General features: G+C 68.2%; 55 protein-coding genes, 1 tRNA gene and 1 rRNA gene (1 of these 57 only partly in view). 19 read left to right on the top strand and 38 right to left on the bottom strand.

Going from position 1 to position 56,598, the window contains the following annotated elements:
* The 7 genes from L5G28_RS09505 to L5G28_RS09475 all read right to left on the bottom strand — a co-directional run.
* Positions 1-334, bottom strand: partial view of an alkaline phosphatase D family protein gene (locus tag L5G28_RS09505; RefSeq protein ID WP_237001554.1) — the 5' end (the start) only. It extends 1,181 nt beyond the left edge of the window; only the first 334 of its 1,515 coding nucleotides appear in the window; the start codon lies at positions 332-334; the stop codon falls past the left edge of the window.
* 39 nt (positions 335-373) lie between these two features.
* Positions 374-2,677, bottom strand: a complete 2,304-nt coding sequence (locus L5G28_RS09500; RefSeq protein WP_237001553.1) for an FdhF/YdeP family oxidoreductase — start codon at positions 2,675-2,677, stop codon at positions 374-376.
* A gap of 127 nt (positions 2,678-2,804) precedes the next feature.
* Positions 2,805-3,662 (bottom strand): formate dehydrogenase accessory sulfurtransferase FdhD, encoded by an 858-nt coding sequence (gene fdhD, locus L5G28_RS09495; RefSeq protein ID WP_237001330.1) that lies wholly within the window; start codon positions 3,660-3,662, stop codon positions 2,805-2,807.
* A 38-nt stretch (positions 3,663-3,700) separates the two neighbouring features.
* The gene (locus L5G28_RS09490) at positions 3,701-4,837 is read right to left on the bottom strand and encodes a sulfate/molybdate ABC transporter ATP-binding protein (protein WP_237001329.1); all 1,137 of its coding nucleotides are present in this window, start codon (positions 4,835-4,837) and stop codon (positions 3,701-3,703) included.
* Positions 4,834-5,622: a molybdate ABC transporter permease subunit gene (gene modB, locus L5G28_RS09485; RefSeq protein WP_236996918.1), complete on the bottom strand. Its 789-nt coding sequence runs from the start codon at positions 5,620-5,622 to the stop codon at positions 4,834-4,836. Before modB ends, L5G28_RS09490 begins: the two co-directional genes overlap by 4 nt.
* Positions 5,619-6,398 (bottom strand): molybdate ABC transporter substrate-binding protein, encoded by a 780-nt coding sequence (gene modA, locus L5G28_RS09480; RefSeq protein ID WP_237001328.1) that lies wholly within the window; start codon positions 6,396-6,398, stop codon positions 5,619-5,621. Before modA ends, modB begins: the two co-directional genes overlap by 4 nt.
* Before the next feature lie 47 nt (positions 6,399-6,445).
* Positions 6,446-6,856 carry a TOBE domain-containing protein gene (locus L5G28_RS09475; protein ID WP_237001327.1) on the bottom strand — a complete coding sequence of 137 codons (411 nt, stop codon included), beginning with the start codon at positions 6,854-6,856 and terminating at the stop codon, positions 6,446-6,448.
* A gap of 112 nt (positions 6,857-6,968) precedes the next feature.
* Here L5G28_RS09475 and L5G28_RS09470 point away from each other — a divergent pair, with 112 nt between their 5' ends.
* From L5G28_RS09470 to L5G28_RS09445, 6 genes are read left to right on the top strand one after another with little or no spacing between them, the layout of a single operon-like run.
* On the top strand, positions 6,969-8,060 hold the full coding sequence (locus tag L5G28_RS09470) for a ThiF family adenylyltransferase (RefSeq protein WP_237001326.1): 1,092 nt from the start codon (positions 6,969-6,971) through the stop codon (positions 8,058-8,060).
* Between the two features lie 40 nt (positions 8,061-8,100).
* Entirely contained in the window at positions 8,101-9,312 is a 1,212-nt protein-coding gene (locus L5G28_RS09465) for a molybdopterin molybdotransferase MoeA (RefSeq protein ID WP_237001325.1), read from the top strand.
* The gene (gene moaC / locus L5G28_RS09460) at positions 9,309-9,785 is read left to right on the top strand and encodes a cyclic pyranopterin monophosphate synthase MoaC (protein WP_237001324.1); all 477 of its coding nucleotides are present in this window, start codon (positions 9,309-9,311) and stop codon (positions 9,783-9,785) included. The genes L5G28_RS09465 and moaC overlap by 4 nt, the downstream gene beginning before the upstream one ends.
* The gene (gene mobA, locus L5G28_RS09455; RefSeq protein ID WP_237001323.1) at positions 9,782-10,372 is read left to right on the top strand and encodes a molybdenum cofactor guanylyltransferase; all 591 of its coding nucleotides are present in this window, start codon (positions 9,782-9,784) and stop codon (positions 10,370-10,372) included. The genes moaC and mobA overlap by 4 nt, the downstream gene beginning before the upstream one ends.
* A complete protein-coding gene (locus tag L5G28_RS09450; RefSeq protein WP_237001322.1) occupies positions 10,369-10,614 on the top strand; it encodes a DUF6457 domain-containing protein in 246 nt (81 codons plus the stop codon). Before mobA ends, L5G28_RS09450 begins: the two co-directional genes overlap by 4 nt.
* Positions 10,611-10,847 carry a MoaD/ThiS family protein gene (locus L5G28_RS09445; RefSeq protein ID WP_237001321.1) on the top strand — a complete coding sequence of 79 codons (237 nt, stop codon included), beginning with the start codon at positions 10,611-10,613 and terminating at the stop codon, positions 10,845-10,847. Before L5G28_RS09450 ends, L5G28_RS09445 begins: the two co-directional genes overlap by 4 nt.
* On the opposite strand, the gene moaA is transcribed toward L5G28_RS09445, so the two are convergent.
* Genes moaA through L5G28_RS09430 form a run of 3 tightly spaced genes read right to left on the bottom strand, consistent with a single transcriptional unit; the run spans position 10,844 to position 12,758 of the window.
* On the bottom strand, positions 10,844-11,842 hold the full coding sequence (gene moaA, locus L5G28_RS09440) for a GTP 3',8-cyclase MoaA (RefSeq protein ID WP_237001320.1): 999 nt from the start codon (positions 11,840-11,842) through the stop codon (positions 10,844-10,846). The genes L5G28_RS09445 and moaA overlap by 4 nt on opposite strands.
* Positions 11,839-12,264, bottom strand: coding sequence for a molybdenum cofactor biosynthesis protein MoaE (locus L5G28_RS09435; RefSeq protein ID WP_237001319.1), 426 nt, complete (start codon positions 12,262-12,264; stop codon positions 11,839-11,841). The genes moaA and L5G28_RS09435 overlap by 4 nt, the downstream gene beginning before the upstream one ends.
* A complete protein-coding gene (locus L5G28_RS09430) occupies positions 12,261-12,758 on the bottom strand; it encodes a MogA/MoaB family molybdenum cofactor biosynthesis protein (protein ID WP_237001318.1) in 498 nt (165 codons plus the stop codon). The genes L5G28_RS09435 and L5G28_RS09430 overlap by 4 nt, the downstream gene beginning before the upstream one ends.
* A gap of 102 nt (positions 12,759-12,860) precedes the next feature.
* On the opposite strand from L5G28_RS09430, the gene L5G28_RS09425 reads away from it, so the two are divergent.
* Complete coding sequence (locus L5G28_RS09425) at positions 12,861-14,324, top strand: ABC transporter permease subunit (protein WP_237001317.1); 1,464 nt, start codon at positions 12,861-12,863, stop codon at positions 14,322-14,324.
* A 40-nt stretch (positions 14,325-14,364) separates the two neighbouring features.
* On the opposite strand, the gene L5G28_RS09420 is transcribed toward L5G28_RS09425, so the two are convergent.
* The 3 genes from L5G28_RS09420 to L5G28_RS09410 are packed head-to-tail and all read right to left on the bottom strand — an operon-like array spanning position 14,365 to position 19,054.
* The gene (locus L5G28_RS09420) at positions 14,365-15,501 is read right to left on the bottom strand and encodes an alkaline phosphatase family protein (RefSeq protein WP_237001316.1); all 1,137 of its coding nucleotides are present in this window, start codon (positions 15,499-15,501) and stop codon (positions 14,365-14,367) included.
* Between the two features lie 23 nt (positions 15,502-15,524).
* Positions 15,525-17,300, bottom strand: coding sequence for an ABC transporter ATP-binding protein (locus tag L5G28_RS09415; protein ID WP_237001315.1), 1,776 nt, complete (start codon positions 17,298-17,300; stop codon positions 15,525-15,527).
* Positions 17,297-19,054, bottom strand: a complete 1,758-nt coding sequence (locus L5G28_RS09410) for an ABC transporter transmembrane domain-containing protein (protein WP_237001314.1) — start codon at positions 19,052-19,054, stop codon at positions 17,297-17,299. The genes L5G28_RS09415 and L5G28_RS09410 overlap by 4 nt, the downstream gene beginning before the upstream one ends.
* Before the next feature lie 122 nt (positions 19,055-19,176).
* Between L5G28_RS09410 and L5G28_RS09405 the strand changes: the two genes are divergently transcribed.
* Positions 19,177-20,898: an AMP-binding protein gene (locus L5G28_RS09405; protein ID WP_237001313.1), complete on the top strand. Its 1,722-nt coding sequence runs from the start codon at positions 19,177-19,179 to the stop codon at positions 20,896-20,898.
* A gap of 81 nt (positions 20,899-20,979) precedes the next feature.
* Here the strand turns inward: L5G28_RS09405 and L5G28_RS09400 are convergent, their stop codons facing one another.
* The gene (locus L5G28_RS09400; protein ID WP_237001312.1) at positions 20,980-22,575 is read right to left on the bottom strand and encodes an ATP-dependent DNA ligase; all 1,596 of its coding nucleotides are present in this window, start codon (positions 22,573-22,575) and stop codon (positions 20,980-20,982) included.
* A 61-nt stretch (positions 22,576-22,636) separates the two neighbouring features.
* On the opposite strand from L5G28_RS09400, the gene L5G28_RS09395 reads away from it, so the two are divergent.
* The 5 genes from L5G28_RS09395 to L5G28_RS09375 all read left to right on the top strand — a co-directional run bounded on the left by L5G28_RS09395 (position 22,637) and on the right by L5G28_RS09375 (position 26,837).
* Positions 22,637-23,545 (top strand): alpha/beta fold hydrolase, encoded by a 909-nt coding sequence (locus L5G28_RS09395; RefSeq protein WP_237001311.1) that lies wholly within the window; start codon positions 22,637-22,639, stop codon positions 23,543-23,545.
* A 121-nt stretch (positions 23,546-23,666) separates the two neighbouring features.
* Positions 23,667-24,488 carry a class I SAM-dependent methyltransferase gene (locus tag L5G28_RS09390; RefSeq protein ID WP_237001310.1) on the top strand — a complete coding sequence of 274 codons (822 nt, stop codon included), beginning with the start codon at positions 23,667-23,669 and terminating at the stop codon, positions 24,486-24,488.
* Between the two features lie 395 nt (positions 24,489-24,883).
* Positions 24,884-25,297 carry an MTB12 C-terminal domain-containing protein gene (locus tag L5G28_RS09385; protein WP_237001552.1) on the top strand — a complete coding sequence of 138 codons (414 nt, stop codon included), beginning with the start codon at positions 24,884-24,886 and terminating at the stop codon, positions 25,295-25,297.
* On the top strand, positions 25,294-26,016 hold the full coding sequence (locus tag L5G28_RS09380; RefSeq protein ID WP_237001309.1) for an ABC transporter ATP-binding protein: 723 nt from the start codon (positions 25,294-25,296) through the stop codon (positions 26,014-26,016). Before L5G28_RS09385 ends, L5G28_RS09380 begins: the two co-directional genes overlap by 4 nt.
* The gene (locus L5G28_RS09375) at positions 26,013-26,837 is read left to right on the top strand and encodes an ABC transporter permease (protein ID WP_237001308.1); all 825 of its coding nucleotides are present in this window, start codon (positions 26,013-26,015) and stop codon (positions 26,835-26,837) included. Before L5G28_RS09380 ends, L5G28_RS09375 begins: the two co-directional genes overlap by 4 nt.
* A gap of 19 nt (positions 26,838-26,856) precedes the next feature.
* Here L5G28_RS09375 and L5G28_RS09370 read toward each other — a convergent pair whose 3' ends face one another.
* Positions 26,857-27,543 (bottom strand): response regulator, encoded by a 687-nt coding sequence (locus L5G28_RS09370; protein WP_237001307.1) that lies wholly within the window; start codon positions 27,541-27,543, stop codon positions 26,857-26,859.
* Positions 27,543-29,117: a sensor histidine kinase gene (locus L5G28_RS09365; RefSeq protein WP_237001306.1), complete on the bottom strand. Its 1,575-nt coding sequence runs from the start codon at positions 29,115-29,117 to the stop codon at positions 27,543-27,545. The genes L5G28_RS09370 and L5G28_RS09365 overlap by 1 nt, the downstream gene beginning before the upstream one ends.
* Before the next feature lie 305 nt (positions 29,118-29,422).
* On the opposite strand from L5G28_RS09365, the gene L5G28_RS09360 reads away from it, so the two are divergent.
* Complete coding sequence (locus L5G28_RS09360; protein WP_237001551.1) at positions 29,423-30,790, top strand: cation:dicarboxylate symporter family transporter; 1,368 nt, start codon at positions 29,423-29,425, stop codon at positions 30,788-30,790.
* 64 nt (positions 30,791-30,854) lie between these two features.
* Here the strand turns inward: L5G28_RS09360 and L5G28_RS09355 are convergent, their stop codons facing one another.
* Positions 30,855-31,268 carry a CoA-binding protein gene (locus tag L5G28_RS09355; protein ID WP_236996893.1) on the bottom strand — a complete coding sequence of 138 codons (414 nt, stop codon included), beginning with the start codon at positions 31,266-31,268 and terminating at the stop codon, positions 30,855-30,857.
* A 106-nt stretch (positions 31,269-31,374) separates the two neighbouring features.
* Between L5G28_RS09355 and L5G28_RS09350 the strand changes: the two genes are divergently transcribed.
* Complete coding sequence (locus L5G28_RS09350; protein WP_237001305.1) at positions 31,375-31,911, top strand: YdeI/OmpD-associated family protein; 537 nt, start codon at positions 31,375-31,377, stop codon at positions 31,909-31,911.
* 6 nt (positions 31,912-31,917) lie between these two features.
* On the opposite strand, the gene L5G28_RS09345 is transcribed toward L5G28_RS09350, so the two are convergent.
* A complete protein-coding gene (locus tag L5G28_RS09345; protein WP_237001304.1) occupies positions 31,918-32,361 on the bottom strand; it encodes a nitroreductase/quinone reductase family protein in 444 nt (147 codons plus the stop codon).
* An 89-nt stretch (positions 32,362-32,450) separates the two neighbouring features.
* On the opposite strand from L5G28_RS09345, the gene L5G28_RS09340 reads away from it, so the two are divergent.
* On the top strand, positions 32,451-34,775 hold the full coding sequence (locus tag L5G28_RS09340; protein ID WP_237001303.1) for an FUSC family protein: 2,325 nt from the start codon (positions 32,451-32,453) through the stop codon (positions 34,773-34,775).
* On the opposite strand, the gene L5G28_RS09335 is transcribed toward L5G28_RS09340, so the two are convergent.
* Positions 34,762-36,102 carry a hydroxysqualene dehydroxylase gene (locus tag L5G28_RS09335; RefSeq protein WP_237001302.1) on the bottom strand — a complete coding sequence of 447 codons (1,341 nt, stop codon included), beginning with the start codon at positions 36,100-36,102 and terminating at the stop codon, positions 34,762-34,764. The genes L5G28_RS09340 and L5G28_RS09335 overlap by 14 nt on opposite strands.
* Positions 36,103-36,186: 84 nt before the next feature.
* Here L5G28_RS09335 and L5G28_RS09330 point away from each other — a divergent pair, with 84 nt between their 5' ends.
* Positions 36,187-36,687, top strand: a complete 501-nt coding sequence (locus tag L5G28_RS09330) for a methylated-DNA--[protein]-cysteine S-methyltransferase (RefSeq protein ID WP_236996888.1) — start codon at positions 36,187-36,189, stop codon at positions 36,685-36,687.
* A gap of 7 nt (positions 36,688-36,694) precedes the next feature.
* Here the strand turns inward: L5G28_RS09330 and L5G28_RS09325 are convergent, their stop codons facing one another.
* On the bottom strand, positions 36,695-37,114 hold the full coding sequence (locus tag L5G28_RS09325) for a nitroreductase family deazaflavin-dependent oxidoreductase (protein ID WP_237001301.1): 420 nt from the start codon (positions 37,112-37,114) through the stop codon (positions 36,695-36,697).
* A 122-nt stretch (positions 37,115-37,236) separates the two neighbouring features.
* Between L5G28_RS09325 and msrA the strand changes: the two genes are divergently transcribed.
* A complete protein-coding gene (gene msrA / locus L5G28_RS09320) occupies positions 37,237-37,785 on the top strand; it encodes a peptide-methionine (S)-S-oxide reductase MsrA (protein WP_237001300.1) in 549 nt (182 codons plus the stop codon).
* Between the two features lie 87 nt (positions 37,786-37,872).
* On the opposite strand, the gene L5G28_RS09315 is transcribed toward msrA, so the two are convergent.
* The 7 genes from L5G28_RS09315 to L5G28_RS09285 form a co-directional block, all read right to left on the bottom strand.
* Positions 37,873-37,946, bottom strand: a tRNA-Pro gene (locus L5G28_RS09315).
* 125 nt (positions 37,947-38,071) lie between these two features.
* Entirely contained in the window at positions 38,072-39,472 is a 1,401-nt protein-coding gene (der, locus tag L5G28_RS09310; RefSeq protein ID WP_237001550.1) for a ribosome biogenesis GTPase Der, read from the bottom strand.
* Between the two features lie 80 nt (positions 39,473-39,552).
* Positions 39,553-40,227 (bottom strand): (d)CMP kinase, encoded by a 675-nt coding sequence (cmk, locus tag L5G28_RS09305; RefSeq protein WP_237001549.1) that lies wholly within the window; start codon positions 40,225-40,227, stop codon positions 39,553-39,555.
* 29 nt (positions 40,228-40,256) lie between these two features.
* On the bottom strand, positions 40,257-41,291 hold the full coding sequence (locus L5G28_RS09300; protein ID WP_237001299.1) for a pseudouridine synthase: 1,035 nt from the start codon (positions 41,289-41,291) through the stop codon (positions 40,257-40,259).
* Between the two features lie 50 nt (positions 41,292-41,341).
* Positions 41,342-42,037 carry an SMC-Scp complex subunit ScpB gene (scpB, locus tag L5G28_RS09295; RefSeq protein ID WP_237001298.1) on the bottom strand — a complete coding sequence of 232 codons (696 nt, stop codon included), beginning with the start codon at positions 42,035-42,037 and terminating at the stop codon, positions 41,342-41,344.
* 16 nt (positions 42,038-42,053) lie between these two features.
* A complete protein-coding gene (locus tag L5G28_RS09290; RefSeq protein WP_237001297.1) occupies positions 42,054-42,878 on the bottom strand; it encodes a segregation and condensation protein A in 825 nt (274 codons plus the stop codon).
* Between the two features lie 95 nt (positions 42,879-42,973).
* Positions 42,974-43,873: a ParA family protein gene (locus L5G28_RS09285; RefSeq protein ID WP_236996882.1), complete on the bottom strand. Its 900-nt coding sequence runs from the start codon at positions 43,871-43,873 to the stop codon at positions 42,974-42,976.
* Between the two features lie 160 nt (positions 43,874-44,033).
* On the opposite strand from L5G28_RS09285, the gene L5G28_RS09280 reads away from it, so the two are divergent.
* Positions 44,034-44,930, top strand: coding sequence for an LLM class flavin-dependent oxidoreductase (locus tag L5G28_RS09280; protein WP_237001296.1), 897 nt, complete (start codon positions 44,034-44,036; stop codon positions 44,928-44,930).
* Between the two features lie 67 nt (positions 44,931-44,997).
* On the opposite strand, the gene xerD is transcribed toward L5G28_RS09280, so the two are convergent.
* The 11 genes from xerD to rrf form a co-directional block, all read right to left on the bottom strand.
* Positions 44,998-45,924, bottom strand: coding sequence for a site-specific tyrosine recombinase XerD (gene xerD / locus L5G28_RS09275; protein ID WP_237001295.1), 927 nt, complete (start codon positions 45,922-45,924; stop codon positions 44,998-45,000).
* Between the two features lie 10 nt (positions 45,925-45,934).
* A complete protein-coding gene (locus L5G28_RS09270) occupies positions 45,935-46,570 on the bottom strand; it encodes an NUDIX domain-containing protein (protein WP_237001294.1) in 636 nt (211 codons plus the stop codon).
* Positions 46,567-48,309, bottom strand: a complete 1,743-nt coding sequence (pyrG, locus tag L5G28_RS09265) for a CTP synthase (protein WP_237001293.1) — start codon at positions 48,307-48,309, stop codon at positions 46,567-46,569. Before pyrG ends, L5G28_RS09270 begins: the two co-directional genes overlap by 4 nt.
* A 183-nt stretch (positions 48,310-48,492) precedes the next feature.
* Positions 48,493-49,422, bottom strand: a complete 930-nt coding sequence (locus L5G28_RS09260; RefSeq protein WP_237001292.1) for a copper transporter — start codon at positions 49,420-49,422, stop codon at positions 48,493-48,495.
* Complete coding sequence (gene steA / locus L5G28_RS09255; protein WP_236997162.1) at positions 49,419-50,603, bottom strand: putative cytokinetic ring protein SteA; 1,185 nt, start codon at positions 50,601-50,603, stop codon at positions 49,419-49,421. Before steA ends, L5G28_RS09260 begins: the two co-directional genes overlap by 4 nt.
* A 121-nt stretch (positions 50,604-50,724) precedes the next feature.
* Positions 50,725-52,470, bottom strand: a complete 1,746-nt coding sequence (gene recN / locus L5G28_RS09250) for a DNA repair protein RecN (RefSeq protein WP_237001291.1) — start codon at positions 52,468-52,470, stop codon at positions 50,725-50,727.
* Positions 52,471-52,476: 6 nt separating this feature from the next.
* Positions 52,477-53,424 carry an NAD kinase gene (locus tag L5G28_RS09245; RefSeq protein ID WP_236996875.1) on the bottom strand — a complete coding sequence of 316 codons (948 nt, stop codon included), beginning with the start codon at positions 53,422-53,424 and terminating at the stop codon, positions 52,477-52,479.
* 18 nt (positions 53,425-53,442) lie between these two features.
* The gene (locus L5G28_RS09240; RefSeq protein ID WP_237001290.1) at positions 53,443-54,294 is read right to left on the bottom strand and encodes a TlyA family RNA methyltransferase; all 852 of its coding nucleotides are present in this window, start codon (positions 54,292-54,294) and stop codon (positions 53,443-53,445) included.
* 54 nt (positions 54,295-54,348) lie between these two features.
* Complete coding sequence (locus L5G28_RS09235) at positions 54,349-54,588, bottom strand: hypothetical protein (protein ID WP_237001289.1); 240 nt, start codon at positions 54,586-54,588, stop codon at positions 54,349-54,351.
* A gap of 12 nt (positions 54,589-54,600) precedes the next feature.
* Positions 54,601-56,379 carry an HAD-IIA family hydrolase gene (locus L5G28_RS09230; protein WP_237001288.1) on the bottom strand — a complete coding sequence of 593 codons (1,779 nt, stop codon included), beginning with the start codon at positions 56,377-56,379 and terminating at the stop codon, positions 54,601-54,603.
* A gap of 138 nt (positions 56,380-56,517) precedes the next feature.
* Positions 56,518-56,598: ribosomal RNA gene (gene rrf, locus L5G28_RS19555) — 5S ribosomal RNA — on the bottom strand; the annotation flags it as partial.

Below are 56,598 nucleotides of genomic sequence, written 5' to 3'. Positions count from 1 at the left end.
TCATCGGCTCGGATCGGGCACCGTCATCGCCGACGAGCGTGACCCGATAGTGAACCTGTTGCCCGGATTCGAGACCGGCCACCCGCAGACGTCCGGTGCCGTCGGACGCCGGGGTCAGATGGGGCCCGCGGAACGTCTTCGCCTTGGCGAACGACTCGGTTGCCGACGTCTCAACGAGCATCTGGGCAGGCTTGTCCGAGCGCGCCCAGATCAGCGCTCCGGTCGTCGCGATGTCCCCTGCGGCTACGCCGTGCGTAAGGGCGGGACGATCACGTCGGATGCCCGGAGACGACTGGCCGGAGCTGCCGACGTCCCAACACCAGGTGGCGTGCAGATGGCCTTACGGTGTAGATGATCGTCGGTGCAGATGACCTCAGGACGATGCGACGATGCGGACGAGGACGTTCTTCATCAACGGCTGGTCACTCTGGGTGCTGTAGTCGGCGGCACCGATGAGCGCGTTCATCTCCGGCATGTAACCGGCGGCCGCGCCGACGGGGAGGTCGTAGGTGATCGCCCGGTATCGCGTCAACGAACGTCGGCTGCCGTCCTTCGACGTTGCGACGATGTCGACGAACGAGCCTTCGCTCAGCCCGCGGTCGCGCATGTCGGCCGCGTTCATGAAGACGAGCTCCCGCAGGTTCTTGATGCCTCGGTATCGGTCGTTGCTCGAATAGATGGTGGTGTTCCACTGGTCGTGCGACCGCATCGTCTGCAGGACGAGGACGTCGGCGTCGTCCGGGATAGCGTTCGGGACCGGAGCCTGCGAGAACTCGGCTCGGCCGCTCGGCGTGTGGAAGATGCGTTCACGCGCGGCCTGCGGGATGCGGAAGCCCATCGGCTCCCGCACGAGTCGGTTGAACCCGCCGAAGCCCGGGAGCACCCGGGACATCGAGTCCCGGATCCGGTCGTAATCGGCGACGTAGTCCTCCCACGGCGTGGTGCTCTCGGGAAGGGTCGCCCGCGCCATGCCGCCGAGGATCGCGGGTTCGGACAGCAGATGCTTCGACGCGGGCTTCTTCTTGCCCATCGACAGTTGCACGTTGCTCATCGCGTCCTCGCACGACACACCCTGCAATCCACTCGCCTGTTCGTCCCGTTCGGTGCGCCCCAGGCACGGCAGGATGAGCGCCGTGCGACCGTGCACCAGGTGGCTACGATTCAGCTTGGTGCTGACCTGCACGGTCAGTTCACAGTTGCGCAAACCTTGCGCCGTGTACTTGGTGTCCGGCGCGGCGAGGACGAAATTCCCGCCGAGCGCGACGAACACCTTCACCGACCCGTCATTCATGCCCTCGATCGTGTTGACAGTGTCGAGTCCCGGTTCGCGAGGCGAGACGATTCCGCATTCCGCGTCGAGCGCGGCGAGGAAGTCTTCGCCCGGTCGATGGTCGATGCCGCAGGTCCGGTTGCCTTGGACGTTGCTGTGCCCGCGGATCGGTGACGGGCCCGCGCCCTCGCGGCCGATGTTGCCGCGCAGCAGGAGCAGGTTGGTGAACTCGCGGACGGTGTCGACGCCGTGCTCGTGCTGGGTGACGCCCAGGCACCAGGAGATGATGCTGCGCGGCGAGTCGAGGTAGATCTGCGCGAGCGCACGGATCTGCGTCTCGCTGACACCGGCCTGCCGGGACAGCTCCGCCCAGCTCGCGGAGTCGACGAGTGCGCGATACTCGTCGACACCCTGGGTGAAGCGTTCGAGGAAGTCATGGTCGAGGGCGCCGCCGCGCGGGTCGGCGTCCTCGGCTTCGAACACGGCTTTGGCCATGCCGCGGATGAGGGCGAGGTCGCCGCCGGGACGGACCTGAACGTTCATGGTGCTGGTGTCCGTCGCCTGGAACGTGGCCATCTGCATGATCTCGTGCGGGACGATCGTCCGAGTTCCCGCGAGTTCGGGCATCGGGTTGATGTGGACGACCTGCGCGCCGCGCTTCACCGCGTGCGCGAGCGAGGTCAGCATGCGGGGCGCGTTCGACGCCGCGTTCACCCCGAGCACGAACAGTGCGGTGCACGCGTCCCAGTCGTCGAGCGAGACAGTGCCCTTACCGGTGGCTATCGACGCGGTGAGCGCTCGACCGGACGCTTCGTGGCACATGTTGGAGCAGTCGGGCACGTTGTTGGTGCCGAACTCACGAGCCCACAGCTGGTAGAGGAACGTCGCTTCGTTGGAGAGCCGACCCGAGGTGTAGAACGCTGCCGCGTTCGGGGTGTCGAGCGCGCGGAGTTCCTCGCCGACCATCGCGAACGCGTCGTCCCACGAGATCGGCACGTACCGATCCGTGGCCGCGTCATAGCTCATCGGCTCGGTGAGCCTGCCCTGGTCTTCGAGGTCGAAGTCGTTCCAGCCCGCGAGTTCGGTGACCGTGTGGGCCGCGAAGAACTCGCGGTCGACACGCTTGTGTGTCATCTCCCACGTCACGTGTTTGAGGCCGTTCTCGCAGATGTCGAGGGTGACGCCCTTGTCGTCGGGCCACGCGCACCCCGGGCAGTCGAAGCCGCGGACCGGATGGTTCATCGTCAGCATCGTCGTCGAGCCCTTGACGATTTCTCGCTCCCTGATCAGGGTCTGCGCGACCGACCGCGCCGCACCCCACGCCGCCGCTGGGTGGTGGTACGGCTTCGACGACCACGGCTTGGACGTCGACGGACCGAACCCGCCCTGTCGCGGCGCATCCGGCATCAGCCCGGTGAACCCGGACGCGGGCGAGAGCCCGACGGGCGGAGCCGTCGCGCCAGTGCTCGTGCTAGACGGGCCTGCAGTGCTTGACGGGCCTGCGGTGCTTGACGGGTTCTCTAGGTCGGTCATCTCAAGCCTTCACTCGTTGCTTCAGCGGATTGTCGATGCGTTGTGGATGCGTGTAGACGTTCATCGTCTGCCCGCGGAGGAATCCGACGAGCGTCAGCCCGGAGTCGCGGGCGAGTTGGACGGCGAGCGACGACGGCGCGGACACCGCGGTCAGCATCGGGACACCGGCCATGACGGCTTTCTGCACGAGTTCGAAACTGGCGCGGCCGGACACTTGCAGCACGGTGCCCTGTAAGGGGAGTCGGTCGTTGAGCAGCGCCCATCCGATCACCTTGTCGACGGCGTTGTGTCGCCCGACGTCTTCGCGCAACGCCAGCAGTTCACCGGTGGCGGCGTCGAACAGTCCCGCCGCGTGCAGCCCGCCGGTCTTGTCGAAGACCGTCTGTGCGGCGCGGAGCGTGTCGGGCAGTTCGGCGATCCGGCCCGCGTCCATAACGGTCTCGTCATCGGTCAGCGTGTACGAGGACACCGTGTGCACGGCGTCGATGCTGGCCTTGCCGCACACACCGCACGAACTGGTCGCGTAGAACGACCGCGCGTGTTCGCGCCCCAGCGGCCCCACGTCGGCGGTCAGGCTCACGTCGAGGACGTTGTACGTGTTCTCGGCGCCTCCGCTGCCGGGTCCGCCGCAGTGGATCGCGGCGCGGAACTGGTCGCCGCGCGCGATGATCCCTTCCGACACGAGGAATCCCGCGGCGAGTTCGACGTCATGCCCGGGTGTCCGCATGGTGACGACCAAGGGCTCGCCGGCGACTCTGATCTCCAGCGGCTCCTCCACCGCGAGCACGTCGACGCGCGCAGAACAGCTCTCGGCTACCGAGACCTTGGTGATCGGCCAGCGCGCCGTAATTCTTCCCACACGTCCACGATAGGACCTTCAGAGTCCCAGAGGGCGAGTTACCGGGTGACGCACGCCTCGTTCGTCGGCTCGTGTAGGGGACGCTCGCGTGGAGGACGGGGGACGGTGAGCCCTCGCGCCGCCTCGGCGCCGACCACCCGCATTCCGGTCGGCGTCAGCGTGTACCGCTCCCCCGCGCGCGGAAGCGAGCCGCCGCCGGCACGCAGTGCGTCGTCCACCGAGAGTTCGGCGTGCAGGCCCGACCCGGTCTCCACGCGGACGACGCCCGCCTGCACCGAGACCGACGTCAGCACACTGGACATGCCGGTGTCCACGGTCAGCGCCTCGATGGCGACGTCCCGAGGTGCGACGATCCCGACGGCCGGGTCGCCGTCGCACAGTCCGTCCTCTGGCGTCCCGTTCAGCAGCGCCTCCCCGGTGTCGAGCCGCCCGCCGATCCACCGACCCCGGACGACGTCGAATCCGGCGAGTGCCGCGGTGAACGCACGTCGCGGACGGACCGCGAGGTCGGACGGCGTCCCGGATTCGACGACGGTCCCCCGGTTCATCACCAGGCAGGTGTCGGCCCACTGCCACGCATCGGACATCTCGTGCGTGACCAGGACCGCGGTGGTCCCCGAGCCGGTCAGTTCGTCGGACAGGATGGCGCGGACGATGGGCGCGCTCTCCGCGTCGAGAGCGGCGAACGGTTCGTCGAGCAGAAGAACGCGCGGCTGCGAGGCGAACGCGCGTGCGATGGCGACACGCTGCTGTTGCCCACCGGACAGTTCGTGCGGGCGCGCTGTGGCCCGGTCGACGAGTCCGATCCGGTCGAGCCACTGGCGCACAATCGTCTGGGTGCGGCCGCGATCGATCCCCCTCGCACGCGGCCCGAACGCGATGTTCCGCTCGATCGACAGGTGCGGGAACAATCGTGCGCGCTGATCGAGCAGCGCTATCCGCCGCGACTCCGGCGGGCGACGGACCGAGCCCGCCGCCTCCAGCGTCTCGCCGTCGACTGTCAACACGCCCGACGTCAACGGGGTGAGCCCGGCGAGCGCCGTCAGGACCGTCGACTTGCCCGCGCCGTTCGGTCCGAGCAGTGCCACACAGCCGCCCGCGTCCACGTCGAAACGCACCGACACGTCGAACTCGGCGCGCTCCACCGTGAGGTCGGCACTGACCCGCGCGGTCATCGGACGGCGTCCTCACGCCAGGATCGCAGCCCGCACACGACGACGGCTGCGCTCACCAGGAGCAGGAGAGACAACGCCACGGCGGAGTCCTGGGTCACGCCGACGCCGTTGAACGCGGTGTAGATCGCCAGCGGCATGGTCCGGGTCACCCCTGGCGCGTTGCCCGCGAACAGTGCCGTCGCGCCGAACTCGCCAAGCGCACGCGCGAACGCGAGGACCGTCCCGGCGACGATGCCGGGCATCACCAACGGCAGGGTCACCCGAGTCAGGACGCGCCACCGTCCGGCGCCGAGCGTCGAGGCGATCTGCTCGTGCGAGACGCCGGACGTCCGCAAAGTGCCCTCGACGGTGATGACGAAGAACGGCAACGCGACGAATGCCTGAGCGATGACGACAGCGGTCGTCGTGTACGGCAGGCTGTAGCCGCTCCACGTGAAGATCCGTTCGCCGATGAGCCCGGATCGCCCGAGCAGCGACAGGAGCGCGAGACCGCCGACCATCGGCGGAAGTACCAGCGGGATGAGCACGAGGGTGCGCAGCACCGCCGCCGTCCGGCGACCTGCACGTCCCAGCAGCAGTGCCATCGGCAGTCCGACGACGACGCACACCGCTGTCGCGCACGCCGCCGTCGACAGCGACAGCCCGAGAGCCGTCATCGACGCCGAGGAGAACAGGTCCTCGCCGAGCGTGTCCCACCGGACGCGGGACACCAGACCGACGATCGGCAGCAGTAGAAGCGCGAAGCCGACGAACGCCGGGACGTAGAGGAACCTCGGCAACCTCACGCAGGCCCGAACCCGTACTGCCGCAAGATCTTCTGGCCTTCCGCCGATAGGACGAAGTCGCGGAACGCCTGTGCGGCCTCCGGCGACGACGCGTCGTTCGGAACGACGATCGGGTATCGGTTGGTCGCGTCGTCGGCGTTCGGCGGCGTGACACCCTCCAGCTTGCCGCCGGACGCGGCGACGTCGGTCGCGTACACCAGACCGGCATCGGCTTCACCGTTCGACACCCGGGTGACCACACTCGTCACGTTGGTCTCCTCGCTGACCGGCGTGACATTCACCCCGGCGCCCGTCAGGAGTTTCTGCGACGCGGATCCGCACGGGACTTCCGGGGCGCACAGCACCGTCGTGACGTCTGAGTTCGCGAGATCCGCGAGACTCGCGATGTGTTTCGGATTGCCCGGGGCGACCGCGATCTGCAGGGTGTTCGTCGCGAAGACGTCGCCCGGCCCGCTCAGACCCGCCGCTGTGACGGGATCCAGGCTCGACTCGTTGGCGAACGCGATGACGTCGACGTCGGCGCCTTCGACGATCTGGCTGGCGAGCGACTGCGACCCGTCGTAGACGATCGGCGCGACGTCGTAATCGGAGTTCGCATCGGTGAACGCGTGCGCGAGGTCGTCGAACGAGCCCTGCAACGAGGCTGCCGCGAAGATCGTGATCTCGCCCGGCGCATCGTCGTCGTTCGAGCCTCCGCATGCGGTGAGCACGAGTGCCGCCACGGCCAGGAGTGCGGCGACCAGCCGGCCGGTCCTGGTCCGCCCGGCGCCGATCACGTCTCCCCGTCTTGTCCTGCCAGTTCCGCTTCTCATGCCAGTCCCGCTCATCTCACCTCGGTGTCGGACGGAGTCTCCACGATCACCGTGGTGGCTTTGACGCTGGCCGTGGCGAGCGACCCGACGTCGAGCCCGAGTTCGCGGACCGCCTCGGTCGACATCAACGAGACGACCCGGTGCGGACCGCACCGCATCTCGACCTGTGACATCACCGGATCGCTGCGCACGCCGGTCACGATGCCGACGAAGCGGTTGCGGGCGCTCGACCCCCGGTCGACGGGATCGTCGTGGTCGCGTGCGTCGTCGGAGAGGAACCGTGCGAGGTCCCCGCCGTCGACGACCGCACGTCCCGCCGAGTCCCGATGTGCGGACAGCTTTCCCGCGTCGATCCATCGGCGAAGGGTGTCGTCACTGACCCCTAGGAGCCTCGCAGCCCGACTAATCCGCAATTCCGTCACGAATGGAAGATTATCACCGCGAATGCGGAGTACCCCTGGATGGCAGGAATTGCCACGCCTCGGTGTCACGGCACCCGACGACACCGCAGCACGGGCGGGATATGTTGAGTACATGCCCTCCTCCCCGCTGCCTCCCCTGCCTCCGCTGGTGGAGCCCGCTCCGTCGATCCCCGACGACGAGCGCGCGCGGGCGGCACGCCAGATCCGGCTCCCGGAGATCGGCGACGCCGGACAGCGGCGACTCTTCAACGCCAAGGTGTGCGTGATCGGCGCCGGAGGCCTCGGCTCCCCCGTCCTGCTCTATCTGGCATCGGCGGGCGTCGGCACGATCGGGATCGTCGACGACGACGTCGTGGACGCGTCGAACCTGCAGCGGCAGGTGGTCTTCGGTTCCGCCGACGTCGGACGCGCCAAGTCGACCGCGGCCGCCGAACGCGTCCGGGCACTGTCGCCGCACACCGACGTGATCGAGCACCGCCTTCGCCTGACCCCCGCGAACGCCGCCGACCTGTTCGCCCCGTATGACCTCGTCATCGACGGCAGCGACAGCTTCGACACCCGCTACGCCGTCGCCGATGCATGCGCCGACCTAGGGGTCCCGCTCGTCTGGGGATCGGTCCTGCGGTTCGACGCGCAGGCGACCGTGTTCTGGTCGGCTCCGCCGACGGGCACCCCGACCACACTGCGCGACGTCTTCCCCGCCCCGCCGCCCGCGGGCGAAGTCCCCAACTGCGCCGAAGCCGGTGTGCTGGGCGCACTGTGCGGCCAGCTCGGCGGCATTCTCGTCACCGAAGCGGTGAAGCTGATCTGCGGTGCAGGCGAACCCCTCCTGCGCCGGATGCTGGTCCTCGACGCTCTCGGCTCCCGGATCGACGAGATCCCGCTCGCGCCACCCGACACCGGCCCGCAGATCGGACGGGTGTCCGTCGACGACGCCGAAGCTCTCTCCACGGCAACGATTCTCGACGTTCGCGGCGGCGACGAAGTGGCGGCCGGGGCGCTGCCGGACGCTCGGCACGTCCCGCTCGACGACGTCCTCGCCGACGCGGAGTCCATCCCGGTCGGCGACGTGACCGTCGTCTACTGCCAGGTCGGTCCGCGTTCGCGCGCGGCCGCACACGCGCTGGCAGCCGCGCACCAGAACGCCGACATCCGAACACTCGTCGGCGGATATGCCGCGTGGTCGGCGAGAATCAACCGATGACCCCCATGAGTTCCGTGAACCCCGACGTTCAGTTAGGCCGATGAGTTCAGTGATCACTGTCGACGAGCACCGCGCCCGCATCCTCGCCGCGACGACGCGCACCGCGCTCGTCCGGCTCCCCCTCGCCGAGGCCGTCGGACGCGTGCTCGCCGAGGACGTCGTCTCCCGCTGGCCCGTTCCGCTGTTCGACAACTCGGCGATGGACGGGTACGCGGTGCGCGGCGTCGACGCGACCGAGGGGGCTGTTCTGCGGGTCGTCGCTGACGTTCCCGCGGGTTCGGCACTCGATCCGACGATCGGAGCGGGCGAGGCCGCCCGGATCATGACCGGGGCGCCCACGCCGTCGGATGCGGACGCTGTGGTGCCTCTCGAGCACACCGACCTGGGCACGGTGATCACCGCCGATGCCCCCGCCACGATCACGGTCACTCGGGAGCCAACGGCCGGCGCCCACATCCGTCGAGTCGGCGAGGACGCCCCCGCAGGCGCCGTCGCCGTCACCGCGGGCACCGTCCTCGGGCCGTGGCAGTTGTCGGCGATCGCCTCCGCCGGGCACACCCGGGTCACCGTCCACCGTGCTCCTCGGGTCGCCGTCGTGTCGACCGGTTCCGAGTTGATCGACCCGGCGGGGACGCCGACGCGCGGTCAGATCCCGGAGTCGAACTCGGTGCTGCTCGCCGCCGCCGTCCGCTCCGCTGGAGCCGAGGTGGTGACGGTGACGACCGTGGCCGACGATGAGTCCGCTTTGATCGCGCTGCTCGTCGACCTGGAGGCCGACGCGGTGATCCTGTCCGGCGGTGCGAGTGTCGGAGCGTTCGACGTCGTGAAGTCCGTCCTCGACGGCACCGGCACCATCGAGTTCGGCCCGGTCGCGATGCAGCCCGGTAAACCGCAGGGCTTCGGCACCGACGACGCGGGGCGTCTTGTCTTCGCTCTGCCGGGGAATCCGGTCGGCGTCGCCGTCTCGTTCGAGATGTTCGTGCGGCCTGCGCTTCTCACGATGGCTGGCCGCAGTGACATCGAGCGGCCACGAGTCACCCGGGCCGCGGCCACCGGATGGCGCTGTCCCGTCGGGCGCACCCAGTTCCTGCCCGCCGTGATCGACGCCGACACGGTCCGCCCGGCGACCGCGGGTGGAAGCGGCTCGCACTTGGTGACGTCGCTCGCGCTCGCACACGCGCTCGCCGTCGTCCCGGCGGACGTCGACCGCGTCGACGAAGGCGACCTCGTGGAAGTCATGGTGCTCTCATGAGTTCGGATCAACCGTTCACCCATCTCGACAACGCGGGCGCGGCCCGGATGGTCGACGTCACCGAGAAGTCGCCGACGGTGCGCAGCGCCACCGCGACCGGTTTCGTCCGCTGCGGGCCGCACATCGTCGCCGCGCTCCGCGACGGCTCCACGCCGAAGGGCGACGTTCTCGCCGTGGCCCGCATCGCGGGCATCGCCGCAGCCAAACGCACCCCCGAACTCCTCCCGCTCGCACACGTGATCGGCGTGCACGGCGCGGCCGTCGACCTCGACATCACCGACGACGGTGTGGCGATCGAAGCGACGGTCCGGACCGCAGATCGGACCGGCGTCGAGATGGAGGCGCTCACCGCGGTGTCGGTCGCTGCACTGTCGGTGGTCGACATGGTGAAGGGCCTCGACAAGTCCGTCACCGTCGAGCAGATCCGTCTTACTCGAAAGACCGGCGGCAAGAGCGGAGACTGGGTGCGATGACGACCGCAGCGATCGTCCTCGCCGGCGGCCGCGGCACACGGCTCGGCGGCGTCGACAAGGCCGCCGTGAAAGTCGGCGGGCGCCCGCTCGTCGATCACGTGTACGCGGCGGTCGACGGATTCCCGATCGTCGCCGTCGGACCGTCGAGCGTGCACCGGCCCGGCGTGCGCGTGGTCCGCGAGGCGCCGCCGTTCGGCGGTCCGGTCGCGGCGATCGCCGCCGCGCTCGATGCGCTCGGCGACACCGACGAGACATGGCTGCTCGCCTGCGATCTGCCGCGCGCCGACCGGATCGTCGGAGCGCTGCACGCGGAAGCCATCGGCGACGACGACGGCGTCGTGCTCATCGACCGCGACGGGCGCACCCAATGGCTGGCCGGGCGCTATCGGGTCGCCGCCCTACGCGACGCGGTCGCTGCACTGCCCGACGTCGTCGGAGCCTCGATGCGGCAACTCGTCGGCGGTCTGCGTCTGCGCACAGTCGACGACACCGTCGAGGCGAGCGTCGATATCGACACTCGTGACGAACTGCGTGCCTTCGACGACCTGGCCGCCCATTCACCCCGAACAGAGGACAGTCACCGATGACCGACCGACCGCTGCCGAATCTCGACCGTTGGATCGCCGACCTCGCACCCGCGCTCGGGCTCGGCGACGTGGACGTTCCGCTGCGTGAACTCCTCGACCTCACGCGCGACGTCGCACACGGCGTGGCCCGCCCCGCGGGACCGATCACGACCTATCTGGTCGGCCTCGCGGTCGCCCAGGGCATGTCGGTCGACGACGCCCACTCCGTCGTCACCCGTCTCGTCGAGGAGCGCTCGGAATGAGGATCCGCTATTTCGCAGGGGCCGCTGACGCCGCCGGACGTCGCGAGCAGACCATCGACGGACGAATGTCCCTCGGTGCACTCCGTGCCGCGCTCGCCGATGAGCACGGCCCCGAGTTCGCCGCCGTGCTGCGCCGCTGCTCACTCATGGTCGACGGCAGCCGTCTCGACGACGACGCCGTCGCCGCCGGAGACTGCACCGTCGACGTCCTCCCGCCGTTCGCCGGAGGCTAGCCGCCGATCGCGGACATCGGCCGGTCGGGCTGCAGGAAGTTCGGCCCGTCGATGCCGTGGCCCTGACGTTTGCCTGCCACGGAACGGCGAATCATCGCCGCGATATCGGCGTCGGTGCCACCCGACCGCAGAAGGTTGAGCAGGTCCGACTCCTCGCGGGCGAACAGACAGTTGCGCAGCTGGCCGTCCGCGGTGATCCGGACCCGGTCGCACGACCCGCAGAACGGCGCGGACACCGACGCGATCACGCCGACCGTCGTCGGTCCGCCGTCGACGCGGAACACCTCCGCGGGATCCGAACCGCGGTCGCCTATCGGTTCCAGGGTGAACGCCTGCGACAGGTGTTCGAGGGTCTCCTGGCCGTCGACCATCGTCGCGCGGGACCAGATGTGTCCGGCGTCCAACGGCATCTGCTCGATGAATCGCAGTTGCGCGTCATGCGCCTGAGCGAAGCGCAGCAGGTCGACGAATTCGTCGTCGTTGACCCCGCGCATGGCGACTGTGTTGAGCTTCAACGGCCGCAGCCCCGACCGCCGAGCCGCGTCGATCCCCGCGAGCACGTCGTCGAGCCGGTCGCGGCGCGTCAGCTCGTGGAAACGGTCGCGATCGAGTGTGTCGATGCTGATGTTGAGTCGTTCCAGGCCGGCGTCGACGAGGTCGTCCATCACCGCGTGCAGGCCTACGGCGTTGGTCGTCATCGACACCCGCAGACGCCCGTTCTGGGTCTCGATCGCGGCGAGTCTGCGCACCACGTCCACCGCGTCCGGACGCAGCAGCGGCTCTCCGCCGGTCAACCGCACCTCGGTGATCCCGAGCCCGGCGAACGCCCGCCCGACCCGTTCGATCTCGTCGGTCGTCAGCAGGTTCTGCTTCGTTATCCACGGGACGCCCTCAGCAGGCATGCAGTACGTGCATCGAAGGTTGCACTTGTCGGTCAACGAGATCCGAAGATCGCGGTGCACTCGACCGAACCGGTCGACCAGTCCCCCGTTCATGTCAGGCCTCCTAACCCCACCCACGACGACGTGCCGTCAGATTCGACCTGCTTCTTCCACACCGGGAGTTCGGCTTTCACTCGCTCGACGAGTTCCCGATTGACGTCGAAGGCTTCTGTTCGATGCACCGACGACACCGCGCACACGATGGCCACCCCACCGACCGCGAGGTCGCCGACACGGTGACTCACCGCGACCCGGACCTCCGGGGTGTCGACCGAGGCGGCGATCCGCGTGAGGATGTCGGCAGCGTCGGGATGCGCACTGTACTCGAGGAGGACGACCCGGCCGGCCGCGTCCGGATCGATGTCGCGGACCGTTCCGACGAACAGCGCCGTCGCGCCGACGCTCGGTGACGCCACCGCGTCCAGGTGCGCGGCGACGTCCAACGGTTCGTCGCTCAACTCCGACACCACGATCATGTGTGGTCGCCCCCGTCCAGCTGGGAGACGACGTGTTCGGCGATCGTCAAGATCACCGGAACCCCATCGCGCACTGCGCCGGTCGACCCGGCCAGATTGACGATCAGCGACGACCCCAGAGTCCCGGCGAGTCCACGCGAGAGCATCGCCTGCGGGAGTTGCGCGACCCCGACCGTGCGGACGGCGTCGGCGATCCCGGGAAGCTCACGGTCGAGGAGCGGACCGGTGGCCTCCGGGGTGACGTCCCGCGCAGCGATGCCGGTGCCGCCCGTGGTCACCACAAGCCGCGAACCCGCGTCGACCGCGGCCCGTATCGCGCCCGCGATGTCGGCCACCTCGTCGCGAACCAGCAATTGGTCGGCGTGCCACCCTGCATCCGCCAGTTGCTCCGCGGCGAGCGGCCCGGACCGGTCCACCGCGGCACCGGCCGCGCACCGGTCGGAGACAGTGATGACCGTAGCAGCCTTGAGGTGACGGGGAACAGGATGTTGCATTCCTCCAGTCTTCCACGCAGGCGACGTCCGCCGCGGCACGCCCAGCCGATCCGGCAGCCCAAATCCGCCAGCTCAGCACTCGGACCGCGTTTACTGGCACCCATGACGTCTCGCGTGCGCGCCATCGCGCCACTTCTGGCCGTGCTGTTCGCCGTCCTCGGGGTGATGACCGCATGCTCCACCGATTCCGGACCGGGATCGGACTCCGACGTGATCCGGTTCGGCACCGAAGGCACGTACAGCCCGTTCAGCTACCACGACCAAGCCACCGGCCAGCTCGTCGGATACGACGTCGACGTCGCGAACGCGGTCGCCGACAAGCTCGGTAAGCGCGCCGAATTCGTCGAGGCGCCATGGGATTCGATCTTCGCGGCGCTCGGCGCCGGCCGGTTCGACGTGGTCGCCAATCAGGTGACGACCACGCCTGAACGTGAAGCCGAGTACTCGATGTCCACGCCGTACGCGGTCGGCGAAGGCGTCATCGTCACCCGCGCCGACGACGATTCGATCACTGCTCTCGCCGAGCTCGCGGGCCGGACCTCAGCGCAGACCGCGACCGCGAACTGGACGGACGTCGCGCGAAAGGCCGGCGCGCGCGTCGAGACCGTCGAAGGATTCCCCCAGGCGATCACTCTGCTCAAACAGGGCCGCGTCGACGCGACGGTCAACGACAGCATCGCCGTGTACGCCTATCTCGCGGAGACGGGCGACACGTCGGTCAAGATCGCGGGGAACACCGGAGCCACGAGCGAGCAGGCGTTCGCGTTACGCAAGGACGACCCGCTCGTCGACGACATCGACGGCGCGCTCGACGACCTGCGTGCCGACGGCACACTGACACGGATCTCCCAGAAGTATCTTCGCGCCGACGCCAGCGGTTCGGCTGCGCAGACCGCGCAGCCGCGCTCGACGTGGGAGCTGGTGCAGGACAACCTCTGGCCGATGGCGAAAGCGACCATCACGACGACGATTCCGCTTGCCGCGATCAGCTTCGCAATCGGCCTGGTCATCGCGATCGCCGTCGCCCTCGCTCGGATCGCCGACAACCGGGCCCTGGCGTGGGTCGCGCGCCTGTACATATCGATCGTCCGCGGCACACCGCTGCTGGTTCAACTGTTCATCATCTTCTACGCGCTGCCCGAACTCGGGGTCACCGTCCCGCCGTTCCCGGCCGCCGTCGTGGCGTTCTCGTTGAACGTCGGCGGATATGCCGCCGAGATCATCCGCGGCGCGATCATGGCGGTCCCGAAGGGGCAGACCGAAGCCGCGCTCACCATCGGCATGAACTATCGCACCGTCATGGCGAGCATCGTCTTGCCACAGGCCGCGCGCATCGCCGTCCCCGGCCTCTCGAACACGCTGATCTCCCTGGTCAAAGACACATCGTTGGCGTCGACGATCCTGGTGACCGAACTGTTGCGGGTCGCCCAGATCGCGGCCGCGCCGACCTTCGAATTCCTGGCGCTGTACGTCACCGCCGCCATCTACTACTGGGTGGTGTGTCTCGTTCTCTCCAGCATTCAGAGCCCGCTGGAGGATCGACTCGGACGTTTCGTCGCGACCTGACGGGTCGCACTCACCCCGCACGCTTGAGGGGTTGCGGGGTTTAGGGATTCACGACCAGGGGGACGAGCTGTTCGTCGGCGGTCCACGCCCCGTGGTGACCGATCATCGTCGACTCGAGCGGCTCCGCCTCTGGTCGGACGAGGACCGCGTCTCCCTCGGCGACGGCGACGACGTCGCCGATCCGCGCCGCGATCGCCGGTCCGGGCGTCGCCGCACCGAACCACCGCTCGTCGAACGCTTGCTCGCGGGTCACCACGCGCGCGTGCTCGCCTAGCGTCGACGTCCACGCGCCGACGACGTCGTCGCGCGCTGCGGCCGATTCGAGGTAGACGTGACGAACGCGCGCCTCCCCCGCGATCAGCCGAACCCCGTACTGCAGTTCGGGGGCCGCGTCGAGGTCGATGAGTGTTCCCGCCGAGATCATCCCGTGGTCGCCGGTGACCAGCAGTGTGCATGTCGACGGCAGGTCGTCGAACAGTTCGGCCACGGTCGCGTCGACGGCGCGGAGCTGCTCCCGCCACGGCGTCGAGCCGGGGCCGTGCAGGTGGCCTGCCATGTCGAGTCCGGGATAGTAGGCGTATGTGAAACGCCTGCCGCGGCCGGGCATTCGAGCGACGTCGAGGATCCCGTCACGCACCTCGTCGAGGGTGGCGGCCGGATGGACTGTCCCCGTCGCGCGGAAGGCTGCGCGCGTGAGCCCGGACGCCGCTTGATACCCGGGGACGACGTAGTGGATATCCACGTCGTGCGTCGCGAGACGTTCGAGGCCGCTGGCCATCGGCTGCACCGATTCGGGTTCGGCGTCCGCGCGTGCGTCCGGGCCCGCCGCGGAGTCGAACGTCCAGCGGAGCGCGTTGAGGGTGCGCAGATCCTCATCGGCGCCGGCGGGCACTGCGAACGAGTAGCCGATCACGCCGTGCACCGCGCACGGGGCCCCGACCGCGAGACTCGTCAGGCTGGTCGCGGTGGTCGCCGGAAACCCCGCACGCAGCGTGGTCGACACGTGCGCGGCGAGAGTCGGCGCGTCATCAGCGGATCGCGCGAGGAGTTCGCTGCCGAGCCCGTCGATGAGCAGGACCACCACGTCTCTGCCGGACCGCACCGCGAACGGATTCGGGCCGTCGAGACCGAACCCCGCCGCAACGGACGGCATGACGTCGGCGAGGCTGAGTTCCATGCGTCCAGCCTGGCACAGGCGGCTCACAGTTCCTCGCGGCCTCGCAACCACGCCGCCCAGATCTCGCTGTATCCGCCGCCTGCCGCGACCAGTTCGGCATGGCTGCCTGTCTCGACGACTCGTCCCGCATCGAGATGGATGATCCGGTCGGCGGCCGCAGCCTGACTGAGTCGGTGCGCGATGATCAACGCGGACCGTCCGGCGAGCACCGCGGCCGACGCCTGTTCCAGACGACCCGCACCCGCGCTACCCGCATCTGCGGTCGCCTCGTCGACGATGACGAGCTCGGCGTCGAGCAGATCGATCCGTGCGAGCGCCAACTGTTGGGTGGTCATCGCGTCGATCTCGTGGCCGTGCTCACCGACGACGGTGTCCAGACCGTCGTCGAGTGCGCGCACCCACTCGGCCGCACCCGCCTTCTCCAGTGCCTGCCACACACGCTCGTCGTCAGCGTCCGGATCGCCGAGGAGGAGGTCGTCGCGGAGCGGGCCCGAGAACACGTGGACCTCCTGCGTGAGGAGCGCGATGCGGCGCGCACGTGCGGCGTCACCCATCGCGGCAACGTCGACACCACCGAGTCGCGCAGTTCCCGCGACCGGCACGTGGATGCCGGCGAGCACCGCCGCGAGCGTGCTCTTTCCCGCTCCCGAGACGCCGACGAGTGCGACGTGCTCGTTCGGTCGGATCGTGACAGACACCTCGTCGAGGATCAGGTGGTCGTCGGTGTAGCCGAATCGGATCCCTTCGGCGACGAGGCCCGAACCGTCGTCTCCGACGTGAGGATCGCCCGCGTCCGGCGTCGTCTCGTCGAGGACGCCGACGATGCGGCCGAGGGCCGCCGCGCCGGACTGCAGGTCGTCGAGCACGTACATCAGTCGTCCGATCGGGTCGAACATGGCGAGGAAGAACAGCATCGCCGCGGTGGTGGCTCCGACCGTGAGCGTGCCGTCACCGACGAGCACGAATCCGACGCACAGGATGACACCCATGCCGACCAGTTCCGCGAGGTTCAGCCGTCCGAACAGACGCGATCTCAGGACTGCTGCCTCCATCGAGCGACGGACGACCGCCCACGAGTGGGCGTCGATGCGCACGCTCAACCGTGCGCCCAGGTCGAACGCGCGGACGGTCGGCAACCCCTGCACCGGCCCGAGGACGTGGTGGGCCCGGTTAGCTGCGGCGACCCGCTCCTCGGCGTACACCGGGGGCGCCAACCGAAGGTACGTCCGTCCGGTGGTGATGTAGATCGGCGCGGTGACGACGGCGACGAGCAGGAATCGCCAGTCGAGCGCGGCGAGGCCGATCAAAGTGACGACCACGCCTGCCCCGGACATCAGCACGGACGGGAGCGCTTTGCCGATCGCGTCACCCACTTTGTCCACGTCGTCAGTCGCGCGGGACAGGACATCGCCGCTGCCGACCTCCTCGACGCGTGCGATCGGCAGACCGAGGACCTTCTCGAGCATGTCCTCGCGCAACGATGCGAGAACCGACTCGAACACCGAGGCCGCGGTCGCGATGCCGAGCCCCGCGCACGCGGCTGCTGCGATCGCGGCAGCGGCCATCCAGCCCGCTCGGGCCAGCACGTCGGCGGTGTCACCGCCGTGCGCGACGAGGTCGACCACCGACCCGAGAAGCCGCGGCGTCACGAGACCGAACGCTCCGGCGGCGGCCATCGTGACGACGACCGCGAACAGCCGCAGCCGCTGATCCCGCAGTCGCACGGCGAGGTGCCCGATGGTTCGTCGCCAGTCGGCGACGGCCAGAGTCGCCCGCTGCGGCGAATCGGTGGTGCTCATCGGATCGTCTCCAATGCGGTTTCGGTCATCGGGTCGAGTCTGATCACGGTGTCGGCGACCGCCGCCCACGCAGGCGAGTGGGTGAAGACGATCGTCGCCCCGTCGGCGCGCGCCCGCTTCACCCGGTCGACGACCCTCGCTTCGGTCATCGAGTCGACGGCCGTGGTCGGGTCCGTCAGGACTAGGAACGTCGACTCCGCCGCGAGTGCCCGCGCGAGCCCGACGCGTTGCCGTTGCCCCCCGGAGAGCATCCGACCGGCTTCGCCGACCGGGCTGTCGAGGCCGTCGGTCAGGACCTGCGCCACATCGTCGCACGCGGCCGCGAACACCGCGCGGGAGACGCGATCGTCTCCGGCTCCGGGGGCCGACTCGATGTTCTCGAGGACCGAGCCCTCGAACAGGTGCGGTGTATGTGGCACGACGCGGACGATCCGCCGCCCGGCGTGTTCGTCGAGGGTCGCGTGGTCGGTGTCGCCGATCCGGATGCGGACGCCGTCGATGACGGCGTCCCGGGACAGCGCCGTAGTGAGTCGTCGAGTCGTGGCCTGGTCCGTGGAGACCACGGTGACCCCTCGCGGGGGAATGGACAGGGCCGATTGTCTCCCGGTCGGATCGGGCAGACCCTCGATCACGAGCGGGCCATCGGCCACATCGACATCACCGGAGTGCGAACCCGGCCCGGATTGCAGGACCGACAGCACACGTTCGGCGCTCGGCACCGCGCCGTTCCACACGGCTCCGAAGTTCGTGCTGATCGCGTTGAGCGGCCCCATCATGAACTGGGTGAGTCCGACGACGGTGATCAGAGCACCGAGCCCCATCTCCCCGGTGACGGCCATGGTCCCGGCGGCGAGACCGACGGCGACGACGAACAGCGACGACACCGTCTGCAGCAGCGCGACATACGCGCCTTCGCTCCGCATCGCGGCGATCGCGGAGTCGCGCGCCTGCCGGCTCGCGCGGCGGTATCGAATGGTCGCGGGCCGGTCCGCACCGAGACCTTTCAGGACCCGGAACCCGGCGACGAGGTCGGCAGCCGTTCCGGCTGCGGCCCCGATGAGTTCCTGCTGTTTGGCTGTGCGAGCTCGCAGCGGCGCACCGGCCCGGTCGAGCAGCCAGAACATGACGGGGGCGCCGACGAGCACGGCGATTCCCAGCGGCCAGGAGATCCACAACAGGATCACCCCGGCGACGACGACCGCGAACATCTCCCCGACGGGGAAAACCACGAGGAACACCGCGAGCGCCAGCCGCGACACGTCCGACGTCGCGATACTCAGCGCCGTCCCCGGGAGTCTCGCCGGTCCGTCTGTCCCGGCCGGGTCGAGCATGCGGTCGGTGACCCGCATCCGATATTGGTGCTCGATCACGTGCAGTGCGTAGATCGCCATGCGTTCGCCGAATCGCCAGGTGAACGAGAGCAGAGCGAAATCGGCTACGAGGACGACCAGCCACAAGGCCAGCTGACCTCCGTCCTGTGTCAACACGGCACGGTCGATCGCCACCCCCATGATCACCGGGACCAGCGCTTCTCCCGCGAAATGTCCGATCATCAGCAACATCGCGGGAATCGCGTACTTGTTCGCTCCCCACATCGTCCGCAACACCAGCGTCCGCGCAGAGGTCTCCTCGTCGACCTGGACGTACGACCCGCGCTCGGCCGGTCTGCTCCCGGCGAGGAAACCGGGACCGAACAGTTTGACGCGGAGCGATCTCGGGTCGGCGTGAGCCGGATACGGTGAGCCATCGACCATGAAATTAGGCTATCCTACGTTGTTTGTGCTCGACGTTCGCCACTGTCTCGAGGAGACCGGAAGGTCGACTCCCCCTTCGGAGGGGTATGACTCCGGTCACCGTCACGGCACAATCGGCAACTATGACGAACTCTGCTATCGACAGCCTTCGGACCGCCCGCGACACCCTGCTGCGGTTCCGCGACGACTACGACGCCGCGCGTACCGAGTTCTCATGGCCGGACGTCGGCGACACATTCAACTTCGCCCACGACTGGTTCGACGCGTACGCGCGCGGCAACGACTCCCCCGGCCTCGTCATCGTCGAGAACGACGGGTCGAAAGCCTCGTACACGTTCGACCGCCTGGCACGCCGCTCCGATCAGGTCGCCGCGATGCTGCGGGACGCGGGCGTCGAACGCGGCCAGAGCGTGATCGTGATGCTCGACAACCAGGTGGAACTCTGGGAGTCGATGCTGGCAATCATCAAGATCGGCGCGGTCATCATGCCGACCACCACTGCCGTCGGGCCCGCCGAGCTCACCGACCGGGCGGCACGCGGCGACGCCAGGGCCTCGATCTGCAATGTCGTCGACGCGCCGAAGTTCGCCGACGTCCCCGGCATCGACCACCGTTTCGTGGTCGGTGGCAGCGCCGAGGGCTGGCTCGACTATGCGACGGCGTCGGACGTCGACGACCCAGCCGTCGAGCACCCGGGCAACGCATCCTCAGACCGTCTGCTCCTGTACTTCACCTCGGGAACCACCAGCAAACCGAAGCTCGTCGAGCACACGCACGTCTCGTACCCGGTGGGGCACCTGTCCACCATGTACTGGCTCGGGCTCCAGCCGGGCGACGTCCACCTCAACATCTCCAGTCCGGGCTGGGCGAAACACGCGTGGTCGAACTTCTTCGCGCCGTTCCTCGCCGAAGCCGCCGTCCTGGTCTACAACTATGAGCGGTTCGACGCGGCCGCACTCCTGCGACAGCTCACCGACGAACACGTGTCGACGTTCTGCGCGCCGCCGACCGTGTGGCGGATGTTGATCAACGCTGACCTGTCCGCGGGACGTCCGGCATCGCTGCGTGAGGCGATCGGCGCGGGCGAGCCGCTCAATCCGGAGGTCATCAGCAAGGTCCGCGAGCACTGGGGGCTGACGATCCGCGACGGCTTCGGGCAGACCGAGTGCACCGCGTCCGTCGCCAACTCACCGGGCCAGCCGCTCAAGTCGGGATCGATGGGCAGACCGCTCCCCGGGGTCCCGGTGGTCCTCGTCGCCCCGGAGACGGGCACGGCCGTCGACGGTCCGGGCGAGGGCGAGATCTGTCTCGACCTCGGCGGCCCGCAGGGTCGGCCGCTCACCTTGATGACCGGCTACCAGGGCGACCCGGAACGCAACGCGCTCGCAATGGCAGGCGGCTTTTATCACACCGGTGACGTCGCCGAACGGGACGAGGACGGGTACATCACGTACATCGGGCGGACTGACGACGTGTTCAAGGCCTCCGACTACAAGGTGAGCCCGTTCGAGTTGGAGAGTGTTCTGATCGAGCACCCCGCGGTCGCCGAAGCGGCAGTGGTCCCGGCCCCCGACGAGGTGCGGCTCGCGGTGCCGAAGGCCTACATCACGCTCGCGCCCGGGCACGAGCCGACCGCGGACACCGCACGCGACATCCTCGCGTACGCGCGCGAGCACCTGCCGCCGTATCTCCGCGTCCGACGGGTCGAGTTCTTCGAGCTGCCGAAGACGATCTCCGGCAAGATCCGCCGCGTCGAACTGCGCCGCCGCGAGGACGACAACGCCGACGAGCGGGTGACGACCGAGTTCCGGGACGAGGACTTCGGGATGCGCGGGACACGCTGAGCAGCACAGGTCGGAACCGGACTCTGCGGGCACTGGGGTCTGCGGGCACTGGAGTCTGCGGGCACTGGACTCTGCGGGCAGTCAGTCTCCGGGCAGTCGGTCCCGGATCGACGCGATGGTGTCGGCGTCCTCCGCCGGTTTCGCGTCGACGCCGACCCGGTACCGCTTGACCCGCGCGAAGCGGAGCGCGGCGCCGCCCGGGTAGCGCGTCGACCGTTGAACGCCGTCGACGGCGATCTCGACGACGGTCTCCGGCCGCACATGCAGCACGTGGCCGTCACGTCGCTCGGCGATCGTCGGGAAGTACTCGGTCTGCCAGCGGAGGATTTCGTCGGTGAGGCCTTTGAACGTCTTTCCGACCATCACGAATCCGCCGTCGGGCCCGTAGTCGCCGTCCGGGTCGCGCGCGCCGAGGTGGATGTTCGACAGCCACCCGGCGCGTCGGCCCGACCCCTGTTCGACGGCAAGGACGACCAGATCATAGCTGTAGACAGGTTTCACCTTCACCCAGTGCGATCCGCGGCGGCCTGCCGCATAGGGCGAGTCGAGCGCTTTGACGACGATCCCCTCGTGGCCTGCCGCGAGCGCGTCGTCAAGTACGTCATGCGCCCGCTCCGGTTCGGCCGCGTCGACGAGTCGGCCGGGAATCATGTGGTCGGTCGCGACCGCGCGAAGCACCTCCCGCCGCACGGCGAGCGGTTCGTCGATCCACGATCGGCCGTCCGCGTACAAGACGTCGAAGAACCATACGGTGAGCCCTCGGACGCCGCCGCGCCCGAAGCTGCTCATCGTGTCCTGGAACGCTCGGGCCGTCCCCGACTCGTCCAACGCGAGGGTCTCTCCATCGAGGACGAGATCGCCGCCCGGAAAGCCTGCGACCACGTCGACGACGTCGGGCACCCGGTCGGTGATGTCCGCGAGACTCCGGGTGAAGGCCCGCACCCGGCCGTCGACACGATGCACTTGCAGGCGTGCCCCGTCGAGTTTGTACTCGACCGAGACGATGCGATTGGGGGCGGCCCCGGTGGTTGCGACGGCCCCGGTGGTTGTGACTGCCCCGGTGGTTGTGATTGCGCAGGCGGGCGACGACGCGGTGCCCGCGAGCATCGGTTGGACGGGCACGCCCGGAGTCAGATCGACGAGCGTCAGGTCCTCCCCGGCGAGCGCCGCCCGCACGGTCCCGCCCAGGTCACCCGACAGCATCGCCGCCCGCCGCACCGTGCTCCGATCGGCGTCGACGGCACGGGCCGCGGCGTCGGCGAGTACGCCTTCGAGTGCTCCGGTCCGCATCTCGCCAGTCATCACCCGGACGAGATAGTCCTGCTCGGGTGCGGTCGCGCACCGCATCAACGCGCCGAGGATCTCGGCGCGGTGCGTCGCCGAACCCGGGCCGTGACTCGTCGACAGTCCGCCGAATGCGACGTCCACGTCGTGAACGGTGAGACTTTCCGTCGTGGCCGGGTCGACGCGCTGGTCGCGGAGGGTTCGCCACCCGATACCGAGTCTGCCCTGCACCGGTCGGCCGAGGATCAACCCGACTGCGATTGCGGCCTCGTCCGGACGCAGCCGTGCCAGCAATTCGGCGAGCACATGCGTCTTGGTGGTCCGGGACCTGGTCGCCGCGACCTCGGAGGCCGCGCGCACCAGATCGACGAGAGCGAGCGCATCGTCGGTCATCAATCCAGACTATTCGCTCAGGCTCCGACCACGGTCGAGATCGATCGGCGATGATGTCCTGATGACCACGCGTGAAGGACTCATCACCGGCGGCGACGTCGACATCTTCTACGACGAGTTCGGCGATCCGCAGGACCCGCCCGTGCTCCTCATCATGGGACTCGGTGCCCAGATGGTCTTCTGGCGCACCGAATTCTGCGAGAAGATCGCCGCGGAGGGATACCGGGTGATCCGATTCGACAACCGCGACAGCGGACTCTCCGGAAAGTTCGACGACGCGCGGGTCGGCGGTCCGCCGCTGCCGGTGAAGATGCTTCAGTTCTTCTTCGGACTGCAGGCGAAGGGCGCGCCGTACACGTTGGACGATCTCGCCTCGGATGCGATGCGGGTCCTCGACCATCTCGGGATCGAACGCGCTCACCTCGTCGGAGCGTCCATGGGCGGCATGACCGCGCAGGTCGTCGCCGCGGACCGCCCGGACCGGACGATCTCGGCGACGATCATCATGTCGAGCAACAACCGTGCACTGCTGCCGCCGCCCGGACCGCGCCAACTCCTCGCGCTCATCTCGCCGCCGCCGGAGGGCTCCGGCCGGGCCGAGATCATCGCACACACGGCGAAACTCACCCGCATCATCGGCTCACCGGTCTTTCCGCCGACCGACGAACAGGCACTCCGCAACGCCACCGAGTACTTCGACCGCTCCTATTACCCGGTCGGCATCGCCCGCCAGTTCGCCGCGATCCTCGCGTCGGGCTCGCTCGCCGCCCGCGACAAACGGATCAGCGCCCCGACTCTCGTTCTGCACGGCACGCACGACAAGTTGATGCGGCCGTCCGGTGCGCGCGCCGTTGCTCGGACGGTCCCGAACGGACGACTCGTCATGGTCGACGGGATGGCCCACGACCTGCCCCAAGCGCTCTGGGACCAGATCGTCGGAGAACTGAACCGACACTTCGCCGACGCGTGATCACGATGCCGCTGTTCCGCGGTTCGCCCGAATAGTCGTTATGCCGACGTACCACGTAGATGTACGCTAAGCCTCAGCTAGGCTAGGTTAGCCTAGGTTAGGTTAGGCTTAAGGAGCAGTGATGAGTGTCGACAACTCGCCCAGCGATCTTCCCCTCGCAAACCGGAAGGTCGAGGACGTCCCCGGGCACTGGCTCCTCGCCAGGCTCGGAAAGCGCGTCCTCCGCCCCGGCGGTCGTGGGATGACCGAGCAGATGATCGACGACGCCGACCTGACCGGCACCGACGTCCTCGAGATCGCTCCGGGACTCGGGAAGACCGCCGCGGCGATCCTCGAGAAGAACCCGCGCAGCTACGTCGGCGTCGAATCCGACGGAGCAGCGGCAGCCCTCACCGGGAAGGCGATCGGTTCACGCGGCCGCGTCGTCGAAGGCGACGCGTCGGCCACCGGCCTCGACGACGAGTCCGTCGACGCCGCGATCGGCGAAGCGATGCTGACGATGCAGTCCGACCGCCATAAGTCGGAGATCATCAGCGAGGCCTTCCGCGTCCTGCGCCCGGGCGGCCGCTACGCGATCCACGAACTGTCGTTGAACCCCGACACCCTCGGAGACGATCAGAAGACCGAGATCCGCAAGGCTCTCGCTCGCTCGATCAAAGTCAACGCCCGCCCCCTTACCGAGGACGAGTGGCGCACGATCCTCACCGACGCCGGATTCACCGTGGCGAAGGTGCGTTTCGCGCCGATGGCGCTCCTCGAACCGCGCCGCGTCCTTGCTGACGAAGGCATCCTGCGAACGCTCCGCTTCGTCGGCAACGTCCTCCGCGACCGCGGCGCGCGCCGCCGAATCCTCGGCATGCGCTCGGTGTTCGTGAAATACCGCGACAACCTCGCCGCGATCGAGATCATCGCTGTCAAGCCTGTCACTCCCGCCGCACCGTGACCGAGTTCGACTACCCCACCGACGACTACGCGGCGACCGAAGGGCCGACGGCGCCACCCCAGCCCGCGGCCGAGCCCAGGACCGGCGGTGTCCAGTGGGGCACCGTCATCTGGTCGGCCGTGGCCGCGCTCGTAATCTCTGCGCTCATCGTCGCGATCGGCGTCGTCGGAGTCGTCATCGCGGCACCAGACGAGGAGACTCCGACCACTGTGGTGAATCTCGGCTCCGACCAGGGCGCCACGACCGTCCCGCAGCGGGCAGGCGATACGACCACCGAGTCCGTGCCGACAGGTTCGCCCGACACCGACGGCGGGCCGACAGACGCCACGCCTGCTCCGGGCGTGCCTGGCGCGCCTGCGGCCACCGACTCGCCAGGGCAGACGCAGTCGCCTGCGGTGACGACCCGAGCACCGTCGTCGAACCGAACGCTGCCCGCGAACTTTCGGGTCACATCCGCTCAGCCGACCGTGTCCGACCTTGACTCGATCGTCCGGTTCCTGGTCGCCACACCCGCATCCGACGAGGCCAAAGCCGCCAACATCGAGGGCGGGATGACTGCCGTCGTGGTACCGCGCACCGTCTACACGCTCGGGCTGTTCCGCGCTCCGCTGGGATGGAGCCAGGTGAGTGGCCCGCTGAAGCGCAGCGGCGACTCGGTGACCGCGGCACTCGCGAGCGGATCGGCGGGGCGCCCCACTATCCGACTCCGCATCGAGTTCAAGCGAATCGACGGCAACTGGCGTCTGGCCGCGAGTTCGCTGTGCCAGGGCGTCAAGACCGTCGGCCTCAACATCTACTGCAACTCATGATGTCGACTGTCGGTGCGACCGTCGGCTACGGCGGTCGCCCGGTGCTTTCGAACGTGTCGCTGACCGTCGGCGACGGGCGTCTGGTCTACCTCCTCGGCCGCAACGGCGCAGGGAAGTCGACGTTGCTGCGGGCGATGTGCGGCATGCTTCGTCCCAGTGAGGGTGCGGTGCTTGTCGACGGGGTGCCGCCGTGGCAGCATCCTCGTCCCGCCACCGCGATCGGCGTCCACCTCGGAGCCGACGCCGCCGGATCACCTACCGGACCGAATCCGGCACACACCGGACGCAGACATCTGCGGTGGTTGGCGGCGGCGGGCGGCACCGATGCGGCGCGCGTGGACCGGGTGCTCGTCCGGGTCGGGCTGGCCGCCGACGCCGATCGGCGCGTCGCCGACTACTCGCTCGGCATGCGACAACGGCTCGGCATCGCGGCCGCCCTGCTCTCGGACGCACCCAACGTGGTCTTCGACGAGCCGGTGAACGGCCTGGACATCGACGGGATCCGCTGGTTGCGCAAGCTCCTGCGTGGCCTGGCCGACGACGGTCGCGCCGTCTTCATCGCCTCCCACCTGTTCGATGAGGTGTCGCGCACCGCTGACCGGGTCATCGTCCTCGACAAGGGGCGGGTCCATGCCGACGCGTCGCTCACAGAGTTCGTCGGCGCCCACGCCGACCTGGAGACCGCGTACCTCGACCTGATCCGACCGGCGGGCCGATGAACGCGCTCGCCTCTCTGCTCCGCGCAATCCGCGCCGAGACCGTCCGGTCCGCCGGGCTCCGCGGCCCGCTCCTCTTCGCCGCCCTGCCGGTGGCGGTGCTACTTCCGCTCATCGTGACGTTCGGTGTCGCGGCCGTCGCCGAGCGTTTCGCGCGCCTGCCCGGCGAGATCCAGGTGACCTCGGTGCAGACCAGCAATGCCGTGTACTGGGTGATCGTGTTCACCGTCATGGGGTGGGCGGTCATCGCCGCGACCGCTGGCGCCGACGCGACGGCCGGACCGGGCAGCGACCTGCAACGTCACCTGTTTCCGCGTGTGTGGACGGGGCCCGCGGCGCGGTGGATCGTGTACGGCGTCTACGCGGCGATCACCGCGCTGATCTTGGTCGCGCTGGTACTAACGGTGCTCCCGTTCGCTTTTCCCCTCGTCTACGAGGGCGTCGATGTGACGTCGTCGGCGGGCGTCCGCTTCCTACTCACCGTGCCGGCGTACGCGTTCATCGCGTGCGGCGTCGGTGTCGGTCTCGGCGCTGTGATCGGCCATCCGGTGGTCGCAGCAGCCGTGCTCCTCGCGTGGGTGTTCGTCATCGAGAACGCGATCGCGCTGGTGCCAGACGGCTACACACTGCAGGGCTACATGCCGTTCCTGAACGGCCAGTTCGGCACCGGTCAAGAACTCGCGTTCGCCCCCGGATGGGATCCGAACGGAGCCCTCCTCTATCTGCTGGGTATCGCGATCGCGGTGTTCGCGCTCGGGTGCGCCGCATCATTGCTGCGACGGTCCCGGACTCGCGTCACGTCGACGACCAAGCCCAGGCCGTAAGCGTCCGACCGTCCGGTGGTCACAGCCAGCGGTATTTGTTCTCCGGGCGGCCGCGCCCGCCGTACTCGGGCACGAGTTGGCAGACCCGGTCTTCGGACAACCGTTCCAGGTAGCGCCACGCCGTCACCCGGGAGACCCCGGTTCGTCGAGCGATCTCGCTGGCGCTCAACGGCTGCGTCGACTCGCGCAGCGTCGACGTGATCAGTTCGAGGGTGGGACCCGCGATCCCCTTGGGCGTCGCAGGCCCGTCCGAGGGTTCACGGAGCGCCGCCAGCGCGGCGTCGACCTGCGCCTGGCCGGTCTCCGCGCCGCCGAGCATCCGGCGGTACTCGCGATAGTGCGCCAGTTTCGCCGCGAACGCCGCGAAGGTGAAGGGTTTGATCAGATACAGCAGGGCGCCTCGAGCGACCGAGGTTCGGATCGTGTCGATGTCGCGGGCCGACGTCACCATGATCACATCGGGTCGCGGCGTGATCTCGGCGACTGCGGCGGCCACGTCGAGCCCGCTCATGTCGGGAAGACCGACGTCCACGAGGAGGACGTCGACCGGTGCGGGACCGGCCGCGGCACGTGAAACGGCGTCGATCGCCGCGGCGCCTGTACCGACCGTCGTCACGACGTCGAATCCGTCCACGCGGTGCACGTACTCGGCGTGCGCCTGTGCGATTCGCGGCTCGTCCTCTACGATCAGGACTCCGATTGCCATCAGTTCTCTTCCGTGTCGCGCGGCAGGACCAGTTCGACGGTCGACGGATCCCGGTGCACAGTCAGCGTACCGCCGCGCCGCTGCGCCAATCGGCTGAGCAGGGCCAACCCCTGCCCTCGTCCGTGGATCCGATCCAGCCCAGCCTTGGTCGAGTATCCGCGTTCGCGAGCGCGCTCGAACTCCTCGTCGCTCATGCCCGGTCCGCTGTCGAGCACCCGCAGCGACCACTGTCCGTCGACGATGCCCGCATCCACTTCGACCCATCCGTCGACGCCCGCGGCGTCGACGGCATTGTCGACGAGATTGCCGACCGCCGTCAACGATTCCGCGGCGGTGAGCGGCCCGCCGACGAGGTCTGCTCCGTCGGCGACGGTCACTTCGACACCGACCGCCGCAGCTTCGGCGACTTTCGCCACGACCAGCGCGGTCACCGCGGGGTCGGCCGCCGATGCCAACTGGTCGACGAGTCCCTGCGACGAGGTGAGCTGCTGGGTGGCGAAGTCGACAGCGTCGTCGCGTCTGCCGAGTTCGATCATCGTGACGACCGAGTGCATGCGGTTCGCGTGTTCGTGAGCCTGTGCGCTCAACGCGTTGGCGAGCGATCGGACGGCGTCGAGTTCGCCGAGCACTTCCTGCAGATCGGTCCGGTCGCGGACGGTCAGGACGGTGCCGATCCGCTGAACGGCTCCGGTCACCGCTTGACGATTGGCCAGCAGAACCCGGTCGCCGCTGATGTGCACCTCGTCGACCAGGTCGTCGTCGCCGCGCAGCGAGGCGGGCAGGTCGGCGCGCATGATCGGCCCGTCCGGCAGGTCAAGGAGACGCCGCGCCTCATCGTTGACGACGGCCGCCGGCCCGTCCGGCGCGGCGTCGTCGAACACGATCATGCCCTCGGCGATCGCGTGCAGGACCGCGTCGTGATGTTCGTAGAGTTCGCGCAGCGCGTCTGGTGTGAGGCCCAGCGTCTGCCTGCGCAGACGACGTTCGAGGAGCAGTGCGACGCCGACCGACACTGCGAGCCCCACCAGGACCACCACTGCCACGATCGGGATCACGCGGCGCACTTGATCGGCCAGACGGGCCCTGGTCACCCCCGCCGACACGAGCCCGATCAGCACGCCGTCCTCGTCGTACACCGGTGTCACAGCACGGATCGACGGACCGAGGCTGCCCGTGTACTCCTCCGTGAACGTCTCACCGCGCAGTGCGCGGTCGACCGTCCCGGTGAATCGGCCGCCGATCCTCGCGGGGTTGGCGTGGGTGTAGCGCGTACGGTCCGGCGCCATGACGACGATGAAGTCCATGCCCGTGGCGTGGGAGACGGCGTCGGTCTCCGGCGCAAGCAGCGCCGTCGGGTCCGGCGACGTCAGCGCCTCGGCCGTGGACGGAGCGGTCGCGATCGCGACGGCGACCGCTGTGGTGCGTTCACGCGCATCGTCGTCGGTCCGGTCGCGTTCGGCCCACACGAATGCGGCCGACCCGACCACTGCGACGACGAGCAGGAGTGCCACCTGCGCGACGAAGACGCGGGTGGACACGGCGGGGTGCCAGCGCCCTCGCATCGCACCGATCATCGCTTCACCTCACCGCGTTCTGTGGCCGCATTCCGGGGCCGCGTTCCGGGGCCTGCCGTGTACAGAATGAACACAAGAGTGCTCCTCGTCACATAGTCCCCCATGATTCTCGTATCACTGCGCATGAGAGTCGAAGGAGACTAGCTGTGACAACCTCACCGGGTACCGCGTCCCAGGGCCCAGAAGCCCACTCCGCCGAAGCCCACTCCGCTGAACCCCAATCCGCTGGGCCCCAATCCACTGGGCCCCAGGCCGCTGCTGCCAAGCCCAAACGCGACCGCACCCACTACCTCTACCTCGCTGTCATCGTGGCGGTGATCGCGGGCGTGGTGGTCGGCATGGTGTGGCCGGAGTTCGGCAAGGACCTGAAGCCGCTCGGCGAGATCTTCGTGAACCTCATCAAGATGATGATCTCGCCGGTCATCTTCTGCACCATCGTCCTCGGCATCGGTTCGGTGCGCAAAGCGGCCAGCGTTGGCCGGATCGGCGGCCTCGCGCTCGCCTACTTCATCGTGATGTCGACGTTCGCGTTGGGCATCGGCATCCTCGTCGGCAATCTCCTCAAGCCCGGCACCGGTCTGCATGTGACGGCGGGTTCGGGAGCCGAGTACGCCGAGCAGGCACACGAAGGCGGTGGGACGTGGGACTTCATCAACGGAATCGTCCCCGACTCGATGCTGTCGGCGCTCACCTCCGGCAGCGTCCTGCAGACGTTGTTCATCGCCCTGCTCGTCGGTTTCGCACTGCAGGCGATCGGCACTTCGGGAGAGCCGATCCTCCGCGGCATCGGTCTCATCCAGAAGCTCGTGTTCCGCGTGCTCGTCATGATCCTGTGGATCGCTCCGGTCGGCGCATTCGGCGCCATCGCGGCCGTCGTCGGCTCCACCGGCTTCGAAGCCGTCAAGCAACTCGGCCTGTTGATGCTCGGGTTCTACGTGACGTGCTTCCTGTTCGTGTTCGTCGTCCTCGGTGTGCTCCTTCGCTTCGTCGCCCACCTGTCGGTGTTCAAACTCGCCCGCTATCTGGCCCGCGAATACCTGCTGATCGTCGCGACGTCGTCGAGTGAAGCCGCGCTCCCGCGGTTGATCGCGAAGATGGAGCACGCCGGTGTGGAGAAGTCGACGGTCGGCATCGTGGTCCCGACCGGGTACTCGTTCAACCTCGACGGCACCGCGATCTATCTGACGATGGCGTCGTTGTTCGTCGCCGACGCGATGGGCGCTCCCCTGAACTACGGCGAGCAGTTCTCGCTCCTGCTGTTCATGATGATCGCGTCCAAGGGCGCTGCGGGCGTCACCGGCGCCGGGCTGGCGACTCTCGCAGGCGGCCTCCAGAGTCATCGGCCGGACCTGCTCGACGGCGTCGGCGTGATCGTCGGCATCGACCGCTTCATGTCCGAGGCCCGCGCGCTGACCAACTTCTCCGGCAACGCGATCGCGACGCTCGTCATCGGCACCTGGACGAAGACCGTCGACACCGCGAAGACCCGGCGCGTCCTCGACGGCGACGATCCGTTCGACGAAGCCTCGATGGTCGACGACCACGAACCGGACGATGCTGAGCGCGCGCCGGAGCCGACGACCGAGCAGAAGGCGACCGAGCAGAAGGCTGTCGAACAGAAGGCGGGGGCCGAGCACGCGTCCGGGACTGAACGCCAGCCGGCGGTTCTCTGACCCGCCACCGCCCCACCACGACGGATGCCCGGTCTTCGCTTGCGCGGCAAGCGAAGACCGGTCGCTACTTCGTGATCCCGGTCCGCCGCTGCTCGATGATCAGGCAGCGATCCTCCACGTACAGCAGTCCGGCGCGCTCGGCGATCTCACGCGCTTCGTCGCTGATGATCCCCAGTTGCAGCCACAGCGCGGTGGCGTTCGCGGCGACCGCTTGCCGAGCGATCTCGGCGGCATCGGCGGCCGGCCGGAAGACGTCGACGAGTCCGACCTGCTGCGGGACGTCGGCAAGGGTGCGGTACACGTTCTCCCCGACGATCTCGTCGGCGCTCGGGTTCACCGGGATGATCCGCCAGCCTGCCTTCTGCATGTAGGCGGGCACCTCGTTGGCGGCCTTCTCCGGGTTCGCGCTCGCGCCGACCACCGTGATCGTGTCGTAGCGGTTGAGGATCTGTTCGACGACGTCGTCTGTGCTGGCCATGCACTCCACTGTAGAACCGATCAGGAATCAAGAAGGCCGACCGGCGACGCGCCGACTACGCTTGAGACCCACAACGTCCTCGCCCCCTGGAACGACAGGAGCCGCCATGTCCGCCAGCGCACCGATCACGTTCGACGCCCAGATCGACGAGGTCAACGGTCAGACGATCGTGCGTCTGCCCGCCGAGGCGAGCGCCGCCCTGCCCTCACGCGGCCAGGTCGCCGTGACCGGCAGCATCGACGGGCACGACTACGCTACGGTCGTCGAGCCCGATGGCAACCGCGGGCATTGGATACGACTCGACGAGCCGCTCGCCTCCGCACTCGGCGCAGCGGGCACCGTCGTCGCCACGACGATCGTCCCCGCCGACCAGTGGCCAGAACCTGTGGTCCCCGACGATTTCCGGTCCGCATTGGACGACGCCCCGGACATCGCTCAACTCTGGCGCGAGATCACCCCGATGGCCCGGTGGGAATGGGTTCGATGGGTGCAGGCGACGAAGAACCCGGCGACCCGGGCACGCCGCGTTGACGTCGGCGTCTCGAAACTGCGCGACGGCAAACGCCGTCCCTGCTGCTTCGACCTCTCCTCGTGCACTGATCCCAACGTCGCCAAGAGCGGCGTCCTAATCGGCGCGAATTAGCCGCGATCAGGTGCGTGGCGTGAGGATCACGACAGGTATGTCCCGGTCGGTCTTGCGCTGGTAACCGTCGTAGCCCGGGTTGATCTTCACCGCGGTCGGCCACAGGTCCGCCTTCTCCTGCGCGTCCGCGGTACGCGCGCTCCACGGCGTCGTGGACTCCCCGAACGTGACCTCGACGTCGGGGTTCGCGACGAGGTTCTTGTACCAGTCCGGGTGCTCGGAGTGGCCGCCCTTGGACGCGATCACGACAATGCGATCGGCTTCGAAGATCGGTGCGGTCAGCATCGACGACCGCCGCTGACCGGACTTACGGCCGATCGTGTGCAGTTCGATCGTCTCCATGCCGAGCAACTTCTTCGGGAAGCGGCCGCCGGTCACCGCGAGCAGCGCACGGTGCCCGTTCTCGAGGACCCACGCGCCCGCGGACGCCGTCACGTCAGAGAATGTCATGACGCTATCGTGCCCTGCACGCGCAAGATTGTCGATACCGATCGTCACAGACATGCGGGCCGGTTCGGACGACGTATCCTAGTGTCTGTATGTCTCACACTCCCGCTGCTTCTGCTCCCCGGACAGCGGAGAGACGCACCCGCCAGAGGGTCGACGAATGGCTCAACCGCTTCGTGGTGTCCGATCCGGGCCTGACCCGACTGCGGACAGCGGTGCAGACCGTCGTCTCGGTCGCCGCGGTCATCGGCGCCGAATGGATCTTCGTTCAGTTCGCTCACCCGCTCATGGTGTCCGGCGATTCGGCCGCTGTCGCCGCAGAGAATCGCGCCGCCGGAGTGATGGGCATGATGGTCGGCGCGATGGTCGTGATGGTGTCGAACTTCGCCGGCCCGATGTTCACGACCGTCCGCGACGGCGTCGTCGGACTCGCCCTGCTTCCGTGCGCCATGTTCGTCGGCGTCGTCGCGGGCCTCGCCCTCGCCGACGTCCGAGTGGTCGCGCTGCTCGTGATGATCGCCGCGCTCGGCGGCGCAGGCTTCCTGCGGCGATTCGGCGCGTGGGGTTTCGTCCTCGGGCAAGGCCTGTTCATGGGCAACTTCCTCGGATTCTTCCTCGGCCGTCTCACCGATGTGAGCGGTGTCGGATGGATCGGCGCCGAACTCGTCATCGGCGGAACGGTCGCGATCCTCGCGCAGCTCGTCCTGTTCTATCCGAGTCGGTGGTCGGCGGTGAAACGTCTCCGGTCGTCTTTCCTCGGACGTGCGGACGGTGTCGCCGCGGCGACGGTCGACGTCCTCGACCATCCAGGTTCGCCGCGGTATCGGGAACGCCAGCACAAGAAGCTCGTCCGGTTGAACGAGACGGCGTTGATGATCGACGCTCAACTCGCCGAGAATCCGCGGCTCCCGATCGGGACAACGGCGGCCGAGATCCATCGGCACGTGTTCGCCGCCGAGCTCGCGTTGGCGAATGCGGCCCGCTTCGCGCGGTCGATCGCGGTCTCCGACACCCCCGACTCCGTCGCGCGCCTGGTCCGCGACTCGATGGTCGCCATCGAGCACCGCGCCCCCGAACCCGTCGACCGCATCGGACGCACTCTTCGTGAGGCCTTGCGCGACGACGAGATCCGTTCGGGCATCGACGACGACCTGCTCGTGGTGCTGCATCGCTTCGCGACCTCGGTCATCGACTACGCGCGAGTCCTGGCAGCGATCAGCAGGCAACGGTTCGAGTCGTATCTCAAACGCGTCCGCTCGCACGAGGTCGCCGAGCAGGACAGGTTCTCGGCGTCGGTCTCGCTGGTCTCCGGCTGGTTGCCCGGGTCGTCGACGGTGAGCGCGACCGCGTCGAAGGAGAAGGCTGCACAGTCGATGACCGCGCGGCTGGACCCGTCCGTACGGTCCGGCATCCAGATGACGGTCGCGGCGTCGATCTCCGTGGTCGCCGGCGTCCTCATCTCGTCGGACCGATTCTATTGGGCGGTGCTCGCGACGTTCGTCACGTTCATGGGGGCGAACAACGCTGCGGAGCAGGTCCGCAAGGGTGCGTTCCGCGTCATCGGCACGATCCTCGGCGTGATCGTCGGCGCGCTCCTCGCCGAAGCGGTCGGCCAGAACGTTCCGTTGTCGATCGCCGTGATTCTCGTGTCGCTGTTCCTCGGCATCTACCTGATGCGGATCAGCTACGCGTTCTTCGCCATGTCGATCACGATTCTCGTCGCTCAGCTGTACGTGCAGCTCGCCGAGCTGTCGGCTGAGCTGCTGGAGATGCGAGTCCTCGAGACAGTCGTCGGTGCTGCTGCGGCCGTCGCCACCGTGATCTTCGTGCTCCCGTTGCGGACCAGCCGGGTGGTGCGCGTCGCGACGCGTGAGTTCCTCTCCGCGTTGTCGGCGTTGATCGCCGCGACGGTGCGCGGGGTGCGCGACGGCGACGGCGGCCACCGCCTGCAGACGGCGTCACGCGAGGTCGACGTCGCATTCCAGGCGTTGGAGTCTGCCACGTCGCCGAGCCGCGCGATGCTCCGTGTGCCGGGGACGTTCGGCGGCGTCACACAGCAGTGGTGGTCCGCCGCGAACGCCGCGCACTCGTACGCCCGCGACCTCGTCGCCGACGCACGGTGGTGCACCGGGATCGACGGCGCGGCCGGGGCTCGACTCGACTCCGCGACCGCGGCGATGGCCGACTCGATAGCAGAACTGTCCGACTCCCTCTCCGAGCATCGGTCGACTCGCGTCTACACGCGGTCGGCGTCGTTGTTCGAGCGGGTGGCGGCGGACCTCGACGACCACGGTAGGCTCACCCCGCGTCAACTCGTGCTGCGCGACCTCCAGCTGATCGACGGCGCAGTGGCCGCGCTCGCGGTGTCGGCCGAACTGCAGGTGCGTGCGGTGGACACCGCCGTCATCGGTCGCTGAGAATCACGTCGACGGCGCGCGCGGCGCTCTGCGCGGCGCCCTCCATCGTCGTCGTCCAGTCGGTGCGGGTCCAGTCACCGGCCAGCGCGAGGCCACGCACGGCGGTCCGCTGGTCCGGACGTATCCCAGCGGTTCCCGGACGTTGCGCGAACGTCGACTTCGGCATCCGCACGACGTGCCCGTGGACGACCTGTGCGTCGGCCGCGCCTGGGAAGTACCGGCGCAGCATGGCGATCTGGACGTCGATGATCTCATCGTTCGTCTTGCCGACGAGTTCGTATGATGCGGACACCGTCGTCGAATAGAAGTAGTTGTCCTTCGGTTCGCGCCCGTGCATGCGCTGGCGGTCCCAGACCTGTTCGAGGACGCCTTCGCCGCCGTAGAGGATCTCGCCCCAGTCGGCCATCCCGATGTCCCGGTCGAGGTAGAGGTTGACGCTCACGATCGGCACCGGCGTCAACTGGTCTGCGGCGGCGTAGACCGCTTCGTGCCCGGGAACCTGATCGAGCAGCCCTTTGACACTCCATACGGGAACGGCGCAGATCACGGCGTCGGCCGGGATGTGCTCGCCGTCGTTCAACGTCACCCCGGTCACGGCGCCGTCGGCGACGTCGATCGTCGAGACGACCGCCCGGTGGCGGACGTCCACACCGTTGTTCGCGAAGAACTTCTCGGCGCCGTCGATGAACAGCGTGTCGAGGTCGACGGTCGGATACCCGATCGAGATCGCCCGCTTGTGCACGAGCGCCCGCCTGACCCCCGTCACCAGGAGGTCGGCAGGCACCTTGGCTGACGAGATCTCGGTCTTGTCGCCGGTCAATCCGATGACGATGCCGTCCCACAAAGCGTCGCGCGCCGCCTGCGGCATCTTGATCCGACGGAACCACTCGTCGGCCGTCACATCGTCGAGCCACGCGGGCTGCCGGAGAACGTGGCGGATGAGTCTGCCCTGGGCGAGCATGGTCCGGGCCCGGTCCAACCCCGCCACTCCCGGCAGTGCGCCGAACGCCGCACGCAGCCCAGTGAGGCCGCCGAACGCCTGACGGTGCGACGTCCCGTCGGGCAGGCGGATACTCATATGGCCGGGGAACTCCACGTACTGGCGCGTGCCGACGCTCTCCAGGTATCGCATGAGGTCTTCGTAACCGCTCGCGAACACGTGCTGCCCGTTGTCGGGGATGTCGTCGACGGCGGCGATCGGCATCGAGATCGTCCGGCCGCCGAGCGAGCCGCGTCGTTCCAGAATCGTCACCCGATGACCGGCTTCGGTCAACCACACCGCAGACGCCAATCCCGCCAACCCGCCACCTACGACTATGCAGTCCATGTCCGCAAGAGTAGAGAATTATAAGTGCAGTTATCCCGCGATTCTCCGGATCAGCCGCGCGCGTGGATGGCACGATGGCTGCCGATGCTCCGTCACACCGTGCTGCCGACCCCGGTCGACGATCTGCTCCTGGTCGCCGACGGCGACGCGCTGATCCGCGTGGTCTTCGCCGACCACACGGTGTCGAAGTCCGCCCGCGGACCCGAGGCGGCCGACGACGACGCGGTCCTGCAGGCTGCGACGCAGCAGCTGATCGAGTATTTCGACCGGTCCCGCACCGTGTTCGATCTGCCGCTCCGGACAGACGGCAACGAGTTCGACACCGCCGTCTGGCGTGCGCTCGTCGATATCGAGTACGGGACCACGGTCACGTACGGCGAACTCGCAGGCCGACTCGGCGACCCCAGGTTCGCGCAACGGATCGGACAATCGGTGGGCCGCAACCCGATCGCCGTCGTCCTACCCTGCCACCGAGTCGTCGGCGCCGACGGCACCTTGACGGGGTTCGGTGGCGGCCTCGAACGCAAGCGCATCCTCCTCGACCTCGAGGAGCCGCCCGCCGACGTCGGGATGAGGCTGTTCTAGCGGTGTGTCACTCGAGGACGAACGCTGGGATCCGACGGTCCGTCTTCTTCTGGTACTCGGCGTACGGCGGGAACGCTGCGACGGCGAGCTCCCACCAGTGGGCGAACTCGTCGCCGTCGATCTCGCGTGCGGTGAGCTCGACGGTCTCCTCACCGTCCTGAACTGAGACCTTCGGATTGGCCTTCACGTTGAAGTACCAGGACGGATGCTCCGGAGCACCGCCCTTCGACGCGACCATCAGGTACTTGCCGTTCTCCTCGACGCGCATCAGCGGGACATATCGCTTCTTGCCCGACTTGGCTCCCGTCGTCGTGAACAGAACGATCGGGCGGCCGTCGATCGACACCCCTTCCGTGGTGCCTGTCTCCAGGATGGTCTCGGTCTGCGAACGTACCCAGCTGGTCGGGCTCAACTCTGCATTGCTCATTCGTGGTCCAACGGCATCGGCCGATGGTCTATTCCGGCCGCTCGTCGACCCGACCGGGACCAAATCGAGGTCGAGAAGTGTTGCACCGTCTGACAGCCGTCGATACGACAGGAGGAGCGACGATGACGAGCCGAGGCAATGACACAGGTGCGATCACTCGAGAGCCGGGGACACAGACCGCGGTTCTCGCCGGCGGATGTTTCTGGGGCGTCCAGGACCTCCTCCGACGAGAAGCCGGTGTCCTCGCGACGCGCGTCGGATACACCGGCGGCGAGAACGACTTCGCGACGTACCGCGACCATCCAGGCCACGCCGAGGCCGTCGAGATCGTGTTCGACCCCGCGCAGACGACCTACCGCGACATCTTGGCGTTCTTCTTTCAGATCCACGATCCGAGCACCGTGGACCGTCAAGGCAACGACACTGGGACCAGCTACCGCTCAACGATCTTCCCCCTCACCTCCGAGCAGGAGGACATCGCCCGCGAGACGATCGCCGACGTCGACGCCTCCGGCCTGTGGCCGGGTCCCGCAGTGACGACGATCGAGGAGGCCGGTCCGTTCTGGGAGGCCGAACCGGAGCACCAGGACTACCTCGTCGACTACCCGAACGGCTACACGTGTCACTTCCCGCGACCCGACTGGGTACTGCCGGAACGGTCGGCGAACTGATCGGTCGGGCGCGGTCACCGACCGAGGAATGACTGAGGAACCGCCGAGGGCCCGAGACGATGTCTCGGGCCCTCGGTGTTCGAACGGTCGGGCTGACAGGATTTGAACCTGCGACCCCTTCACCCCCAGTGAAGTGCGCTACCAAGCTGCGCCACAGCCCGTTCGCCTCGTCGAACGAAGCGAGATTTACCTTATCCGACGAAGGTCGGAGACGACGAATCGGGTGGTCACAAGGGGTCCCGGCTCCGCTCGCCCACCGGAAGGAAAGCTGGGCCCGCGAGATGCCCTACTTCTTTCGCAGCTCCCGCTTGTCGCGAACGCGGACGTTGACGCGGACGGGCGAGCCATCGAAGCCGAAGGATTCGCGGAGCTTGCGTTCGAGGAAACGCCGGTACCCCGCCTCCAGGAAGCCGGTCGTGAACAGAACGAACGTCGGCGGCCGGGTGCCCGCCTGCGTCGCGAACTTGACGCGCGGCTGACGTCCACCGCGGACCGGCGGCGGCGTGGCGGCAATGATGTCCTTGAGCCACGAGTTCAACGGGCCGGTCGACACGCGGCGGTCCCACGATTCGAGTGCGCCTTCGAGCGCCGGCACCAGCTTCTGGACGCTGCGTCCCGTCTGCGCCGAGATGTTCACCCGGCGCGCCCACGGCACGCGTGCGAGCTCACGGTCGATCTCCTTGTCGAGCTGTTCGCGGCGGTCCTCGTCGACGAGATCCCATTTATTGAACACGACGACGAGCGCGCGACCGGACTCGATGATCATCGACAGCACTCGCAGATCCTGTTCGGTGATCGGCTCGCTCGCATCGATCAGCAGCAGCGCGACCTCCGCCGAATCCAGTGCTGCGCGGGTACGCAGCGACGCGTAGTACTCGTGCCCGCTCGCGGTGCGCACCTTGCGGCGCAGCCCCGCCGTGTCGACGAACTGCCACGGCTTGCCGCCGAGCTCGATCAGCTCGTCCACCGGGTCCACCGTGGTGCCTGCGACGTTGTCGACGACCGAACGCTCTTCGCCCGCCAACTTGTTCAGCAGCGAACTCTTGCCGACGTTCGGCTTCCCGACGAGCGCGACGCGGCGCGGACCGCCCGGAAGGAAACGTTCACGCGGCTTCTCCGGCAGCTTCTCGACGATCAGGTCGAGGAGGTCCGCGGTGCCGCGTCCGTGAGCCGCCGAGATCGTGTACGGCTCACCCAGCCCGAGCGACCACAGGACTGCCGCATCGGCCTCCGCGCGCTCGCTGTCGACCTTGTTGGCGGCCAGCAGCACCGGCACCTTCGAGCGACGCAGAATCCGCGACACGGCCTCGTCGGCCGACGTCGCACCGACCGTCGCGTCCACGACGAGGACGATCAGGTCCGCGGCCCGCATCGCCAGCTCGGCCTGCACGGCGATCGACCGGCCCATCCCCTTCGCATCCGGTTCCCACCCGCCGGTGTCGGTCACCATGAACGGGTGCCCGGTCCATTCGGCCTTGTAGGAGACCCGGTCGCGAGTCACGCCCGGGATGTCTTCGACGACCGCCTCACGACGGCCGAGGATCCGGTTGACCAGCGTCGATTTGCCGACGTTCGGCCGACCCACGACGGCGACGACGGGCAGAGCCGGGGCCTCGCCGAACTCCTCGTCGGTCAGGAACTCACCGAGGTCGAAATCCTCCTCGCTGCTCCAGGTCCCGTCGTTCACGGAGAGGTCGACCGAGTCGAATCCCCCGCCCTCAAACTCTCCGCCGCCTGCGAACTCTTCGCCGTCTGTGAACTCTTCGGTCACCGCTGTCCTCCGATCCGCGTCTCGACCAGCTCGGTGAGCGTGTCGAGAACTTGATCCAATGTCATATCGCTGGTGTCGACGTGCACGGCGTCGTCCGCCGGTCGCAGCGGAGACGCCTCCCGCGTCGAATCCAGGTGGTCGCGACGGTTCACACTGTCGAGCACCTCGTCGAGGATGCTTTCGCGGCCCGCCGCGATGTTCTGCCGGTGGCGGCGTTCGGCACGCGCCTGCGGCGTCGCCGTCAGATAGATTTTCAGCGCCGCCGCCGGGAAGACGACGGTCCCGATGTCTCGGCCCTCGACCACGAGCAGCGTTTGGTTGGCGTGCGTCCGCTGCAGGTCGACGAGGCGCACCCGCACTTCGGCGTTCGCCGAGACGGCCGACACCGAGCCGGTCACCGCTTCGGTGCGGATCTCCTCGGACACGTCCTCCCCGTCGAGCATGACGAGGGTCGCGCCGTCCGAATCGGTCGACAACCGAATGTCCGACGCTGCGACGACCCGGGCGACCTCATCGGAATCGGGTGCGACTCCGGCGCGCAGGACGGCGAGCGTCGCCGCACGATACATCGCTCCGGTGTCGAGATACTGTGCACGGACCCGATCGGCGAGGAGCCGTGCGACGCTCGACTTCCCGGTCCCGGCGGGGCCGTCGATAGCGACGACGGGCATCGTCGTCACGGTGTCAGCCGAGTCGATGCTCACATTCCCACCGCCTTGTAGAGCGCGCCGATCTCCTTGCTGTCGAGCGCCCGCAGGCTGCCCGGACGTTGCGTGCCGAGGTGCACGACGCCGATGTCGGTGCGCACCAGCCGGATCACCGGGTGCCCGACTGATTCCATCATGCGACGGACGACGTGCTTACGCCCCTCGTGCAGAGTGAGGCGCACCAGCGACTCGCCCTGGTGCAGCTCCAACTGTGCGTAGGAGTCGACCGAGACGGGGCCGTCGTCGAGCTCCACTCCGTCGCGCAGACGCCGCCCCAGCCCGCGCCCCACTTCGCCGCGCACGGTGGCGAGGTACGTCTTGGGGACCTCGAACGACGGGTGCATCAGACGATGCGCGAGCTCGCCGTCGTTGGTGAGGAGGATCAGACCCTCGGTGTCGGCGTCGAGTCGACCGACATGGAACAACCGTTGACCGGCCATGACACGTTCGGCGACGAGGTCGCCGATGCATGGACGGCCGTAGTCGTCGCTCATGGTCGACTGCCAGCCCTTCGGCTTGTTCAACGCCAGGTACTGCTTGGTCTCGTCGATGACGACACGTGCGCCGTCGACCTTGATGATCGCGGAGTTCGGGTCGATGCGCAGACCCTGCTCGACGACGATCTCGCCGTCGACCTCGACACGGCCCGCGGCGATCAGCTCCTCGGCGCCGCGCCGCGATGCGACACCGGCCGCGGCGAGAATCTTCTGCAGACGCATGCCGTCGGATACGTAGGTCGCGCCGTCGCCTTCGACGACCGGGACCTGATGGCGCGCGGGACGCGCGTTGTTGAGACGAGCCTGGCCCTTCTCCACGCTGGGGCGCGATCCCTTGCGGTGCGGCTTTCGGGTGCCCTGCCCCGGGGCGGGCGCGCCGCGCTTGGCGCCTGCTTTGCCCCTGGCCGCGCCGCCCTTGCCTGCGGGTCTGCCCGCAGCGGCCCTGCCCGATCCGCTCTTGCCCGCGGGCTTACGTCCCCCGCGCCCCTTGTCGTCTCGTCCCGGTCTGCCGTCTCGGCTAGCGGATGCCATGTTCGATTCCTCGACTCTGTTGTGTTGTGTGTGGGTGCGCGGGCTGCCGGTCAGTCGGTTCCGTCGGCCTGCGCGAGCGCCTCCGCGGAGGCATCAACACTCGATTGTGCCGCCTGAGCACCCAGTTTGGCGAATCGTGGATCGTCGAGGAGCTCGTCTCCCAGATCGTCGATGACGTCGACGTCCGGAAGGAGCGGCGCGATGTCGGGCAGGTCCGACAGCGACGCGAGGCCGAGCCGTTCCAGGAACAGTTCACTCGTCGCGTACAGCGTGCCGTTGGTCTGCGGATCGTTGCCGACCTCGGTGAGCAGGCCGCGTGCGAGGAGAGTCCGCACCACACCGTCGACGTTGACACCGCGGATCGCGCTGACCCGGGCGCGGCTCACCGGCTGCCGGTATGCGACGACGGCGAGCGTCTCCAACGCGGCGCGCGTGAGCTTGCTTCGCGTCCCGTCGAGGAGGAGTCGTTCCACGTAGGGCGCGTATTCGGACCGCGTGTAGAAGCGCCAGCCGTCGCCCGCGTATCGGAGGTCGATGCCACTGCGTGCAGCGGCCAGGTCGGCGCTCATCGCCGTGATCATCGCTTCGACGCGATCGGGTTCGTCGTCGACGGCGCTCGCGAGTTCGTCGACGGTCACCGGTGTGTCGACGACGAGCAGCACGGCCTCCAGCGCCGCCCGCAACTCCGCATCGTCGAGGATTGCCGGGACGTCGACGGTGTCTGTATCGATCGGCTCGTCGGTCATCGGTGGCCCGTTCCCCTCATCCGTAGTCTTCCGTCGTATCGATCTCGATGTCGCCGGTGTCACGATCGCCGGTCCACCCGACTTTCAACTCACCGAGCGCTTCGGGCTGGTCGAAGACCACGGCCCGCTCCCGATACAGTTCGAGCAGTCCGAGGAACCGTGCGACCACTTCGAGCCCGTTGTCGCATTCGGCGACGAGCTGCGAGAACGTCAGCATCTGTCCGTCGGCGGCGACGAGGATTTCGGTCAGGCGTCTGGCCTGCTCGGGGACCGACACCGGCGACCCGTGCAGGTGGTCGAGGCCGACGGTCGGCACCGGCTTGGGCGCGATCGCGGCCGCGGCGATCTCGGCGAAACCTGCCGCGTCCACTCCGAGCCGGACTTCCGGGAGCAGGTCGGCGAATCGGTCCTCCAACGAGACTGCTCGCGGATAACGTTGCAGCGCAGCAGATTCGAGTTCAGCGAACAGCAGCGCGACCTGTTTGTACGCTCGGTACTGCAGGAGGCGAGCGAACAGCAGATCTCGTGCTTCGAGGAGAGCGAGGTCTTCGGGGTCTTCGACCTCGCCCGAGGGCAGCAGCCGAGCGGCTTTGAGATCGAGGAGCGTCGCCGCGATCACCAGGAACTCGGTGGTCTGCTCGAGGTCGGCCTCAGCTCCCAGATTCTTCGTGTACGCGATGAAGTCGTCGGTCACCACGTGCAGTGCGACCTCGGTGACGTCCATGCGCCGCTGGCTGATCAGGTTGAGCAGCAGGTCGAACGGGCCGGTGAAGTTTGCGAGCTTGACTTGGAACTTGCCGGCCGCCGCAGCCTCGTCGACAGTGTCCCCGGCGTACTGCATGTCCCCAGCGTGCTGAATGTCCCCAGCGTGCTGAATGTCCCCAGCGTGCTGAATGTCCCCGGGGACGCCGTCGGTTGCCACCGCGACCTGCTCGGTCATTCGCGGGGTTCGTTGTGCGCGATCACTTCCCGCGCCAGATCGCGATAGGCGGCCGCCCCTGACGATTTAGGCGCCCACGAGGTGATCGGTTCTCCGGCGACGGACGTCTCGGGGAAGCGGACGGTCCGGTTGATGACAGTGTCGAACACCGCGTCCCCGAACACTTCCACTACGCGCCCCATGACATCGCGCGAGTGGAGTGTGCGCTGGTCGTACATGGTGACGAGGATCCCGCCGAGCTCCAACCTCGGGTTGAGGCGGTCGCGCACCTTGTCGATGGTGTCGGTGAGCAATGCCAGGCCGCGCAGGCTGAAGTACTCGCACTCCATCGGAATCAGGACGTTGTCCGCGCACGCGAGGGCGTTGACGGTCAGCAGCCCGAGCGACGGCTGGCAGTCGACGAGGATGTAGTCGTAACGGTCACCGACCGGGTGCAGAGCCCGTGCGAGGGCCTGCTCGCGTCCCACTTCACTGACCAGTTGGATCTCGGCCGCCGACAGATCGATGTTCGACGGCAGGATGTCGAGACCGTCGATCCGGGTGCGCATCAGCACGTCGTCGGTCGACGCGTACGGCGCGACGAGCAGATTGTGCACCGTGAGATCGAGTTCGTGGTGCGGGACACCGAGTCCGGCCGACAGCGCGCCCTGTGGGTCGAGGTCGACGAGCAGCACACGTCGCCCCTGCTCGGCGAGCGCCGCACCGAGGTTGATCGTCGACGTGGTCTTGCCGACTCCGCCCTTCTGATTGCACATCGCGACGATGACGGCGGGGCCGTGCTTCTCCCGCGGCAGCGGGTCGGGGATGTCGCGGTACGGACGACCGGTGGGCCCGAGCTTCTCGGCAGGCACGTCCAACTCGCCCTGCTGCCCTCTGGCACCGGCTTTGTGATCCACCTGTCCGATGCTCCTTCCAGCACACGGAGCGCTGCTCCCCCGTGTGGTCGCCGACCGTTGTCTGTAGCGATCCTACGGCCTCGTGCCGACGGTCGACGCGAGGCGGTCGGCGCGCCGTAGGATCGTCGATGTCACCTGCCTCGACCGAGGAGCTCTCACGATGCCCGACTACGGCCACGACTTGCGATTCGGTGTGTTCGTGACGCCGACGTCCGCTGCGCCACTCCGAGCCGTCGAGCTGGCGGTCGACGCCGACCGGGCCGGACTCGACCTCGTCACCGTCCAGGACCACCCGTATCAGCCGAAGCTGTTGGACGCGTGGACGCTGATGTCGTTCATCGCGGCGCGAACTGACGCGATCACGGTGTCGGGCAACGTGACCAACCTTCCGCTGCGACCGCCTGCCGTGCTCGCCCGCTCCGCAGCCGCCCTCGATCTGCTCTCGGGCGGACGGTTGGAGATGGCCTTGGGCTCCGGCGGATTCTTCGACGCGATCGTTGCGATGGGTGGGCCGCGTCGTACGCCCGGTGAGGCTCGCCGCGCACTCTCGGAGGCGATCGACGTGATGCGTGAGCTGTGGGACACCTCGACGCGTTCGGGCGTCCACTTCCAGGGCGAGTTCTACACCGTCGACGGCGCCAAGCGGGGGCCTGCCCCCGCGCGCCCGATCCCGATCTCGGTGGGCGCGTACGGCCCGCGCATGCTCGCGTTGATCGGCACCAAGTGCGACGGGTGGGTTCCATCACTGTCGTATCTGCCCAACGGCGTCGCGGACTTGGCCGAGATGAACGCCCGCATCGACGACGCCGCGGCCGAGGCAGGCCGCGACCCGAAGGACGTTCGCCGGATCCTGAACCTCGGCGGCACATTCGACGACGACCGCGACGGCCTTCTCGCCGGCCCCCCGGAGAGCTGGACGTCCGATCTCGCGATGCTCGCCGTCGAGCACGGAATATCTGACTTCGTGTTCGCCACCGACGACGCCGACACAATCGCGCGGATCGGCGCCGAAGTCGCGCCCGCGACGCGCGAGACGGTGGCCGTGACCCGTGGGTGACGGGCCCGTGGGCGAAGGGGCCCGTCACCGAAGCGGCCCGTGGATGAGGCCTCACCGGTGCTGAGCGCTACTTCGCCCGCGGATGGGCGGTCGCGTAGACCTCGCGCATCGTGTTGACCGTCACCAGCGTGTAGACCTGCGTCGTGGTCACCGACGAGTGGCCGAGGAGCTCCTGCACGACGCGCACGTCGGCTCCCCCGTCGAGCAGGTGCGTGGCGAAGCTGTGTCGCAGCGTGTGCGGCGAGACGTCCTTGTCGACGCCCGCGCGTTCAGCGGTGTCGACGAGCACCTGCCATGCGCTCTGGCGCGACAGGCGTCCGCCACGGACGTTCAGAAAGAGGGCGGGCGTGCCCTTCTTGACGAGCGCGGGTCGACCGCGCACCAGGTACGCGTCGAGCGCAGCCAACGCGGGACGCCCGACCGGCACGATCCGCTCCTTGCCGCCCTTGCCGCGCAGCACGACCGCGCGATGCTCCACATCGATGTCGTCGACGTCGAGACCGACGGCCTCGGAGATGCGGGCGCCGCACGAGTACAACAACTCCAGCAGGGCACGGTCACGAAGCGCTCGAGGGCCTTCCGAGACACTCGCCGCCCGCAGGATGGCCAGCACATCGTCCACCGGCAACGACTTGGGCAGTCGCCGCGCCGGTCTCGGGGGCCGTACGGCGTGCGCCACGTCGTCGGCGACGGCTCCTTCGGCAGCGGCGAACTTGTGGAATCCGCGCGCAGCGATCAGCGTGCGCGCCACCGAACTGTCGGCGAGCGGTACGACGTCGTTGTCCGGGTCCCCACGTCGCAGTGCGACCAGGAAGTCGCGCACGGCGTCCTCGCCGACGTCACGCAGATCCGTCAGACCCCGGTCGGCGAGAAACCCCTGATACCGCAGCAGATCCCGCCGGTACGACGCGACGGTGTTGGCTGCTGCACCACGTTCGACGGTCAGGTGATCGATGTACGCGCCGACGAGATGTTCGATGCTCGACCCGGTCACGACCGACCCGTCACGACCGACGACGAGCGACGAATGCGGTCGGCTCGTCGACCCACGGCGCATCCGTGGCGCGCAACGACGATCCGGTCGCGTCGGCAGCGGCGAGCGCGAGCACCCCGGCTGCGGCCGTCGCGTTCACGATCTCCCCGGACAACGTGAGGGCGACCGCGTCAGCGAGTGACATCCACTCGACGACCAGATCTGCTTCCTCGTGCTCACGTTCAGCGGCGGGCAGCTCGTGCAGCCCTTCGGCGAGGTACACCCGCAGCGCCTCATCGGTGAAACCCGGCGACACCACGAGGTCGACGAGCACCGACCACCGGTCCGCCGCCAGATCGGCTTCCTCGGCGAGCTCCCGCTCGGCAGCCTCGCGAGGCTGCTCCCCCGGCCCGCCGTCCAGCAGACCCGCAGGCAGTTCGAGCAGGCGTCGTCCTACGGGGTGGCGGTACTGCCGGATCATCGCGATCCGGCCTTGATCGTCTCGAGCGACGACAGCCACCGCGCCGTGGTGTTCGACGACCTCACGCTGTGCGGTCCGCCCGCCCGGCATGTCCACCTCGTCGACGCGTAGTGCCAGGATCGCGCCCGTGTAGATCGTCTCCGACGAGGAGACGGAGAACTCGTGCGATCCCGGCGTCGAGGTCACTCGCCGCTCTCCTGTTCGGACTCGGCAGCCCCCGTCGAATCGCCCGCGTCATAGCCCTCGAGTTCGACGGGGAGCCGCGTCGCGCTCTTGTATCGCAGCGCGGCGTCGATGAGCGCTTTGAACAGCGGGTGCGGACGGGTGGGACGACTCTTGAGCTCGGGATGCGCCTGCGTGGCGACGAGGAACGGGTGCACGTCCCTCGGGTATTCGACGAACTCGACGAGACGGCCGTCCGGCGATGTTCCCGAGAACACGAGACCCGACTGCGCGATGGTGTCGCGGTAGGAGTTGTTGACCTCGAAGCGGTGACGGTGCCGTTCGCTGACCTCGGTCACCCCGTACGCCTTCGCGACCTGCGATCCGGGGATAAGACTCGCCGGGTAGGCTCCCAGACGCATCGTTCCGCCCAAGTCGGCGTCGCCTGCGACGGCCGCTTCCTGATCGGCCATCGTCGCGATGACCGGCGACGGTGTCTCCGGGTCGAACTCGGTTGAACTCGCATCGGTGAGCCCCACGGCACGAGCCGCTTCGATGACGACGCACTGCAGTCCCAGGCACAGGCCGAGCAGCGGGATGCCGTTCTCGCGGGCGTAGCGGATCGCCCCGAGCTTGCCTTCGATGCCGCGAATGCCGAATCCGCCTGCGACCAGCACTGCGTCCACATCGCGCAGCGCGATAGTCGCGCCTTCGGGGGTCTGGCACTCGTCCGACGGCACCCATTTGATCTCGGTGCGCGCATGATTGGCGAACCCGCCGGCGCGGATCGCCTCGGTCACCGACAGGTAGGCGTCGGGCAGGTCGATGTACTTGCCGACGAGGGCGACGTTGACCGTCTCACGCGGATTGTGGACGCGATCGAGGAGGTCGCCCCACACCGTCCAGTCCACGTCGCGGAACGGCAGCCCGAGCTGGCGGACGACGTACGCGTCGAGCTGTTCCGCGTGCAGGACCTTCGGAATGTCGTAGATCGACGGCGCGTCCGGCGTCGAGATGCAGCCGTCGATGTCGACGTCGCACATCAGCGCGATCTTCTTCTTCAGCCCGTCGGGCACCGGTCGGTCGCACCGCAGGATCAGCGCGTCCGGTTGGATGCCGATGCTGCGGAGTGCGACGACCGAATGCTGCGTCGGCTTCGTCTTGAGCTCGCCCGACGGTGCGAGGTACGGGACCAGCGACACGTGCAGGAAGAAGACGTTGTCGCGGCCGAGGTCGTGACGGATCTGGCGCGCGGCCTCGAGGAACGGCTGCGACTCGATGTCGCCGACGGTTCCGCCGATCTCGGTGATGACGACGTCCGGCGTCTCGCCGCTCGCGTCCGCGTCGTGCATCGCCATCATCCGCGACTTGAGTTCGTCTGTGATGTGCGGGATCACCTGCACGGTGTCACCGAGGTACTCGCCGCGACGCTCCTTGGCGATGACCGTCGAATACACTTGCCCGGTCGTCACGTTCGCGGACGCCGAGAGGTTGCGGTCGAGGAAGCGCTCGTAGTGGCCGATGTCGAGATCGGTCTCCGCGCCGTCCTCGGTGACGAACACCTCACCGTGCTGGAACGGATTCATCGTCCCCGGGTCGACGTTCAGGTACGGGTCGACCTTCTGCATGGTGACCCGGATACCGCGTGAAGTGAGCAGCTGACCCAGGCTCGACGCCGTCAAGCCTTTGCCCAACGACGACGCGACTCCGCCGGTGACGAAGATGTGCTTGGGGGCGACGCGCTCGGAACGCAGTGATCGCAAATGATTCTCCCGTCGGGGTGTATCAGGATTGCCGATTACCTGATGACCTACGGGACTTCAGCCTAACAGCATTCGCGCCGAAGTCCCGCCGACACTCTGGAGGTCGCTGTCGAATAGCAGATCTGCACGGTTCGCCGCAGCCTCAGTTCCCGTGTCGCACCCTCGATGCGGCTCAGCGCCGAGTCATTCGCCTGGCTCGGCTCCGACCGTGATGGCGGTCGCTCCCGGCCCGGAGCCGTACGCACCCGACCGACCGTGGAGTTCTTCATCGAGCCCCATGAGCGTCGTCAGCCTGCCGGTCTCGAGATCGACGTCGTCGACGGTGGTCACCGCGTTGCCGAGCGCCGGGTCGGATCGGATCACGCCGATCGGCGATCCGCCCTCGGCCGAACCGGTACGCCCGACCAGGGCACCGCCCTGCGCGCGCATCGCCATGGTCGCTGCCAGCCGCGCGACGAGCTGCCCTTGCGCTCCGGAGTCGTTCGACATCTCGCCGCCGGTCACCACCAGCACGAGGTCGGCAGGCTTGATCGTTCCGTCTGGATAGTCGATGAACTCGCCGCCGCGCAACGCTTGGAGCGCGGTGTCGCGGTCCGACGACGAGGCGGGCTTCTGGCCTTGACGGTTGAGCAGGGTGACGCCGAGGAGATCGCCGAGCCGCGACCCCGAATCGGTGTACTCGATGCGAAGCTGCGCTCCTGCGGGAATCGACTGGTCGATGACGGTGCGCAGTTTGGAGGCGCTCTGGTCGCCGAGAAGCGCGGGAGTGAGTCCGATCTGACCCGCGAACGTGCCGTCGGCGTCGTTGATCATCGTCTTGAGCGCGTCGACGTCGGCCTCCGACGAGTCGGGTGTGGTCACGACGAGAACGGACTGGTCTTTGAGCAGGTCTGCGGTGATCCGCTCGGCTATCGCTGCGGTGAAGCTGTCGTTGGAATTCACCTGGGCGGCGAGGCTGTCGCGCTCGTCTTCGAGGTTTCCGATCTTGTCGCGGTCGGTGCCGGTGAGCGCGTTGACGCGGTCGCCGATGAACCCCGAACCGAGGAACAGACCCAGCGCGAGCGCGAGGAAGACCGCGATCAGCGAGATCGCGTGTTGACGCATGGTGATCATTCGCGGTTCCACACCCCGCTGATCCAGTTCGCGAACGAATCCCACTGGTCGCTGATCCATCCGGTCACGTCGCTGCCGCCCTGCGTGATGACGATGGCGGCGATGATCGCGATCAGCGCCGCCAACATCAGCATTGCGACCGCAGCACCGCTGACCCTGCTGCGGTACAGCGTGGCGACGGCCTTCGAGTCGACCAGCTTGGGGCCGACCTTGAGTCGGGTCAGGAACGTCGACGGAATCTCGTCGCGCAGTTCACGGTCGAAGAAGTCGTTGAGCGTCCCGCCGAGCCCGGCGGTGACGATGAGGTCGGCGCCGTGGAAGTCGGTGAGCAGCAGCGCAAGGTCTGCGGCCGATCCTGCGGCCGGGAACGTGGTCGCACCGACGCCCAGGTCCTGGATGCGTTCGAGACCGGAGGCATGACCGTCCGGGTCCGCGGGCAGTACGAGTTCGGCGCCCGACTTGAGCGTCTCCGTCGAGATCTCTTCGGGGTCGCCGACGATCAACGCCGGACGGTATCCCGCCTTCATCAGCGTGTCGGCGCCGACGCCGACACCGACCATGACCGGCTGGTACTCCTTAATGAACGGCTTGAGTGCCTTGAGGTCGGCGGCGCGACCGGAGCCTTCGGCGACCACGATCACGTGGCGGCCCTCCAACTTCACGCGGACGTCAGGGATGCCGACACCGTCGATGAGCAGCGGCGACTCGCTGCGGATGAACTCGATGGTGTTGCCCGAGAACGCTTCGAGGTGGTCGACCAAGCCGGTCTTCGCGTCCAGCATGCGGTCTGCGACGATCCGTTCGTCGAGCTCCTCGCCACGGGCGACCACTCGGTCACCAACGTAGACGCGACCGTTGTGCAGCCGGGCCTTCTGCCCGTCCTTGAGCCGCGAGAACACCTCGGATCCGACCGCGTCGATGATCGGGATGTTCGACGCTGCGAGCACTTCCGGCCCCAGGTTCGGGTACCGGCCGGTGATCGACTCCGCCGCGTTGACGACGGCGCCGACTTCGGCTTCGACGAGCGCGTCGGCGGTCACCCGGTCCAGGTCCACCTCGTCGAGGACGACGATCTCGCCCTCGCCGACGCGTTCGAGGAGGCGTTTGGAGTTCTTGTCGATCCGCACGACCCCGACCAGGCCGGGCAGCTCTTCGGTGTTGCGTGACAGCAAAGCAGGCATCCTCATGACTGCCATGGTGGGCCGCCCGGTGCCGAATACCACGGAGGCGCGCCGTAACATTGGCAACTTTTGTCACACAAACATCACGGGTGACATCACGGCGGCACCGCGGTGGTCGGCGCTAGTCAGTGGCTCGGGAGGCTTCCGCGGTCTCCAACAGTTCCTCCGCGTGTGCCCGACCGGTCTCCGAGTCGCCGAGACCGGCGAGCATCCGGGCGAGTTCGGACACCCGCTCGTCCCGCGTCAACGTCGTCAGCGAGGATCGTTGCCGCCCCTTGCTCCCACCGCTCTCTTTTCCGATCACCAGGTGATTGTCGGCGAACGCCGCGACCTGGGGAAGGTGGGTCACCACGATCACCTGATGGCGCCGGGCCAGACGCGCGAGGCGAGCACCGATCTGGACCGCGGCCGCACCGCCGACCCCGGCATCGACCTCGTCGAATACCATGACTGAACCGGAATCAGGTTCGGCGAGAACCACTTCCAGGGCCAACATCACGCGCGAGAGTTCACCGCCAGACGCCGATCTGGCGATCGGCAGCGGCGCGGCGCCCTTGTGCGCGACCAGACCGAACTCGACCTGATCGGCTCCGTGCCCGCCCGCAGTCGTCGGCGTGCCTGCGACGTCGATCGTCAGTCGCGCATCGTCGGCAGACGTCAACGACACCGCCACGTCCAATGCGCTGCCGCCCATGGCCAGCCCGGAGAGCTCGGCGGAGACCTTCGCGCCCAACGACTTCGCCGCCTTCCTCCGCTGCCCGTGCAGCGTGGTCGCGAGAGCCGATACCTCGTCGCGGATGGTGTCGGCCTGCGCTTCGAGCTCGTCGATCCGTGCCTGCGGGTCGGCGATCTCGCCCAGTCGCACTTCCGCCTCGTCCCGCCAAGCGAGGACGCCGTCGACGTCGGCCGCGTACTTGCGGGTCAACGACTTCAGTTCGGCCTGGCGGTTCAAGAGGGTGTCGAGGTCGGCGGCGTCTTCCGGGAGGGCGCCCAGGTAGCCGGTCAACTCGTCGCCGATGTCGCCGACGACGACCAAAGCCTCCTCGACCCGCGGTTTCAGGTCGCGCAGTGCCTGATCGGACGCGGTCTCCAGCAGTGAGCGGACGGTGCCGAGCGCGTCCACGACCGAACCGCCGTCGGACCCGGCGACGATGGTCTGTGCCTGCGACGCGGTCGTCCGGATGTCCTCCAGGTCCGTCAGCCTTCGGACTGTCTCGACGATGTCGGCGTCCTCCCCGGGCTGCGGTTTGACCGCATCGACCTCGTCGAGCCCGAACTGCAGCCGGTCGGCTTCCTGCGCGAGCTCGCGCGAGTCGGTACGGAGGCGGTCGAGTTCGTCGATTATCGCGACCCACCGTTCCCGTGCGTCGCGGTATTTCGCGAGGGTCTTCGCTGCGGGCGCGCCGGCGAAGCGGTCCAGCGCTGCGCGTTGCTGGTCGCCACGGATCAGTCGCAGCTGGTCGTTCTGACCGTGGATCGCCAACAGTTCGCCCGTCAGCGCGCCCAGGGTCCCGACCGGAACACTCCGCCCGCCCAGATGCGCACGGGAGCGGCCGTCGGCGTTGACGGTCCGCGCGGCGATCACCGTGTCGTCATCGTCGATGTCCGCGCCGGACTGCTCGAGGACGTCGGCGATCGCGTCCGTCCGGTCGGCTGGCAGGCGGAATCGTCCTTCGACGACGGCTTTCGCGTCGCCGCTGCGCACCCGTCCGGCATCCGCCCGGCCACCAGACAGGAGACGAAGACTCGTCACGATCATCGTCTTGCCTGCTCCCGTCTCACCAGTGAGCGCGGTGAACCCGGGGTGGAATTCGGCGGACGCCGACTCCAGGACGCCCAGACTGGTGATCGACAGCTCTTCGAGCACGTGCGGTCAGCTCCTTCCTCGCCAGCCCGTCACAGGCAGCGAGAACTTGGTTACCAGGCGGTCGGCGAACGGTTCCGAGTCGATTCGCACCCATCGGAGCGACCGCGGTGCACGGGACACCTCGATACGCGAACCGGCGGGGACGTCGATCATCCGGCGACCGTCGTTCACAGCCACGCCGTCGCGACCGTCTCGATGGATTTCCACGGCGACCGTGGACCTCGGGCTCGTCACCATCGGCCGCGCGAACAGGGCGTGAGCGTTGCTGGGGACGACGAGGATCGCTTCGAGGTCCGGCCACATGACCGGGCCGCCCGCCGAGAACGCGTACGCGGTCGAACCCGTCGGGGTCGCGACGAGAAGCCCGTCGGCGCCGAATGCGGACACCGGGCGACCGTCGACCTCGGTGACGAGTTCGAGCACCCCGTTGTGCGACCGGTTCTGGATGACGACTTCGTTGAGCGCCCAGGTCCGTGCCCGTGGCTCGACGTCTCCGGGATCGGTGACCGCCACATCGAGCACCATCCGGTCCTCCACGCGATACCGCCCGGAGATCAGCATCTCGAGCACTTCGTCGACGCGATGCGACTCGGCTTCGGCGAGAAACCCGATATGGCCGAGGTTGATCCCCATCAGCGGGACGGACGCCGGATACGCCAGCTCGGCGGCACGCAGAAAGGTGCCGTCGCCGCCGAGCACGATGACCAGTTCACAGCCCTTGGCCGACGTCGAATCCACGTGTGTCACCTCGACATTCGCGCCCATCGCCCGGAGAACCTGCGGGTCGACCGGATGTGTGGTCTCGGCTGCCGGCTCCGCGGCCAGCCTCGTGTCGTGGTCGACGATCCGCAACCGGACGTCAGCCGCCGCACACCGCTGGGCGATGATCGCCAGAGTCTGGGTGACCGAGTCGCGCCCCGTGTGCGCGACCACCAGGAAGGTTCGCTCACTCATGACCTCTCCCTCCCGTCGTCATGTCGGTCCGTCGGTGACGGCCTGGTCGATCATCGCGCGGACGTCGTCGCCGATCCGCGTCGACCCCACGGTATCGGCCGCGGCCTCGCCCGGCAGCGCTCGGGTCTTGCGGAGCCAGAGGAAGTATTCGACATTGCCGGACGGGCCGGGCAGCGGGCTGGCCACGACGCCTTTCGTCTCGAGCCCGAGCGCCTGCGCGGCGCCCGCGACGTCGGCGACGACTTCGGCCCGCAACGCCGGTTCGCGGACCACACCCCCCGTACCGACCCGGTCTTTCCCGACCTCGAACTGCGGCTTCACCATCGGCAGAGCGTCGCCGCCGACGCGCAGGCAGGATGCGAGGGCGGGCAGCACGAGGCGGAGCGAAATGAACGAGAGGTCGCCGACGATCAGGTCCACTTCCCCGCCGATCGAGTCCGCGTCGATGTGACGGACGTTCGTCCGGTCGTGGACGTGGACGCGGTCGTCGGTCTGCAGCTTCCACACGAGCTGCCCGTAGCCGACGTCGACTGCTTCCACTTCGCGGGCACCACGCCGGAGCAGCACGTCGGTGAAACCGCCGGTCGACGCACCGGCATCCAGACACCGCAGGCCCTCGACTCGCACGCCGAGCGGCTCGAACGCCGCCAGAGCGCCGAGCAGTTTGTGAGCACCGCGGGACGCCCAGTCGTCGGTGTCCGGCTCGGTGACGAGGACGGGAGTGTCTTTGGCGACGTTCGTCGCCGCTTTCGACGCGAACGTGCCGTTCACCTTCACCTTGCCTGCGTCGATCAACTCCCGGGCCTGCTCGCGTGAGCGGGCAAGTCCGCGACGGACGAGTTCGGCGTCGAGTCGGGCTCGTGCCGCCATCAGTGCACCCCTTCGTGTGGTGTGCGCGCCCACGTCTTCTGCGCGGCCGACTCGTCACCCACGGCCGACGTCCTCCAACGCTTCGGCTAACGCATCGTGCGCACGCGTCAGCAGTTCGGTCTGCCGGGAGACCGCTCCGAGATCGAACTCGTCGTCCCCGACGTCACCGATCGCGGTCACCTCCTCGAGAAGCGCGTGGACGGTCGCCGTGACCGGATGGTCGGCTGGGTCGCCGGGTTCGGCGCTGCGTCGGGCGTTCTGCGCGGCCAACTCGGCAGGATTGGGTACGTTCATAGCCTGTCCAGGCTAACGCAGGGCACTGACACCCGCCGTCGTCAGCGCCGCCGCTGCCGCATCGTCCTGTGCCGCGATCCGCAGATCGCGCTCGCCGACGTCCGCCGTCCACACCGCGTGGGCGAGCGACGCGATCATCGTCGTCGCATCGGTGCCTCCGGTGCTCGATACCGTGACGTGCTCATCGATCACCTGGATTCGCCAGCCGGTGTGCGGTCCGATGAGAGCGATGTCGCCGTCGTCATCGAGGGCGGACAGGTCGGTCGCAACGTAGGTCGGGCGGCTGTCCGGCGGCGCAGCCAGCAGGTCGAGCGCCGTTGACACCCCGGTCAGAACGAGGAGGCTGTCGATTCCGACCGTCACTGCTCCCGCGATGTCTGTGTCGAGGCGATCCCCGACGACCAGCGGGCGACGTCCTTGAGTCCGCGACAGCGCGTCACGCATGATCGGCGCCGCGGGCTTTCCAGCGACCAGCGGCTCTGCCCCGGTCGCCGACCTGACGGCAGCGACCATGGAGCCGTTGCCGACGAGCAGTCCGCGTTCGTTGGGCAGCGTGGTGTCGACATTGCAGGCGACCCACGTCGCTCCTCGTCGCACGGCCAACGCGGCCTCCGAGAGTTGCGCCCACCCGGTGTCCGGTGAATGGCCTTGGACAATGGCCGACGGATCGTCGTCCGCCGAGTCGACGACGACGAATCCGCGGGAGGCCACCTCGTCGCGCAGGGCGTCCGCGCCGACGACGAGGACTCGGTTGCCGGCCGCGACCCGCTCGTCGAGCAGGATCGCACCCGCCTGCGCACTGGTGACGACTTGTTCGGGTGCTGCCGTGAAACCGAGGGCCGTGAGGTGCTCAGCCACGGCCTCCGGAGAACGGCTGGCGTTATTGGTCACGAAAAGTACCCCGACCGATGTGCCATTGACAGCGTCGACTGCGTGCGGGAGCGCGGACGCACCGGCGAACAGCGTGCCGTCGAGGTCGAACAGAAGGGAATCGTACGTCGACGCCAAGCTCTTGGAATCCTGGCCGTCGTCGGCCTGTGCACTGTCGGCGACCGTCCCTGCTGCAGGTGCCACGGAGCCTCCGTTGACTACGGAATTCAGGTCCATGAGCCGGAACTCGGCGTCGGTGAGATCGTCGATGTCCGCTGCCGCCGCGTTCTGGAACCAGGTCAGGGCATCGGTACGACGGCCTGCGGCTTCGAGTGCTGACGCATACGCGTAGAACAGTCGCGCGGCGTCGTCGCCAACCCGTCCGGGTCGGAGATCGCCCGCCTCCAACGCGTTGACCGCCCGTTCAGGCTGCCCGAGATCCAGTTGAGCTCCCGACGCGACGATCAACATCTCCAGTGCCTCGTCGCCGCTGAGCGCCTTGGCTTCGGCGCTGGCGGCGATCTCGACGGCTCGCTCTGGGCGCCCGAGACCGCGTTCGCTGTCGGCGATCAGCGGAAGGAGTGCGTCGTCGCCGTTCATCCGGCGAGCTGCCCGCAGCTCCGTGATGGCTTCCTGCCATTCGCCTGCGTTGTACGCCGCAATACCTGCGGTCTCTCGGACCACCCCGACTCGCGCGGCGCGGGCGCGCGCAGCACGCGCGTGGGCGAGTGCCTGGCCGGGATCCTCGCTCAGCAGTGCAGAGACGACGATGAGGTGTCGGGCGACTCTGTCCGCTGTCGCCTTGTCCAGGGATTGCAGGTCTCGACGAATGTCCGGGTCCAGATCCGATGCCCGCACATCGTCGGGAAGCACCGGGTCGGCTCCGTTCACCGGCTCACTTCCGTCGCGTCGCTTACTCATGCTCTCCAACCTATCGCCTCTACAGTGCTCGACCCGCATCCGTCATGTCATGGCCGCATCAGGCGAACAACGATTTGTGATGCAGACATGAAGTTAGAGCCCCCAACACGTGGTGTTGGGGGCTCTAACTCGGGTTTAGTTCGGCGGTGTCCTACTCTCCCACACTGGTTAGGGTGCAGTACCATCGGCGCTGGAGGGCTTAGCTTCCGGGTTCGGAAT

This window comes from Gordonia liuliyuniae, assembly GCF_021739025.1.
Taxonomy (GTDB): Bacteria; Actinomycetota; Actinomycetes; order Mycobacteriales; family Mycobacteriaceae; genus Gordonia; species Gordonia liuliyuniae.
Note: the sequence above shows the minus strand (reverse complement) of the source record. Positions and strands in the feature narration are given on the sequence as shown.

Coding starts and splice junctions, on each gene's coding strand:
- L5G28_RS09300 (WP_237001299.1), bottom strand. CDS start 41,291: ATGGCATCCGCTAGCCGAGACGGCAGACCGGGACGAGACGACAAGGGG.
- L5G28_RS09325 (WP_237001301.1), bottom strand. CDS start 37,114: ATGAGCAATGCAGAGTTGAGCCCGACCAGCTGGGTACGTTCGCAGACC.
- L5G28_RS09445 (WP_237001321.1), top strand. CDS start 10,611: ATGAGGATCCGCTATTTCGCAGGGGCCGCTGACGCCGCCGGACGTCGC.
- L5G28_RS09375 (WP_237001308.1), top strand. CDS start 26,013: ATGAACGCGCTCGCCTCTCTGCTCCGCGCAATCCGCGCCGAGACCGTC.
- L5G28_RS09420 (WP_237001316.1), bottom strand. CDS start 15,501: ATGGAACTCAGCCTCGCCGACGTCATGCCGTCCGTTGCGGCGGGGTTC.
- L5G28_RS09245 (WP_236996875.1), bottom strand. CDS start 53,424: ATGAGTGAGCGAACCTTCCTGGTGGTCGCGCACACGGGGCGCGACTCG.
- L5G28_RS09465 (WP_237001325.1), top strand. CDS start 8,101: ATGAGTTCAGTGATCACTGTCGACGAGCACCGCGCCCGCATCCTCGCC.
- L5G28_RS09345 (WP_237001304.1), bottom strand. CDS start 32,361: ATGACATTCTCTGACGTGACGGCGTCCGCGGGCGCGTGGGTCCTCGAG.
- L5G28_RS09280 (WP_237001296.1), top strand. CDS start 44,034: ATGCCCGACTACGGCCACGACTTGCGATTCGGTGTGTTCGTGACGCCG.
- L5G28_RS09330 (WP_236996888.1), top strand. CDS start 36,187: ATGCTCCGTCACACCGTGCTGCCGACCCCGGTCGACGATCTGCTCCTG.
- cmk (WP_237001549.1), bottom strand. CDS start 40,227: ATGCCCGTCGTCGCTATCGACGGCCCCGCCGGGACCGGGAAGTCGAGC.
- L5G28_RS09380 (WP_237001309.1), top strand. CDS start 25,294: ATGATGTCGACTGTCGGTGCGACCGTCGGCTACGGCGGTCGCCCGGTG.
- moaA (WP_237001320.1), bottom strand. CDS start 11,842: ATGAACGGGGGACTGGTCGACCGGTTCGGTCGAGTGCACCGCGATCTT.
- L5G28_RS09470 (WP_237001326.1), top strand. CDS start 6,969: ATGCCCTCCTCCCCGCTGCCTCCCCTGCCTCCGCTGGTGGAGCCCGCT.
- L5G28_RS09340 (WP_237001303.1), top strand. CDS start 32,451: ATGTCTCACACTCCCGCTGCTTCTGCTCCCCGGACAGCGGAGAGACGC.
- L5G28_RS09425 (WP_237001317.1), top strand. CDS start 12,861: ATGACGTCTCGCGTGCGCGCCATCGCGCCACTTCTGGCCGTGCTGTTC.
- L5G28_RS09410 (WP_237001314.1), bottom strand. CDS start 19,054: ATGGTCGATGGCTCACCGTATCCGGCTCACGCCGACCCGAGATCGCTC.
- L5G28_RS09350 (WP_237001305.1), top strand. CDS start 31,375: ATGTCCGCCAGCGCACCGATCACGTTCGACGCCCAGATCGACGAGGTC.
- msrA (WP_237001300.1), top strand. CDS start 37,237: ATGACGAGCCGAGGCAATGACACAGGTGCGATCACTCGAGAGCCGGGG.
- L5G28_RS09335 (WP_237001302.1), bottom strand. CDS start 36,102: ATGGACTGCATAGTCGTAGGTGGCGGGTTGGCGGGATTGGCGTCTGCG.
- mobA (WP_237001323.1), top strand. CDS start 9,782: ATGACGACCGCAGCGATCGTCCTCGCCGGCGGCCGCGGCACACGGCTC.
- steA (WP_236997162.1), bottom strand. CDS start 50,603: ATGCCTGCTTTGCTGTCACGCAACACCGAAGAGCTGCCCGGCCTGGTC.
- L5G28_RS09390 (WP_237001310.1), top strand. CDS start 23,667: ATGAGTGTCGACAACTCGCCCAGCGATCTTCCCCTCGCAAACCGGAAG.
- L5G28_RS09260 (WP_237001292.1), bottom strand. CDS start 49,422: ATGATCACCATGCGTCAACACGCGATCTCGCTGATCGCGGTCTTCCTC.
- L5G28_RS09365 (WP_237001306.1), bottom strand. CDS start 29,117: ATGATCGGTGCGATGCGAGGGCGCTGGCACCCCGCCGTGTCCACCCGC.
- L5G28_RS09230 (WP_237001288.1), bottom strand. CDS start 56,379: ATGAGTAAGCGACGCGACGGAAGTGAGCCGGTGAACGGAGCCGACCCG.
- L5G28_RS09400 (WP_237001312.1), bottom strand. CDS start 22,575: ATGACCGACGATGCGCTCGCTCTCGTCGATCTGGTGCGCGCGGCCTCC.
- L5G28_RS09355 (WP_236996893.1), bottom strand. CDS start 31,268: ATGGCCAGCACAGACGACGTCGTCGAACAGATCCTCAACCGCTACGAC.
- L5G28_RS09430 (WP_237001318.1), bottom strand. CDS start 12,758: ATGCAACATCCTGTTCCCCGTCACCTCAAGGCTGCTACGGTCATCACT.
- L5G28_RS09290 (WP_237001297.1), bottom strand. CDS start 42,878: ATGCAGTACGCCGGGGACACTGTCGACGAGGCTGCGGCGGCCGGCAAG.
- L5G28_RS09500 (WP_237001553.1), bottom strand. CDS start 2,677: ATGCCGGATGCGCCGCGACAGGGCGGGTTCGGTCCGTCGACGTCCAAG.
- scpB (WP_237001298.1), bottom strand. CDS start 42,037: ATGACCGACGAGCCGATCGATACAGACACCGTCGACGTCCCGGCAATC.
- L5G28_RS09240 (WP_237001290.1), bottom strand. CDS start 54,294: ATGGCGGCACGAGCCCGACTCGACGCCGAACTCGTCCGTCGCGGACTT.
- L5G28_RS09405 (WP_237001313.1), top strand. CDS start 19,177: ATGACGAACTCTGCTATCGACAGCCTTCGGACCGCCCGCGACACCCTG.
- L5G28_RS09490 (WP_237001329.1), bottom strand. CDS start 4,837: ATGACCGCGCGGGTCAGTGCCGACCTCACGGTGGAGCGCGCCGAGTTC.
- L5G28_RS09370 (WP_237001307.1), bottom strand. CDS start 27,543: ATGGCAATCGGAGTCCTGATCGTAGAGGACGAGCCGCGAATCGCACAG.
- L5G28_RS09415 (WP_237001315.1), bottom strand. CDS start 17,300: ATGAGCACCACCGATTCGCCGCAGCGGGCGACTCTGGCCGTCGCCGAC.
- moaC (WP_237001324.1), top strand. CDS start 9,309: ATGAGTTCGGATCAACCGTTCACCCATCTCGACAACGCGGGCGCGGCC.
- L5G28_RS09235 (WP_237001289.1), bottom strand. CDS start 54,588: ATGAACGTACCCAATCCTGCCGAGTTGGCCGCGCAGAACGCCCGACGC.
- L5G28_RS09435 (WP_237001319.1), bottom strand. CDS start 12,264: ATGATCGTGGTGTCGGAGTTGAGCGACGAACCGTTGGACGTCGCCGCG.
- L5G28_RS09395 (WP_237001311.1), top strand. CDS start 22,637: ATGACCACGCGTGAAGGACTCATCACCGGCGGCGACGTCGACATCTTC.
- L5G28_RS09450 (WP_237001322.1), top strand. CDS start 10,369: ATGACCGACCGACCGCTGCCGAATCTCGACCGTTGGATCGCCGACCTC.